Origin of the sequence: Jatrophihabitans sp. (assembly GCF_035474675.1) — a bacterium.
Taxonomy (GTDB): Bacteria; Actinomycetota; Actinomycetes; order Mycobacteriales; family Jatrophihabitantaceae; genus Jatrophihabitans_A.
Window position 1 is genome coordinate 1 of the sequence record NZ_DATINC010000081.1, and the last position, 49,279, is coordinate 49,279.

Here is a 49,279-nt window from a genome sequence, read left to right on the forward strand (position 1 = left end):
CCAGCTCGGCGAAGGCTGCCGGCGCGAGCTCGGCCGCGCCGTGCGGAAGCACGCCCTCGACCGGCGCGCCCCCGTAGCCGGCGAGGTCGACCAGGTTGCACCGCTCGGCCAGCCCCGGCTCGGCCGGCCAGTCCCCCACCACCAGCGCGTCCGGGTCCAGCGACCGGCTGCGCAGCGCCGCCGCGGTGGCCGCCGCGTCGTGCAGCGCGCCCAGCGCCGAACCGGTGACCAGCACCACCCGCACTTGCCTGTTCAGCCGCCGCAGCTCGGTGGCCAGCGTGCAGATGGTCTCGTCCCGGTCGTTGAACCGGACCAGCGCCCCACCGGCGCCCTCGATGAGAACCAGGTCGCGATCGGCCAGGCCGGCGATCCGGTCGGCCAGCTCGGCCAGGTCCGGGCCGGATTCGCCGGCCCGGCGCGCCGCGGTGGCCGGTGCCAGCGGTTCGGAGAACCGGACGTACTCGTGCAGGTCAGCCAGGCCGGTGAGCAGGCCGACCTCGGCCAGATCCCCCGGCTCGCCGGTCCGCACCCCGGTCTGCACCGGCTTTACCACCGCCACCCGCCGGCCGGCGCGCAACCCGCAGGCGGCCAGCGCCGCGGTGGTGACGGTCTTGCCCACCCCGGTGCCGGTTCCGGTGACCACCAGGACGCTCACGGCGCGGTCACCTGCGGCGCGGCGGCGGTCACTGGCGGCGCGGCGGCGGACGCGGTCACCTGCTGCCAGCACGAGCGGAACCGGGCCAGGTCTGCACCGGTGAGGTCGGCCCGGGCGGCCAGCCGCAACCGGGCGGTGCCCGGCGGCACCGACGGCGGGCGGAAGCAGCCCACCGCGATGCCGAGTTCGCGCAGCGCCTGCGCTCGTTCGAGGGCCGGCAGCGGCTCGCCGACGATCACCGACAGCACCGCCGCATCCGGTGCCGGCACCCCGCAGATCGCCGCCAGCTCAGCCGCCCGGCGGCGCACCGAGGCGGCCAGCTCCGGCCCGTCCGCGATGATGCGCACCGCGGCCAGCGCCGCGCCCACCGCCGCCGGGTTCAGCCCGGTGTCGAAGACGAACGACCGGGCCCGGTCGATGAGGTGCTCGATCACCGGCCGCGGGCCGAGCACCGCACCGCCCTGCGCGCCGAGCGCCTTGGACAGCGTGACCGTGCTGACCACGTTCGGCTCGGCGGCAAGGCCCGCCTCGGCCACCGAGCCCCGCCCCGCACCCCGCACGCCCAGGCCGTGCGCGTCGTCGACCAGCAGCAGCGCGCCGTACCGGACGGCCAGCTCCTGCCAGTCGGGCAGCGGCAGCAGGTCGCCGTCGGCCGAGTTCACCGCCTCCAGCAGCACCAGCGCCCGGGGCTCGGGCCGGACGGCCAGCGCCCGGGCGGCGGCCCGCTGGTCGCCGTGCGGCACCACCGCCACCCGGGACCGGCTCAGCCGGCAGGCGTCGATCAGTGAGGCGTGGTTGGCCGCGTCGGAAACGATCAGGCAGTCCGGGCCGGCCAGCGCGGTCACCGCGCCCAGGTTGGCCAGATAGCCCGAGGAGAACACCAGCGCCGCCGGCGCGCCGACCAGGCCGGCCAGCGCCCGCTCGAGCTCGGCGTGCATCTCGGTGGTTCCGGTCACCAGCCGCGAACCGGTGGCACCGGCTCCCCAGCGCTCCAGCGCCGCGGCCGCGCCGGCCAGCACCCGCGGGTCGCGGGCCAGTCCCAGGTAGTCGTTGGACGCCAGATCGAGCCGGCCGCCGGAATCCGGACGGCGCGGCTGCAGGGTCCGGTGCAGCCCGGCCGCCCGGTGTTCGGCGGCGGCATCCGCCAGCCAGGCCAGCGGATCCGGCCAGCCGCCGGCAGCGACGGCGGCAGCAGACATGGCGCCAACCTACGTCAGCCGGCCGGCCGCACCGCCACCGGCTGGTGGCCCTTGCCGGTTGCGCCACACCGCGCCGGCTCAGCCGCGTGCACCACCAGCGGCGGCGCCGGCCAGGGTGGCAGCCCGCAGCCCGGCGCCCAGCACGGCCAGCTCGTCCTCGCTCATCAGGTACGCCGGCATGGTGTAGATCAGGTCCCGGAACGGCCGCAGCCACACTCCCTGTTCGACGGCCGCCTCGGTCGCCGCCGCCACGTCCACCGGACCCGCCAGCTGCACCACCCCGATGGCACCCAGCACCCGCACGTCGGCCACCCCCGGCAGGCCGGCCAGCGGGTCCAGCTCGCGCCGCAGCCCGGCCTCGATCCGGCCCACCGCGGACCGCCAGTCCGAGGCCAGCAGCAGCTCGATCGAGGCCAGCGACACCGCGGCGGCCAGCGGATTGGCCATGAACGTCGGGCCGTGTGCCAGCACCGGGACCGGCCCGCGGGAGATCTGCTCGGCCACCGCGCCGGTGCACAGGGTGGCGGCCATCGACAGGTAGCCGCCGGTCATCGCCTTGCCCAGGCAGCAGATGTCCGGCGCAACGCCGGCCTGGCCAGCATGGTCGGCGGCGAACAGCGCGCCGGTCCGGCCGAAGCCGGTGGCGATCTCGTCGAAGATCAACAGCACCCGGTGCCGGTCGGCCAGCTCCCGCAGCGCCGCCAGGTAGCCGGGGCTGGTGAACCGCATTCCGCCGGCGCCCTGCACCACCGGCTCGACGATGATCGCCGCCAGCGAATCGGCGTGCTCGGCCAGCGCCCGGTCCCACCGTGCGAGGTAGTCCGGGTCGGGCTCGGCGTCGAAGCCGGCCGGCGGGGCGTCGACGAACACCTGGGCCGGCAGCACCGGCTGCCACAGCGCGTGCATGCCGCCCACCGGGTCGCACACGCTCATCGGGTGCAGGGTGTCGCCGTGGTAGCCGCCCCGCCAGGTGATCAACCGGTGCTTGTCCGGCCGGCCGGCCGACACCCAGTACTGCAGCGCCATCTTGGCCGCCACCTCGACCGCCACCGAGCCCGAGTCGGTGAAGAACACGTGCTGCAGCGGCTCGGCGGTGATCCCGACCAGCCGGCGGGCCAGCTCGATGGCCGGCTGGTGGGTCAGGCCGCCGAACATCACGTGGCTCATCGACCCCAGCTGCCGGCGGACGGCCGCGTCCAGCACCGGGTGCCGGTAGCCGTGTATCGCCGCCCACCACGAGGACATGCCGTCGATCAGCTCACGCCCGCCGGCGAGCCTGAGCCGGACACCGGACGCCGATTCGACCAGCAGCGGCGCGGACTCGGCCGGCATCGCCGCGTACGGATGCCAGACGTGCTGCCGGTCGAAGGCGAGAAGCTCGGCCGGCTCAGCCACCTGTGGCGCTGGGAACAGCCGGCTCGCCGGTCGGCAGCGCGTGCTCGGACGATCTCCCGGCCTCGGCATCCGTCGGCTTAGCGTCCGCCGGCTTAGCGTCCTTCGGCTTAGCATCCTTCGGCTCGGCGTCCTTCGGCTTTGCGTCCACGCCGGCTTCCCGGCGCTGCTCCGGGGTGATCGGCGCCGGCGCCTCGGTCAGCGGGTCGTAGCCGCCGCCGGTCTTCGGAAAGGCGATCACGTCGCGGATCGAGTCGGTGCCGGCCAGCAGCGCGCAGATCCGGTCCCAGCCGAACGCGATCCCGCCGTGCGGCGGGGCGCCGTAGGCGAAGGCGTCGAGCAGGAAGCCGAACTTCTCCTGGGCCTGCTGCTCGTCCAGCCCCATCACCGCGAACACCCGCTCCTGGACGTCACGGCGGTGGATACGGATCGAGCCGCCGCCGATCTCGTTGCCGTTGCAGACGATGTCGTAGGCGTAGGCCAGCGCGCTGCCCGGGTCGGTGTCGAAGGTGTCCAGGTACTCCGCCTTGGGGCTGGTGAAGGCATGGTGCACCGCCGTCCAGGCGCCCGAGCCGACCGCGACGTCCCCGGCGGCGGTCGCCTCGTCGGCCGGTTCGAACAGCGGCGCGTCCACCACCCACAGGAACGACCACGCACCGGGGTCGATCAGGCCGTTGCGCCGGCCGATCTCCAGCCGGGCCGCGCCCAGCAGCGACTGGGCGCTCTTGCGGGTGCCGGCCGCGAAGAACACGCAGTCCCCCGGCCGGGCGCCGACGAACTCGGCGAGACCGGCCCGCTCGGGTTCGGACAGGTTCTTGGCCACCGGGCCGGACAGCTCGCCGTCGGCGCCGATGAGCACGTAGGCCAGCCCCCGGGCACCGCGCTGCTTGGCCCACTCCTGCCAGGCGTCGAGCTGGCGGCGCGGCTGGGACGCCCCGCCGGCCATCACCACGGCACCGACGTAGGGGGCCTGGAACACCCGGAACGGCGTGTCGGCGAAGTAGCCGGTGCACTCGGTCAGCTCGAGGTCGAAGCGCAGGTCGGGCTTGTCGCTGCCGTAGCGGTCCATCACCTCGGTGTAGGTGTAGCGCGGGATGCCGGCCGGCACCTGGTAGCCGATCAGCGACCACAGCGCGCCCAGCACCTCCTCGGCCAGCGCCAGCACGTCGTCCTGCTCGACGAAGCTCATCTCGATGTCGAGCTGGGTGAACTCCGGCTGCCGGTCGGCACGGAAGTCCTCGTCGCGGTAGCAGCGCGCGATCTGGAAGTAGCGCTCCATGCCGGCCACCATCAGCAGCTGCTTGAACAGCTGCGGGGACTGCGGCAGCGCGTACCAGGAGCCGGGCTGCAACCGGGCCGGCACCAGGAAGTCGCGGGCGCCCTCCGGGGTGGAACGGGTCAGCGTCGGGGTCTCGATCTCGACGAACTCGTGCCGGTAGAGCACCTCGCGGGCGGCCCGGTTGACCTCGCTGCGCAGCCGGATCGCAGCAGACGGCGCAGGGCGTCTCAAATCCAAATAGCGGTACTTCAGCCGGGCCTCCTCGCCGACCTCGGTGTGCTCGTCGATCTGGAACGGCAGCGGAGCCGCCTCGCTGAGCACCTCCAGCTTGTCGGCGACCACTTCGACCTCGCCGGTGGCGAGGTTGGGGTTGACCCGGCCCTCCAGCCGCTGCCGGACCGTGCCGGTGACCCGGACGCACCACTCGTTGCGCAGGCTGTGCGCGGTCTCGTCGTCGCGCAGCACCACCTGGACGACGCCCGAGGCATCGCGCAGGTCGAGGAAGGCCACCCCGCCGTGGTCGCGGCGGCTGGCCACCCAGCCGGTGAGCGTGACGGTCTCGCCTGCCTGGGCCGCCCTCAGCGTCCCAGCCTGATGCGTGCGCAGCACAACTACTTCCTCTCGATGTGGTCGGTTGCCAGTCTGTCACGGGGGTCCGACGCCGACCGGACGGGCTCAGGCGTCCGGACGGCTCAAGCCCGCGGCTCGGCCTCAGGATCGACGGGCCCGGCCTCAGGCTCGACGGGCTCGGCCTCCGGCTCGACGGGCTCGGCCTCCGGCTCGATGGGCTCGGCGCCGGGCCGGACGACCTGGGGACGCAGGTCCTCGGCCGGCGGCTGCCAGGTCGCCGGATCGGCCTGCTGCTGCTCGCCGGTGCGGATGTCCTTGACCTCGTGCGGATTGTCCTCACCGGCGGGGAACCAGACGAACGGAATGCCGCGCCGCTCGGCGTAGCGGATCTGCTTGCCGTAGCGCTGGGCGGCCGCCGCCACCTCGGTGGCGATGCCGTTGGCCCGCAGCTGGGCGGCGATCGCATCGCAGGTGGCGCGCGACTCCTCGTCCGGCAGCGCCACCAGCACCGCCGAGGGCACCGAGCGGCTCGCGGTCAGCTTCTTGCGGGAGAACAGCGGCAGCAGCATCCGGGTGACGCCGAGGGAGATGCCGACCCCGGGGTAGCTGGTCCGGCCGTCGCTGGCCAGCGAGTCGTACCGGCCGCCGGAGCAGATCGAGCCGAGGCTCTCGAAGCCCGCCATCCGGGTCTCGAACACCGTTCCGGTGTAGTAGTCCAGCCCGCGGGCGATGCTCAGGTCCGCGACGACGGTGAACCGGTCGGAGTTCAGCGACGCGCACCCGTCGACCACGGTCCGGAGCTCGGCCACTCCCTCGCCGAGCAAGTCGTGCCACTTCATCCCGGGTACTAGTTCGGAGATGCCGAAGCCGAGCTGGCCGCCGTCGGAGGTGGTCAGCGACGCGAACCGGATGGCCAGCTCCGCCTGCTCGCCGGAGATCCCGGCCTCGTCGGTGAGCATCGACCGCAGCACGCCGGCAGGCACCTTGTCGATCTTGTCGATGACCCGCATCACGGCGGTGGTGTTGCTGATTCCGATCGTCAGGTAGAAGCCCTCGATCAGCTTGCGGTTGTTCACCTGCAGCTTCAGCGCCGGCACCGGCAGCCGGGCCAGCGCCTCGGCCATCACCCGGGCCACCTCGACGTCGTGGTGGAAGGGCAGCACGTCCCGGGCCACCACGTCGATGTCGGCCTGGGTGAACTCTCGGTAGCGGCCCTCCTGCGGCCGCTCGCCGCGCCACACCTTCTGGATCTGGTAGCGCCGGAACGGGAACTCCAGCTTGCCGGCGTTCTCCAGCACGTAGCGAGCGAACGGCACGGTCAGGTCGAAGTGCAGCCCCAGCGCCGAGCCGTCCTCAGCACCGTCGGCCCCGGCGGACTCGCCCGCCTGCAGCCGGCGCAGCAGGTAGACCTCCTTGTCGATCTCGCCCTTGCGCAGCAGCTGCTCCAGCGGCTCGGCGGCCCGGGTCTCGATCGGTGCGAAGCCGTGCAGCTCGAAGCTGGCCCGCAGGCTGTCGAGCACCCGCAGCTCCACGAACCGCTCGGCGGGCAGCAGCTCGGGAAACCCGCTCAACGGGGTCGGCTTGGCAGCAGTCACGTCAGGTTCCTCAGGAAGGGGTTGGTGAGGCGTTCACGGCCTATGGTGGTCTGCGGCCCGTGCCCGGGACAAACGATTACCTCGTCGGCCATCGGCAGGATGACGGTACGCAGCGAGGTGTTCATCTCGGCCATCGAGCCGCCGGGCAGGTCCACCCGGCCGATGGACCCGGCGAACAGCACGTCGCCGGCGAACAGCACGTCGGGGAGCCGGCCGCCGGTCGGGGCCGCGGCGTCCAGGTCGAAGACCACCGAGCCGCCGGTGTGCCCGGGCGCGTGCCGCACCGCCAGGCTCAGGCCGGCCAGCTCAAGGCGAGCGCCGTCGGCCAGCTCGCGGACGTCGTCCGGCTCGGCGAAGGTCAGCCCGGCGGCCCCGAAGATCGGCTGGCCGGGACGCATCCCCAGCCCGGTCCACGGGTCGGCCAGCTGCGGGCGGTCCCGGGGATGGATGTAGGCCGGCACGTCCCGGGCCTGGCAGACCGGCAGCACCGAGAAGGTGTGGTCGAGGTGGCCGTGGGTGAGCAGCACCGCCACCGGGTGCAGCCGGTGCTCGGCGATGATCTCGTCCAGCTGGCCGGAAACGCCGTAGCCGGGGTCGATGACCACGCACTGCTCCCCCGGTCCGGGCGCGACCACGAAGCAGTTGGTCCCGGCCATCTGGGCGGGAAAGCCCTGGATCAGCACAGCTGGCACTCCGGCAGTGTCGTGGCGGCGACCGCGTCCGGCTGGGCGGTCAGTCGGTCCTCGGGCAGCCGGCCTGGGGTCGGCCGGGGCCCGGTCCCGGCCAGCCTACCCAGCCGGTCCGGCGCCACTGAGCGGGTTCACAGCCTCACCGGAGATGATGTTCTCTACAATTCGCCGGAGTTTGCCGTCGGCAACTCGTCAGCAGATCGGCGCAGAGTGACCTGCGCCGCACCGGGAGGACCGTCCGTGCCCAACAGCAAGCAGCGCCGCGAGCAGGCGCGCCGTCATCTGGAGCGCCAGCTGGTCCGCCGGCAGCAGCGGGACCTGCGCCGCCGCAAGATGAACCTGATCGCCACGGTGGTGGGCGTCCTGGTGCTGTTCGCGGTGGTGGTCGGCACCGTCGTGCTGCTGTCGGACGACAACTCCGACAGCACGGCCAATCCGGCCGCGTCCGACTCGACCAGCGCGTCGCCGACCGCGTCCGGCTCGCCGCTGCCCAGCCGCGCGCCGAGCCCGATCGCGGCGCGGGCGGCCAAGAAGACCTCCGGCCCGTGCGGCTACGCCGAGGACGCCGGCAAGCTGACCGCCGGCAACCTCTTCGACGTGGGGCTGCCGCCGGACCCCAAGCCCACCCCGACCGGCAAGGCGACCGCGGTGTTCACCACCAACCAGGGCACCATCACCGTCACCCTGGAAGGCGCCTCGGCACCGTGCAACGTGCAGAGCATCGAGTACCTGATCTCGAAGAAGTTCTACGACAACACCGCCTGCCCGCGCTCGGTGAACTCCGGCATCTTCGTCGTGCAGTGCGGTGACCCGTCGGCCACCACCTCGGGCGGCCCGACCTACACCACCAAGGACGAGAACCTCACCAAGGCCAGCTACACCGAGGGCACCCTGGCGATGGCCAACTCCGGGCCCAACACCAACGGCAGCCAGTTCTTCTTCATCACCAAGGACTCCAACGGCGCGCTCGGCAAGAACTACACCGTGATCGGGCACGTCACCGGCGGCCTGAACGTGCTGAAGAAGGTCGCCGAGGGCGGCGACGACGGCTCCAACCAGGCCGGTGGCGGCAAGCCCAACATCCCGCTGATCTTCAAGACCGTAACGCTGAAAAGCTGAGCCGGACGTCGGCTCCGGGTGGCTTCGGGCCGGCCGCTAGTTGGCCGCGTGCACCCGGTAGACGTCGTAGACGCCCTCGACGTTCTTCACGGTGCGCAGCAGGTTGGCCAGGTGCTTGGCCTCGGCCAGCTCGAAGGTGAACCGGGACACCGCCACCCGGTCCCGGTTCGTGGTCACCGACGCGGACAGGATGTTGACCCGCTCGTCGGACAGCACCCGGGAGACGTCGGACAGCAACCGGTGCCGGTCCAGCGCCTCGACCTGGATCGAGACCACGAACACCGAGTCCGCCGACGGCGCCCACTCCACGTCCACCAGCCGGTCGGCCTGCTCCAGCAGGGCACCGGCGTTGGTGCAGCTGCGCCGGTGCACCGACACCCCGCCGCCGCGGGTGATGAAGCCGAGGATGTCGTCGCCGGGCACCGGGGTGCAGCAGCGCGCCAGCTTCACCCAGACGTCCGACATCCCGGACACCATCACGCCGGCGTTGCCACCCGAGCGCCGCGGCGTGGTGGTGGTCTTGGTGGTCTGCATCGGGATGGCGGTCTCGGCCAGGTCCTCGGTGGCGCCCTCCACCCCGCCGAGCGAGGCGACCAGCTTCTGCACGATGGACTGCGCCGAGACGTGGTTCTCCCCGATCGCCACGTACAGCGCGGTCACGTCGGTCAGGTGCATGTCGCGGGCGATGGTGACCAGCTGGTCGCCGTTGAGCAGCCGCTGCATCGGCAGCGAGGACTTGCGCATCGCCCGGGTGAGCGCGGTCTTGCCGGCCTCCACCGCGTCCTCGCGGCGTTCCTTGGCAAACCACTGCCGGATCTTGGTCTTGGCCCGCGGTGAGGCGACGAAGGCCAGCCAGTCCCGGGACGGGCCGGCGGTCTCGGACTTGGAGGTGAACACCTCGACGGTGTCGCCGTGGTCGAGCTTGGTCTCCAGCGCCACCAGCTTGCCGTTCACCCGGGCACCGATGCAGCGGTGCCCCACGTCGGTGTGCACCGCGTAGGCGAAGTCGACCGGGGTGGAACCGGCCGGCAGCCCGAAGACGTCGCCCTTGGGCGAGAAGACGTAGACCTGGCCGGTGCCCAGGTCGAAGCGCAGCGTGTCGAGGAACTCGCCGGGCTCCTGGGCCTCGCGCTGCCAGTCCAGCAACTGGCGCAGCCACGTCATCTCGTCGCTCACGGTCGGCACCGAGGTGCCGACCTCCTTGTACTTCCAGTGCGCGGCGATGCCGAACTCGGCGGTGCGGTGCATGCCGTGGGTGCGGATCTGCAGTTCGACCGGCTTGCCGCCGGGACCGATCACGGTGGTGTGCAGCGACTGGTACATGTTGAACTTCGGCATCGCGATGAAGTCCTTGAACCGGCCCGGCACCGGCTGCCAGTTCGCGTGGATCACCCCGAGGGCGGCGTAGCAGTCGCGTTCGGACTCGACCAGCACCCGGATGCCGACCAGGTCGTAGATGTCGGTGAACTCCCGGCCGCGCACGATCATCTTCTGGTAGATCGAGTAGTAGTGCTTGGGACGGCCGTAGACGTGTGCCTTGATGCCGCCGGCCCACAGGTCGTGGTTGACCCGGTCGATCACGTCGTTGAGGTAGACGTCGCGCTGCGGCGCCCGGTCGGCGACCAGCCGGACGATCTCGTCGTAGCGCTTGGGGTAGAGGGTGGCGAAGGCCAGGTCCTCCAGCTCCCACTTGACGGTGTTCATGCCGAGCCGGTGCGCCAGCGGGGCCAGCACCTCCAGCGTCTCGCGGGCCTTGCGCTCCTGCTTGGCCGGCGGCAGGAACCGCAGGGTGCGCATGTTGTGCAACCGGTCGGCGAGCTTGATCACCAACACCCGGGGGTCGCGGGCCATCGCCACGATCATCTTGCGGATCGTCTCGGCCTCGGCGGCCTCGCCGTACTTGACCTTGTCGAGCTTGGTGACCCCCTCGACCAGGTGGGCCACCTCGGTACCGAACGCCGCGGTCAGCGACGGGATGGTCATCCCGGTGTCCTCGACGGTGTCGTGCAGCAGCGCCGCCACCAGGGTGGTGGTGTCCATGCCCAGCTCGGCCAGGATGGTGGCCACCGCCAGCGGGTGGGTGATGTAGGGGTCGCCGGACTTGCGCAGCTGGCCGCGGTGGCATTCCTCGGCGAGGTCGTAGCCGCGCTGCAGCAGCCGGGCGTCCACCTTGGGGTGTGAGGCGCGGTGCACCGCCAGCAGCGGCTCGAGCACCGGCCTGACCACGCTCTGCTTGGGCGGAGCGACCAGCCGGCGGGCGATCCGGTCCCGGACCCGGCGGCGGTGCGCGCCGTTGGCCACCTCGGCGGGGCGGGCGGCGGCCTCGGCGGGGCGGGCGGCCACCGGTTCGGTGCGCACCGGACGGTCGGTCGGGCCGACCGGCTGGCGGGTGGTGGTGTCAGGAGCCGCATGGGTGGGTGCCGCGGTGTTCCGGGCGACGGGGTCGGAAGCCGGGGCGGCGTGCCTGGGCCGGGCCGGGGTGGTCGGTGCTGGGGTGGTCGGTGCCGGCGGTGCGGAGGCGCCGGCGGGCGCCGGCCGGGTGGAGGTCGCGGTTCGGCCGGCTGCCGGCGCCGTGGCCGAGCGGGCGGTGGCCGGTGTCGGGCTGGCTGATGCGGTGCTGCCCGGTGTCGCGGTGGCCGATGCGGCGCCGTCCCGGCCGGTCCGTCCAGGCAGGGAGGCCGGGGCCGGTGTGGCGGTGACCGGCATGGTTGCCGGGGCGGTGGGCCGGGCACCGGGCGGCGGGGCGCTGCGCTGGGTCTGGGCCGGAGCCACGGCGGCGGACGGGCCGGCCGGCACGGTGGCAGAGGCCGCCGGCTCGCCGGGGCCTCGCGGGCCTGTCGCCTCGGTCGTCAGCACAACCTCCATGGCCGTACCGGAATCGTTACCGGCTCCAGTCTATGCCCGTCCGGGCCGGGACGCCGACTCCGGGGCAGGACGCCACCTAGACAGTCCGTCGGGTGCGGCCATGGGACGGGTCACACTCCCCCGGGTCACCCGGGCGAGCAACGCCGACCGCACCGACCGCGCCCTCGGCCGGGTGGAATAGCCAGCGGTCGCCCGAGCGACCGCTGGGTATTCCACACAGCTGGTCATCACACCTGATCCCCGCCCCAGGCCCCCGAGCGAGAAGCTGCCTCAGAGCCGCAGCAGGGTGGTCAGGTCGTGACCCGTCAACCGGGACCGGCCGCCCAGGAACTCCAGCTCGATGAGCACCGCCACGCCGCTGACCGTCGCGCCGGCCGTGGCCAGCAGGTCCAGCGAGGCGGCCAGGGTGCCGCCGGTGGCCAGCACGTCGTCCACCACGAAGACCCGCTTGCCCTCCAGCACCCCGACCGGCACCTCGATCTCGGCGCTGCCGTACTCCAGGTCGTACCGGGCGCTGACCGTCGGCGGCGGCAGCTTGCCGGCCTTGCGGACTGCCACCACGCCGGCGTTCAGGGTTCGGGCCAGTGCGGCGGCCACCATGAAACCGCGGGCCTCGATGCCGGCGATCAGGTCCGCCTCACGCGCCGCGGCCAGCTCGGCGAGGTAGTCGATGCAGGCGCCGAACGCCTGCCCGTCGGCCAACAGCGGCATGATGTCCTTGAACAGGATGCCGGGCTGCGGAAAGTCCGGCACGTCCCGCAGCCGGCTGGCGATGAGCGCTCCGAGCGCCGCTCCGTCCGGTGCGGTCACGGGCGCTTGCGGGCCGGCCGGACGCCGGGCCTGGGTGCCGGCGCCGGGGTGCCGCGCCGGACCGGCGCAGTGGCACCGGCCAGCGCCGCCTCGTCGGCCACCCGGCCGGCCGAGCGCCGGGCCTCGACCCGCCGGGTCAGCGCCCGGTACTGCGGCTCGCGCTCCTTGAGGTCCACCACCACCGGGGCGGCCAGGAACAGCGAGGAGTACGCACCGACCGCCAGGCCCACGAACAGGATCAGCGCCAGGTCCTTGATGGTGCCCACGCCGAGCAGCCCGGCGCCCACGAACAGCAGCCCGGCCACCGGCAGCAGCGAGATCAGCGAGGTGTTGATCGAGCGCATCAGGGTCTGGTTGACCGCCCGGTTCGCGGCCGAGGCGTAGGTCTCGCGGCCGGTGGCCAGCAGGTCCTTGGTGTTCTCGGCGACCTTGTCGAAGACCACCACCGTGTCGTAGAGCGAGAAGCCCAGGATGGTGAGCAGGCCGACGATGGTGGAGGGGGTGAGCTCGAACCCGACGATCGAGTACACCCCGGCCGCGATGATCAGGTCGTGCAGCAGGGCGCCCAGCGCCCCCACCGCCATCTTCCATTCGAAGCGCAGGGTGATGTAGGCGAAGACCACGATCAGGAACACCACCAGGCCCTGGATGGCCTTCCGGGTGATCTCACTGCCCCAGCTGGAGGACACCGAGTCCACCGAGACGCCCTTGTTCGGGTCGACCTTCAGTGCCGCGGCCAGCTTTTTCTGGACGTCGAACTGCTCGTCGAGCTTCAGCTCCCGGGTCTTGATGATGATCTGGCGGGTGGAGCCGGAGCCCACCTCCTGCGCTGCGCTCTCGGCCGAGTGGCCGGCCGCGGTCATCGCCTCCTCGACCTGCTTCGGAGTAAGCGAGGTGCCGGCCGCCTTGATCTGGAACTGGGTGCCGCCCTTGAAGTCGATGCCGACGTTGAAGCCGCGGAAGGAGATGCTCAGGATGCAGAGGACGATCATCACCAGCGAGGCCAGATACCAGCGCTTGCGAGAGCCGATGAAGTCGAACCGGGTCTCGCCCCGGTAGAGCTGGGTGAAGACGCTCATCAGTCGCTGTCCCGTCCGGTCTGGTCGTCGGCTGGTCGGTTCAGGCCGCGGCGGGCCGCCGCCCGTTCAGCCGCGGTAGCGCCGGCCGCGGCGGCGCCGGCGGCCGACTGCCCGGCGCCGGACGGTGCCGGCGGTCGGCTGCGCGCCGGCCGGCCGGAGCTGGCCGGGCGTTCCTTGGCGGGCCGCGCGGGGGCGGTGCGTCCCGACTCGGCATCGCGCCGGGGCGCGTCCTTGGACAGCGTCACGGTGCCGGCGCCCACCCCGGCGGTGGCCAGTTCCGGCTCCGGCAGGGTGCGGGTGGCGATCCCGCCGGCGCGCACGTGGTTGAGGCCGGTGAACCGGGCCGAACCGAACGCCGCGCTGCGGGAGAACAGCGCCACCAACGGGTGGGTGAACAGGAATACCACCACCAGGTCCAGCACGGTGGACAGGCCCAGGGTGAACGCGAAGCCCTTCACGTCACCGGCCGCGAAGTAGTACAGGGTGGCCGCGGCCAGGAACGAGACGGTGTCGGCGGACAGGATGGTGCGCCGGGACCGTTCCCAGGCGCGCGGGATCGCCACCCGCGCGGTGCGGCCCTCGTGCACCTCGTCCTTGATCCGTTCGAAGAACACCACGAAGGAGTCGGCGGTGATGCCGACCGCGACGATGAAACCGGCGATGCCGGCCAGGGTCAGGGTGAAGCCGATCTGCTCGCCCAGGATCACCAGCATCGCGTAGGTCAGCCCGCCGGAGACGACCAGCGAGGCGATGGTGACCAGCCCCAGCGCCCGGTAGTAGACCAGCGAGTACAGCACCACCAGCAGCAGGCCGATGCCGCCGGCGAGCAGGCCGGCCTTGAGCTGGTCGGTGCCCAGGGTCGGCGAGATCGAGGTGGCCGCCTGCTGCACGAAGTTCAGCGGCAGCGCGCCGTACTTCAGCGAGTTGGCCAGGTTGGTGGCCGAGTCCTCGGTGAAGTTGCCGCTGATCTCGGTGGTGCCGCTGATGGTGCTCTGGATGGTGGAGGCGACGATCACCTTGGTGTCGAGGGTGTCGGCGACCTGGTTGCCGATGTCGTTCGGGCTGACGTTGACGTTGTGCTTGGAGGTGTAGTTGGCCCAGGCGGACTGGCCCTTGGGCTTGAAGTCCAGCACCACGGTCCAGCTCAGCTGGCCCTGGACGGACCCGGGCGCCCGGGCCGCGGCGGTCTTGACCTCGGTGCCGGCCACGATCACCGGCCCGAGCAGGTACTTGGTGGTGTTGGCCTGGTCGCAGGTGATGACCGGCTTGGTCGGCACGTCCAGCGGCTTGGTGGTGTTGTTGCAGGGCCAGGCCTGGATGGCGTTGTTGAGCGCGGTCAGCTGAGCGGCCGGCAGCGCGGCCACCGCGGCCGGCGTGGCCGGCGGGGTGAAGCCGAGCGCCTTCCACTGGTCGATCGGTGCGTTCGGGTCGGCGGCCGCGGTGCCACTGGCCGAGGGCCACGGGGTGGCCGAGCTGCCCGGGGTGGCCGAGCCGGACGGAGTAGCCGCTGCCGACGAGGCCGGCGGGGTGGTCGCGGCGGCGTACGGGACCACCCGGCCGCGGGCCGAGGGCGAGCTGGAGGCGGGCTTGGCGGTGGCACTCGGGCTGGCCGACGGCTTGGCGGTGCCGGTGGCCGAGCCACTGGCCGACGGGGAGGCCGAGCCGCTGGCCGACGGCGAGGCCGACGAGGACGGCGGCGCGGTGGCGCCGACCGGCTCCATCAGCAGCGGGCGCAGGTTCAGCAGCGCGGTGCCGCCGACGTCCTTGATGTCATTGGCGCCGGCGCCGGGCACCGACACCACGATCCGGTCGCTGCCCTGGGTGACCACCTCCGCCGAGGACACGCCCAGGCCGTTGACCCGGTTGGTGATGATCTGGCGCGCCTGGTCCATGGACGACTTCGAAGGCGCCTTGCCGCCGTTCGTCTGGGCCTTGAGGATCACCTGGGCGCCGCCCTCGAGATCCAGGCCGAGCTTGGGCGTGCGGGACTGGCCCGGCCAGAAGACGACGCCGTACAGGACGACGAACAAGCCCAGAAGCACTGCGAAGTAGCGCCCGACGCGCAGTGTTCCGGTCGAAGGTGCCACGGAAATTGATCTCCTCGTTCGTAATTCCACAGTCACACGCCCGGACAACCACTCAGGGATTCAGGCGTCTCAGCCGGTCGCCGGCATGCTGCCCGGTTGCGGACTCGGGGAGATAGTATGACCGATCTACTTGTGGATTGCTCACCGCGTCCGGCATACCGCCCTAACCCGGACTGCTGCCGTCCATTCGCGGGGCCTCGCTGCCCGGCTGCTCGCCCCCGGCCAACGGTTGCCGGTACTGCTGGGGCAGCTCGTCGAGCTCGCGCAGCGCGGCCACCGACCAGCGCACCTCCACCCCCGGCGCGATGGACAGCAGCACGGTGCCGTCGGCGTCCACCGAGACCACGGTGCCGTACAGGCCCGAGGTGGTCATCACGTCGGTGCCGGTGGTGATCCGCTCCCGGCGCCGGTTGTCCGCATCGGCCATCCGCTGCTTGTTGCGGCGGGAGATCAGCATCATGCCGACCAGCAGGACGGTGAGCAGGAGCAGCGGGAAGATCTGGGTCACGGCGCGGTCCCAACTAGGTGCAGGCCGGCCGGCGGGCCGGGCCTGGTGCGCCCGGACGGGCCGGGCGGCGGACGGACAGGTCTGCTCGGTCCAACGTCACAGCTCGTCGAAAAGTGTCGGCGAGATGTGCGCGTCCAGACCGGGCGGGGGCTGGATGCCCAGATGCTGCCAGGCGGCCGGGGTGGCGACCCGGCCGCGCGGGGTGCGCGCCAGCAGGCCGGCCCGTACCAGGAACGGCTCGGCGACCTCCTGGACCGTCTCCGCCTCCTCGCCGACCGCGACCGCCAGGGTGCCGACCCCCACCGGGCCGCCGCCGAAGCGGCGCACCAGGGCGTGCAGCACCGCCTTGTCCAGCCGGTCCAGGCCCAGCTCGTCGACGTCGTAGACCGCCAGCGCCGCGTGCGCCACCTCGGCGGTGATCACCCCGTCCGCGCGCACCTCGGCGTAGTCGCGCACCCGGCGCAGCAGCCGGTTGGCGATCCGGGGGGTGCCGCGGGACCGGCCGGCGATCTCGGCGGCGCCCGGCGGGGTGAGCCGGACGTCGAGCAGCTGCGCCGACCGGGTCAGCACCTGCTCGAGCTCGGGCACCTCGTAGAAGTCCATGTGCCCGGTGAAGCCGAACCGATCGCGCAGCGGGCCGGTGAGCAGGCCGGCCCGGGTGGTGGCGCCGACCAGGGTGAACGGCGCCAGCTCCAGCGGGATCGCGGTCGCGCCGGGCCCCTTGCCGACCATCACGTCGACCCGGAAGTCCTCCATCGCCATGTAGAGCAGTTCCTCGGCCGGCCGGGCGATCCGGTGGATCTCGTCGATGAACAGCACCTCGCCCTCGCCCAGGCTGGTCAGCAGCGCGGCCAGGTCGCCGGCCCGCTCGATCGCCGGCCCCGAGGTCAGCCGGAACGGCGCGCCCAGCTCGGCGGCGATGATCATGGCCAGGCTGGTCTTGCCCAGGCCGGGCGGCCCGGACAGCAGCACGTGGTCGGGCGGCCGGTTGCGTCGCAGCGCACCCTCCAGCACCACCTGCAACTGCTCGCGGACCTTCGGCTGGCCCACGAAATCGGCCAGCCGGCGAGGCCGGAGGCTGGCCTCCAGCTCGCTCTCGTCGACGGCCGGGAACGGCGAGACGACGTCGCGGTCCGGCCCGGTCACGGGGCCGGCTCGCTCACGGGCTCACCGCTCCTAGCGCTCGTTCCCGGGTTCGTTCCGCTCATCGGGCCCTGCCGAGCAGCTGGATGGCGCGGCGCAGGATGACCGCCACCTCCGGGTTGTCGGGCGAGTCGGCGGCCACCGTCTCGATCGCCTCGGCGGCCTCCTTGCCGGTGAAGCCGAGGCCGGCCAGGGCATGCAGCACCTGGTCCTTCCAGGGCGCGATCGCGGTGACCCCGGCCAGCTCGCCGGCCGCCGACGACCCGTCGATGGCCCCGATCCGGTCGCGCAGCTCGACCACGATCTTCTCCGCGCCCTTGCGCCCGATGCCGGGAACCTTCACCAGCGCCGCCAGGTCGCTGGTGGCGATGGCCCGGCGCACCTCGCGCGGCGGGTGCACGCCGAGGATCGTCTGGGCGAGCTTGGGCCCCACCCCATTGGCGGTCTGCAGCAGCTCGAACAGGCCGCGCTCGTCGTCGTCGGAGAACCCGTACAGCGTCAGGGAGTCCTCGCGCACCACCAGGCTGGTCGCCAGCCGGGCGGTCTCGCCGACCCGCAACCGGGCCAGGGTGCCCGGCGAGCACGAGACGGCCAGCCCCACCCCGCCGACCTCGACCACCGCACCGTCCGGGCCGAGGGCGGCCACCCGGCCGTGCACGCTGGCGATCATCGGCGTACTCCTATCGCTGTCCGGGTCGCTATGGGAGTGGCACCGGCCGGCCGGGCCGCCCTGCTGCGGGCCAGCGCGGCGTCCAGCCGGGCCTGGGCGGCACCGCGCCAGAGGTGGCAGATCGCCAGCGCCAGCGCGTCGGCCGCGTCGGCCGGCCGCGGCTTGACCTCCAGCCGGAGGATCCGGGTGACCATCGCGGTCACCTGGGCCTTGTCCGCGGTTCCCGAGCCGGTGATCGCGGCCTTGACCTCGGACGGGGTGTGCAGGTGCACCTCGATCCCGTGCCGGGCCGCGGCCACCATCGCCAGCCCCGCGGCCTGGGCCGTGCCGGTGACGGTCCGGACGTTGTGCTGGGCGAACACCCGCTCGACGACCACCACGTCCGGACGGTACTCGCCGATCGCGGCCGACAGCGCGTCGGCGAGCTGGAGCAGCCGGCTGGCCAGCGGGTCCTCGGCCGGCGTCCGGATCACCTCGACGTGCACCAGGGACAGCGCCCGGCCGGTGCTGCCCTGCACCACTCCGATGCCGCACCGGGTCAGGCCGGGATCCACGCCGAGCACCCGCATGAGCGGCCTCACCCCAGTACTGTCTCGTGACCCGTCTTGTGACTGTCTTGTGCCTGTGGCCCAATCGAACGCGCGTTCGACACCTTACCGGCGGAGTCCGACGCGACCGTCCCAAGACACGCGGCGCGGCCGGCCGGGACAGCCGGGCTGCCTAGACTGCCGTCCCATGACCCTGCCGTTCCGCCGTCCCCGCGCCGGGATCCGGCCCAGCCCGGTCTTCCTGGTGGTCGTGGCGCTGACCGTGGCGGGTGGCTACCTGGCCTGGCAGGCCACCGCCGCCACTCGGACGGCCCGGCTGGGCGTCTTCGTCTTCATCGTGGCCGGCTGGGTGGTCACCGTCTGCATCCACGAGTTCGCGCACGCGTTCCTGGCCTGGCGGTTCGGCGACCGCGAGGTCGAGGCCCGTGGCTACCTGACCCTGAACCCCTTGAAATACAGCCATCCGGTGCTGTCGATCCTGCTGCCGGTGCTGTTCATCGCGATCGGCGGCATCGGCCTGCCCGGCGGAGCGGTGTACCTGCATCCGCACCGGTTCCGCAGCAACGCCCAGCGCGCCCTGGTGTCGCTGTCCGGGCCGGCCACCAACATCGTGGTCGCGGTGCTGCTGCTGGTGCTGGTGCGGCGGGTCGGCCTGCACAGCGAGCACGGCGTGTTCTGGTACGGGGTGGCAGGCCTGGCGCTGCTGCAGGTGATGGCCTCGGTGCTGAACCTGCTGCCGGTGCCCGGGCTGGACGGCTACGGCGCGATCGAGCCCTACCTGGACCGGGGCTTCCAGCGCTCGGCTGAGCAGTTCAAGCCCTTCGGCATGCTGGCGCTGTTCGCGCTGCTGCAGATCCGCTCGGTCAACGAGGCGTTCTTCCGGGTGATCTACTGGCTGTTCGAGCTGTCCGGACTGCCCAGCGCGGTCGGCCAGGTCGGCCTGGAACTGCTGCGGTTCTGGGAAAGCACCTGATCCGGCAGGCTTTCCCGGCCCGTCGCGAAGGCCCTTAACACCGATTCCACTAGGGTAGGACCAGCGCTTACCAGGCACCCGGTCACTTCCGTTGTGCAGACCTTGCGGGAGCCGAAACGTTTTGTCATACCCGCCAGGCATGCTGGACGACGTCTGGTCTTGAAGAGCACGGGGGGCAGTAGATGCAGGCACTCGCTCGGTTTGCCGTACGCCGGCGCTGGTTCGTGGTGGCGGGCTGGATCGCGTTCATCGTCGCGCTGCAGGCACTGCTGGGCGGCCTCGGCGGCGCGGACTACCGCGACGACTTCAAGCTGCCGCACACCGAGACCCAGACAGTGGCCCAACTGCTGTCCAGCGCCGGCCTGGACAGCCAGAACGGGGCAACCGGCACCGTAGTGCTGCACGCGCGAACCGGCACCATCGCCGACTACGCCGGGCAGGTGCAGCCGGCGCTGCGCAAGCTCTGCGACGGCGGCTTCGGCCTTGCCACCGCCAACTCCCCGTACGGCCTGGTGACATGTGGCCAGGCCGACGCCGGCAGCGGCGACCCGGCCGCGGCGGCCGCCCAGGTGAGCAAGGACAAGACCATCGCCGTGGTCGACCTGAACTGGGCCGAGCAGCAGCCCACCATCCCCCAGATCACCGACGTCCGCGACGCCCTGGATCCGCTGAACTCGGCGAACCTGCAGGTGGAGTTCACCGGCAACGCCTTCCAGGTGCTGTCCGCCGAGACCCACGGCGTCCCGCCGGAGGTGATCGGGTTCCTGGCCGCCCTGATCATCCTGTTCCTGGTCTTCCGCACCGTCGGCGCCACGGTGCTGCCGCTGGTCAGCGCGATCGCCGCGATGGGCAGCGGGCTGGCCCTGATCGGCCTGCTGTCCCACCTGATGTCGGTGGCCACCTTCGCCAACCAGTTGGCGTTGCTGATGATCCTCGGCGTCGGCGTGGACTACGCGTTGTTCATCGTCACCCGGCACCGCCGCAACCTGATGCGCGGCATGGCCGTCGAGGACTCCATCGTGCTGGCCCTCAACACCTCCGGGCGGGCGGTGCTGTTCGCCGGCATCACTGTCTGCATCGCCCTGATGGGCCTGTGGGCCCTGGGCGTCAGTTTCCTGTACGGGGTGTCGCTGGGCACCGCGATCGGTGTCGGGCTAACCATGCTGGCCTCGCTCACCCTGCTGCCCGCGTTGCTCAGCTTCCTGGGCCTGAAGGTGCTGCCCCGGCGGCGGCGCCGCGAGGTCCGGGCCGGCAACTTCGACCTGAGCGAGCACCGGGACTTCTGGTACCGGTGGTCGCATCTGGTGGAGCGGCGCAAGCTGGCGCTCGGCGCCGTGGCGCTGGCGGTGCTGGCGGTGCTGGCCATTCCGTTCTTCTCGATCCGGCTCGGCTCCTCCGACCAGGGCAACGATCCGCAGAGCACGACCACCCGCAAGGGCTACGACTTGATCGCCCAGGGATTCGGGCCGGGCTACAACTCCGGGCTGCAGCTGGTGATCAGCGGCCCGGGCGCTGCCGACCAGCAGTACCTCGGCCGAGTCAGCCAGCGACTGGCAGGCGTGCCCGACGTGGCGCCGGCCAGCGTGCGGGCGTTCCCGGTCAGCCGCGACGTCGCGCTGGTGACCTTCAAGTCCAGCACCTCACCGCAGGACGCCCGGACCACCGACCTGGTCAAGCGGCTGCGCAACTCGGTACTGCCACCGCTGTACCAGGGCACCGGCAACCACATCTACGTCTACGGCATCACCGCGATCTTCGTCGACTTCGCCAAGGTGCTGTCGGCCAAGATGCCGGTGTTCTTCATCGCGGTGATCGGACTGTCGTTCCTGCTGCTGCTGGTGGCCTTCCGCAGCGTGGTGATACCGGTGACCGCCGCGATCATGAACCTGCTGGCCGCCGCGGCCTCCTTCGGGGTGATCGTGGCGATCTTCCAGTGGGGCTGGCTGTCCGAGGCGCTCGGCATCGGCGGCGGCGGCCCGGTGGAGGCCTTCGTGCCGGTGATGTTCTTCGCGATCCTGTTCGGGCTGTCGATGGACTACCAGGTGTTCCTGGTCAGCCGGATGCACGAGGAGTGGTTGCACACCGGCGACAACCGGCGCTCGATCACGGTAGGCCAGGGCGAGACCGGCGGCATCATCACCGCGGCGGCGCTCATCATGATCGCGGTGTTCGGCGGCTTCATCCTCGGCGACGCACGGGTGATCAAGCTGTTCGGCATCGGGCTGGCCTCGGCGGTGTTCCTGGACGCCTTCGTGGTGCGGACCGTGCTGGTTCCGTCGTTGATGCACCTGCTCGGCAACGCCAACTGGTTCTTCCCCGACTGGCTGGACCGGATCACCCCGCAGGTGTCCATCGAGCCCCCCGAGCCGACCGAGCAGGACCCGGCCGGTCCGGACAATCGGGAGCTGGCCGGCGTCTGACCCGGGGCTCGGTGTCTTGCCGTCCAGGTCCATGAAGGCGTCGATCGGGCGCCCGTCGGGATCCGTCCGACGGCTGGGCAGCCAGGCGGTTGCCGGCTCGCCGGCCGTCTGCAGCCAGGCAATTGCCGGCTGGCCAGCCGGCGAACGGGCAGCCGGCCGGGAAGCCGCCGCTGGTTAGCCGACGGCCGCCATCACGTCGTCGGAAACCTCGAAGTTGGCGTAGACGTTCTGCACGTCGTCGGAGTCCTCGAGCGCGTCGATCAGCTTGAACACCTTGCGCGCGCCCTCCTCGTCGAGGGGCACCTGCACGCTGGGCAGGAACGAGGAGTCGGCCGAGTCGTAGTCGATGCCGGCGTCCTGCAGCGCGGTCCGCACCGCCACTAGGTCGCTCGCCTCGCTGATCACCTCGAACTCCTCGCCCAGATCGTTGACCTCCTCCGCACCGGCCTCCAGCACCGCGGCGAGCACGTCGTCCTCGGTGAGGCCCGCCTTCGGAACGATCACCACGCCCTTGCGGCTGAACAGGTAGGACACCGAACCCGGGTCGGCCATGTTGCCGCCGTTGCGGGTCATTGCGGTGCGCACCTCGCTGGCCGCCCGGTTGCGGTTGTCGGTCAGGCACTCGATCAGCACCGCCACGCCGGACGGCCCGTAGCCCTCATACATGATGGTCTGCCAGTCGGCCCCGCCTGCCTCGGCGCCCGAGCCGCGCTTGACGGCGCGCTCGATGTTGTCCAGCGGCACCGAGGTCTTGCGGGCCTTCTGGATGGCGTCGTACAGCGTCGGGTTGCCGTTCGGGTCACCGCCGCCGGTCCGGGCGGCCACCTCGATGTTCTTGATCAGCTTGGCGAACATCTTGCCGCGCTTGGCGTCCACGACAGCCTTCTTGTGCTTGGTGGTAGCCCACTTGGAATGCCCGCTCATGCCTCACTCACCTTCGCTCGATCGCTCTTCGCGCCAGCGCTCATCGCTACCTTCGCTCCGCTCCGCGCCTGCGATGCTCGCTCACTGGTCACTCACACTCGTCGCGGTCGGCTGCGGTCGCCTCCCGCACCATCTGCAGAAAGTACCCATGCACTCGCGCGTCACCGGTGAGCTCAGGGTGGAAGGACGTGGCCAGCAGGTGCTGCTGGCGGATCCCGACGATCCTACCGGTCGCGGGGCCCGCCTCCACCCGGGCGAGCACCTGGGCGGCCGGACCGACCTCCTCCACCCAGGGCGCCCGGATGAACACCGCGGTCACCGGGCCGCCCGGGATCCCCTCGATCGGCACCGGCTCTTCGAAGGATTCCACCTGCCGGCCGAAGGCGTTGCGCCGGACCGTCATGTCGATGCCGCCGAAGGTCTCCTGGCCGGCGACCCCGTCGAGGATCCGGTCGGCCAGCAGGATCATCCCGGCACACGAGCCGAAGGTCGGCATGCCCGCCGCGATCCGCTTGTGCAGCGGTTCGAACAGCTCGAAGGCCTTGGCCAGCTTGACGATGGTGGTCGACTCACCGCCCGGTATCACCAGGCCGTCCACCGCCTCCAGCTCGGACCGGCGCCGCACCGGCACCGGCTCGGCACCGACCGCCCGGAGCGCCGCCAGGTGCTCGCGGACGTCGCCCTGCAGCGCCAGCACGCCGATCTTCATCAGTGGCTGTGCGCCCGTCCCTCGGCGTGCGCCTGCTCGTGCTCGCGCTCGGCACGGGCCCGGGCGTGCGCCGTGTGGTTGGCGAACTCCTTGCCGTTCTTCGATGTCGACGGCTTCACCACGAGTTGGTCCAGCAGTTGCTGGGTGGCCTCAGTGACCGCCGCGACCGCGGACTCGAAGGCCTCGATGTTCGCCTTGGACGGCGCGCGCATGCCTGAGATCTTGCGGACGTACTGCAGCGCAGCGGCATGCATGTCGTCGGTGGTGACGTGCTCGACGTACGGCGGACGCAGCGTCTGGATGTTGCGGCACATGGTGGTCTCCTAGGGGGTCGACGAGGGTTTCGTATCCGATCCGGACGCCAGGACGTCTCAATCGGATACGAGATCCGGACAACCGGCGGGCTGTGCTGGCTGGGGCGCCGGAGCTACCAGCCGCGCTCGGCGAGTCGGTGCGGCTGCGGGATCTCCTCCACGTTGATGCCCACCATGGCCTCGCCGAGCCCGCGCGAGACCTTGGCAAGCACGTCCGGGTCGTCGTAGAAGGTGGTCGCCTTGACGATCGCCTCGGCCCGCTGGGCCGGGTTGCCGGACTTGAAGATGCCCGAGCCGACGAAGACGCCCTCGGCGCCGAGCTGCATCATCATCGCGGCGTCGGCCGGGGTGGCGATGCCACCGGCGGTGAACAGCACCACCGGCAGCTTGCCGGCCCGGGCCACCTCGGCCACCAGCTCGTACGGCGCCTGCAGCTCCTTGGCCGCCACGAACAGCTCGTCGGCCGACAGCGAGGACAACCGGCGGATCTCGCCGCCGATCTTGCGCATGTGGGTGGTGGCGTTGGAGACGTCACCGGTGCCGGCCTCGCCCTTGGAGCGGATCATCGCCGCCCCCTCGGTGATCCGCCGCAGCGCCTCGCCCAGGTTGGTCGCCCCGCACACGAACGGCACGGTGAACTGCCACTTGTCGATGTGGTTGGCGTAGTCGGCCGGGGTGAGCACCTCGGACTCGTCGATGTAGTCCACGCCGAGCGCCTGCAGGATCTGCGCCTCGACGAAATGGCCGATCCGGGCCTTGGCCATCACCGGGATGGACACCGCGTTGATGATGGAGTCGATCATGTCCGGGTCGCTCATCCGGGACACGCCGCCCTGGGCACGGATGTCGGCCGGCACCCGCTCCAGCGCCATCACCGCGACGGCACCGGCGTCCTCGGCGATCTTGGCCTGCTCGGCGGTCACCACGTCCATGATCACGCCGCCCTTGAGCATCTCGGCCATCCCCCGCTTGACGCGGGCGGTGCCCACGGTGATTCCAGTGGGGACAGCCAGGGACGGGGTGCTGGCGGTGCTGGCGTGCTGAGAGGTCATGGCTGCATTCTACGGCCGGTCGCCGGGTTGCCGAGCACTCCGGCCGGCAACCCGGGCTTGCCGATCGTGCCTACCTCGCCACACCCCGGGGGGCGCCGCCGCACCCCACCCCGGCGACCGCCACACCCCGGGGCGCCGCCCCCTAGACGGGAGCACCCTGGGCGGCCAGCACCACGTAGGCGCCGCCCGGGGCCAGCAGCAGCGGCTTGCCCTTGAGGTCGGTGAAGGTGGTCGGGGCCCCGGACGCCCGCCGCGACCACTTGCCCTCGATCCGGTGGCCGTTGCGGAACAGCACCACCCGGCCGGAGCCGACCGTGTGGGTGTACTGCGACGGGTTGCCCGCCACGTCGATGTCGGCGGTGTTGACCGACACCTTGCACAGCTGCACCAGCACGTTCGGGGTGGCCATCAGCACCCCGTTCACCCCGTGCAGGTGCGCCCCGCCGATCGTCCGGGCGTACTTGCCGATGGTCGGTTCCCAGTCGAAGGTCACCGGGGTGCTGCCCACCACGGTGCGCACCCCGTTCGTCGCCGGGGCGGCCTTGACCCGCGGGTCGGAGGCGGCCCAGCCGAAGCCGACGGAGCGGGAGCCGCCGGTGTGGACCGCGGCCGCCACCCGGCCGAGGTCGGCCTGCAGGTTGTAGGGCGCCGGCCGGTTGGCGTCCCGAGAGAAGCCCGGCGCGCCGCGGTCGTAGATCGCTCCCCTGACCGACGAGTGGTCCAGCACCGCCAGCGAGTCGCCGCCACCACCGGAGGCGACCAGCGAGATCGGGCCGTACTGGGCGAGCAGCTCGGGGTCGCTGGCCCGGACGCTGCGGACCGGCTCGACCACCGGCTTGTGGGTGCCGAACACCGCCACCAGCCGGGTCAGGCCGCCCTCGGCCTGCTCGATGTAGACGATGTCGGCCTGGTCCAGGCCGCGCGACGGGCGGCCGTTAGGGGTGTCGTCGATCTTCACCGCGAGGACCGGGCCGGCCGGCGGCTTGCCGATGCCGGTCAGCGGGTTGACCGGGGGCGGGGGCTTCGGCTTGGCGGTCGGGGTGGGAGTCGGCGTCGGGGTCGGGGTGGCCGAGGCCGAACTGGTGGTCGGCGCCGGGCTGGCGGGGGCCGCGGTGGTGTCCGAGCCGTTGCCGCGCAGGGTCCAGAACGAGACGCCGCCGATCACCACGACCGCGGTCACCCCCCCGGCGATCAGGGCGTGGGCCTTGGACAGTCCGGCGATCATGCGGTGCTCCTTGCGGTTATCTGGCCGGCTGGTCAGCCGGGAACGGACTCACGGGTAAGGAATATCCGGGACGCAGCCCCCGGCTCAGCCCGACGGGCCGGCCTGCCGGTCGGCGGCCGGGCTCTCGGCGAACACGCTGGTGTCGTCGATGTCGAAGAACGCCGGCAGCTCGCGACGCCCGGCAAGATGCAACAACCGGGGCATTCTGCGCGCCCGCAGCGTACGGGTGTCGCGGACGGCATCGTTGAAGAACCGCCGGGCGATCAGCACCCGGGTTGCCGACTCGGCGAGCTCGGTGACCGCGTCGGCGGGCAGCCGCGGGCGGTCGGACTGCAGCCCGGCGATGGCCCGGCCGACCTGGTTCTCCACGGTGCGCCGGTCGGCGTCCTGCCACTGCCGCACCGCCAGCGCGGACCGGGCGGTGTCGATCAGCTCGTGCGCCCGGTCCGGCGGCAGCCGGGAGTCGGGCCGCTCGGCCAGCTGCAGCAGCGCGGCGGCCCGCCGGACCAGCTGGGCGTCCAGCGCCGACTGGGCGGCGTCGACCCGGGCGTGCAGCCGGTCCAGCCGGGTCAGCGTGAGGGTCACCCACAGGGTCAGCACGATCGCGACGAACACCGCCGCGATCAGCCAACCCGCCGACAACACGGCGCCAGGTTACAAAGTCCCGCCAGTCGTCGTCCGGAGGCTCGCTAACAGGCGGTTAACGCGAGAGTGGTAGGGAGGCGGCCACAGCGGCCGGTTGCCGGCTCAGATCCGGACGGTGGCGGCGATCGCGATCTCGTACACCCGCAGGATCTGGGCGGCCACCAGGTTCCAGTCGTAGGGCCGGGCCAGCTCCGCCCCGGCGGCCGACAGCTGCTCGCGCAGCGGCCGGTCGGCCAGCACCCGGTCCAGCGCGCGGGCCAGTCCCGCCGAGTCCCGGTTGCGGAACAGCAGGCCGCCCCGGGTCAGCTGCCAGTAATCACCGGTGGACTGCGCCGCCTCGTTGGCCTGCGCCTCGGTCCGGTCCTCGCTCCTTCGTCGCTGCGATCCTCCCTCGGAAGTGCCCGGGTCCAGCACCGAGCGGAACGCCGGCAGGTCGCTGGCCACGATCGGGGCGCCGGCGGCCAGTGCCTCCAGCAGGATGATGCCGAAGCTCTCGCCCCCGGTGTTCGGGGCGACGTAGACGTCCACGCTGCGCAGCAGCGACGCCTTGTCCGGCTCGCTCACCATCCCCAGCAGGACCACCGACCCCGCCAGCGGCTCCGGCAGCGAGTCCAGGAAGTCCTGCTGCTGGCCGCGGCCGGCCACCAGCAACCGCACCCCGGGGCGGCTGCGGACCAGCTCGGTCATGGCCGCCAGCAGCACCGACATGCCCTTGCGCGGCTCGTCGTAGCGGCCGATGAACCCGATGGTGCCGCCGAGCGCCGGATCGCGCGGATAGCCCGGCAACGGCTCGGCGCCGGCGTACGCGGCCACCGACACCCCGTTCGGGATCACCACCGCATCGCCACCGAGGTGCTCGACGATCATCTTGCGGGCCGACGGGGACACCGCGATCCGCCCGGACAGCCGCTCCAGCACCGCCTGCACCGCGCTGTCGAACATCGCCAGGAACCGCGAGCGGGTGGAGGCGGCGTGGAAGGTGGCCACCAGCGGCACGTCGGCCAGCAGCACGGTCAGCAGCGACAGGCTGGGCGGCGCCGGCTCGTGCACGTGCACCACGTCGAACTCGCCCTGCCGCAGCCAGCGCCGGACCCGGGTGGCCGACACCAGCCCGAACTGCAGCCGGGCCACCGAGCCGTTGTACGGAATGGGCACCGTCCGGCCGGCAGCCACCACGTAGCCGGGCAGGCTGGGCGAGTCCTCGTCCCCCGGCGCCAGCACCGACACCTGGTGGCCGAGGCCGATCAACGTCTCGGCCAGGTCCCGGACGTGTGCCTGGACGCCGCCCGGGACGTCCCACAGGTACGGGCAGACGATGCCGATCCTCATGGCCGGCCCACCGTTGCGGCCGGCTCGTCACCGGCCGACTCGTCACCGGCCGACTCGCCGCCGTTCCGGTCCGAGCCTGCCGGACCCGAGCCGTCCTGGCCCGAGCCGTCCTGGCCCGAGCCGGCCTGGTCGAAGTCGGCCAGCCAGAGCCGTTGCAGCATGTGCCAGTCCTGCGGATAGCGGGCGATGCCGGCTTCGAAGGCGTCGGCCAGCGCCTGGGTGCCCCGCCGCACCCGGTCGCGCAGCGGCCCGTCGCCCAGCTCGATCGGCGGCCCGATCCACTGCCCCCAGCCGTCCCCGTCGAAGTACAGGTGCACCGGCATCAGCGCCGCGCCGGTGGTCGCGGCCAGCAGAGCGGGCCCGGCCGGCATCCGGGTCCGCTCGCCGAAGAACTCGACGTCCACCCCGTTGCGGGACAGGTCCCGGTCGGCCACCAGGCACACCGCCTCACCGGCCCGCAACCGCTCCGCCAGCACGGTGGTGGGCGGCTGCGGGCCGCCGGTCAGCGGCAGCACCCGCATGCCCAGGCTCTCCCGGTAGGCCACGAACCGGTCGAACAGCGACTCCGGCTTCAACCGCTCGGCGACGGTGCTGAACGGGTAGCCGCGCCGCACCAGCCACAGCCCGGCGATGTCCCAGTTGCCGCTGTGCGGCAGCGCGAAGACGGCGCCCCGACCGGCGGCCATGGCCTGGTCGACATGCTCCGCCCCGTCGGTGCGCACGGCGGCCAGCACCTGCCCGACGTCCATGCTGGGCAGCCGGAAGGTCTCCAGCCAGTACCGGGCGTAGGAGCGCATGCCGGCCCGCACCAGCCGGTCCAGCTCAGCCGCCCCGGCCGCCGCGCCGGCCACCCGCTGCAGGTTGCGCCGCAGCTGCCGCACCGACCGGCCGTCCCGGCGCACCGCGAGGTCGGCGGCGGCGGCGAACAGCCGGCCGGCCACCGGGGCCGGCAGCGCCCGGATCAGCCGCCAGCCGGTGACGTAGCCGGCGGTGCTCAGCCACCCCGCGGCCGGCTTCACGCCGGCTGCGCCCGGGACTGCTGCCAGACGGTGGCCAGCCGCTGGACCACGGTGACCGCCGAGGCCGCCACCAGCAGCCAGAGCGCCCCCGCCTGGACGTAGGGCACCCCGAACGGCCAGCCGGTCAGGCCGGTGCCGACCAGCACGATGATCAGCCGTTCGGTGCGCTCGGCGATGCCCACATTGCAGGTGAAGCCGGCGCCCTCGGCGCGTGCCTTGATGTAGGAGGTCAGCGACCCGAGCACCAGGCACAGCAGCGCCGCCGCCAGCAGTGACGGCTGGTCGTGCCGGGCGAACCACCAGGCCAGCGTGCCGAACACCGCGGCGTCGGCGATCCGGTCGCAGCTGGAGTCCAGCACGGCACCGAACCGGCTGCCCCGGCCGCCCGCCCGGGCCACCGCGCCGTCGACCATGTCGAACATCACGAAGGCCCAGATGAGCAGCGTGCCGGCGAAGAAGTACCCCCGCGGGTAGCAGACCAGCGCCGACACGGTGGCGCCGACGGTGCCGGCCACCGTGATCATGTCGGGACTGACGCCGGCTTGCGCCAGCGACCGGCCCAGTGGCGCGATGGCCTTGCCGATCGGGGCGCGCAGCAGGTTCAGCACCGCTCAACTCTATCGGGCGACCTGTCGCCGGCGGCTCCGGCGAGGGCCGGGCGGTTCGCCCGGTCACCGTCCGGCCGAAAGTGGATCAAGGCCGGGATGGGCCGTTCGGGGCCTTGCCCGTCCTGCCCGATCTGGTGTCAAATGCAGCAGGGCCGCGCTTCGGACGCACTCCAGCGAGCCCCGCCGGAGTCGGGAGCAGCCCCCGGAACGAGTGAGGGCTGCGGCGATGACGACGAAGACGGCGGCACGTACCCAGAGCCGGTTGCCGGCAGTGGCGGCCAGCGACCCGGACCACATCCGCAACGTGGCGCTGGTCGGGCACGGCGGGGTCGGCAAGACCACGCTGACCGAGCACCTGCTGGCGGCGGCCGGCGCGATCACCCGGGCCGGCACCATCGCCGACGGCAACACCGTCTCCGACGCCGACCCGGTCGAGATCAGCCAGCAACGCTCGGCGTTCCTGTCGGTCTGCCCGGTGCGCTACCGCGACATGGTGGTCAACCTGCTCGACACCCCCGGCTCGCCGGACTTCGTCGGTGAGCTGCGCGCCGGCCTGCGGGCCGCCGACGCCGCGCTGTTCGTGGTCTCGGCCGCCGACGAGCTCGACGATGCCACTCTGGCGCTGTGGGAGGAGTGCGCCGCCCTGGGCACCCCCCGGGCGGTGGTGATCAACCGGCTGGACGCACCGCGCGCCGACCTGGCCCGCACCCTGGCCGCCTGCCGGCAGGCCTTCGGCGGGGTGGACGGCAACGCGGTGCTGCCGCTGTACCTGCCCGAGGATCCCGCCCGGCCGACGGCCGGCACCCTGGTCGAGCTGCTCACCGCCACCGACCCGGCGCACGCCGAGGACCGGGCGGCCCTGCTCGAGGCGATCATCGCCGAGAGCGAGGACGAGACGCTGCTGGAGCGCTACCTGTCCGGCGACGACCTGGACCCGGCGGTGCTGGCCGCCGACCTGCACACCGCGGTGGGCCGCGGGCACTTCCACCCGGTGGTGCCGATCTCGGGCGGCGACGAGGCCAATTTCGGGCTGCGCGAGCTGCTGGACCTGATCGTGCGCGGCTTTCCCAGCCCGTGCGAGCGCCCGCTGCCGGACTGCTACACCCCGATCGGCGGGGACGGGCCGGAGCTGGCCTGCGACCCGGCCGGGCCGCTGGCCGCCGAGGTGATCCGTACCTGGGTCGACCCCTACATGGGCCGGGTGTCGCTGGCCCGGGTGTTCTCGGGCACCATCACCACCGACACCCCGCTGCACGTATCCGGCCACGGCGGCGCCGACCGCGGCCATCCCGACCACGACGCCGACGAGAAGACCGCCACCCTGCTCGGCCCGACGCTGGCCCCGATCACCTCGGCGTTCGCCGGCGACTTCTGCGTGGTGGCCCGGCTGGCCAGCGCCGAGACTGGCGACACGCTGTCCGAGCAGCGCCAGCCGCTGGTGATCCTGCCCTGGCAGCTGCCCGAGCCGCTGCTGCCGATCGCGGTCCGGGGCGCGACCCGCAACGACGAGGACGCCCTGGCCAAGGCCCTGACCAGGCTGTCGGCCGCCGACCCGGCCGTCCGGATCGAGCGCAACGCCCACACCGGGCAGCTGGTGCTGTGGTGCCTGGGCGAGGCGCACGCCGAGGTGGTGCTGGCCAGGCTGCGGGCCGGTGGCACCACCCTGGAGACCGAGCCGGTCCGGGTGCCGTTGCTGGCCACCTTCACCGGTCAAGCCCGCGGGCACGGCCGGCAGGTCAAGCAGTCCGGCGGGCATGGCCAGTACGCCGTCTGCGACCTGCTGATCGAACCGCTGCCGCGCGGCTCGGGGGTGCAGTTCCTGGACCGGGTGGTCGGCGGGGCGGTGCCCAGCCAGTTCATCGGCTCGGTGGAGAAGGGCGCCCGGACCCAGCTGGCCAAGGGCGTGCAGGGCTCGGTGCCGGTGGTCGACGTGCAGGTGACCCTGCTGGACGGCAAGGCGCACAGCGTGGACTCCTCCGACGCCGCCTTCCAGACCGCGGCGGCGCTGGCCGTCAAGGAGGCCGCCGCGTCCGGCGGCATCCAGGTGCTGGAGCCGGTGGACGCGGTGCAGATCACCGTCGCCGAGCACCACATCGGGGCGGTGATGTCGGACCTGTCCGGACGCCGGGCCCGGGTGACCGGCACCGAGCCGCTGGTCTCGGACCGGCCCGGCAACCGCAGCGTGGTGCACGCCGAGGTACCCGCGGTGGAGCTGCTGCGCTACCCGGCGGTGCTGCGCTCGCTCACCGGCGGCGCGGGCAGCTTCAGCCGCAGCTACCTGCGGCACGACCCGGCGCCGGCCGCGGTCGCCACCGCCCTGCTGGGGTAGCTCCGACCCTGCCGGGCCGCGGGCCGCCTCGCGATGTCGGTGGGCGGGGCCAGGAGCGCGTTGGTCGCGATCTGTCATGAGGATCGATCGTCTGGACGGTCGATCCTCATGACAGAGCCGAGCGCGTCCGGCGAGCCTGGTCCTCCGGCCGCCTCGTAACCACCCGCCGCCGACTCTCGTTGGACGCAGTGACCTGCCGTCCGCGAGAGAGCGAGCCATGACCGACCCCGAGCATGCCGAACCGCCCAGCACCGGACGCCCGGCCTCCCCGGGCCGGCACCGGGCATCCCGCGAGGACGCCGCCGCAACGGCCGGTCCACACCGGCTGCCGCGGGCCGCGCTGGCCGGCCTGGGCGTCGTCGCGCTGGCGGTCGGCGTGCTGGCCGCCACCAGCGCCGCGGGCACCCCGACCCGGCCGGTTTCGCCCCAGCCGGGCAGCACCGGCTCGGCGCTGACCGGCGCGGCCCGGCTCTCGCTCGGGGCGCCGCCGGGAGCCAAGGTGCTGACGGCCACCCCGGTGCACGTGGCCCGGCCGGCGGCAGCCACCCCGGCCGCGGTGCACGTCATGGCGGTCGGCGGAATCCCGGCCGTGGCGCTCGACGCCTACCGGCTGGCGGCCGCCCGGATGGGCTCGGCCCAGCCGGACTGCGGGCTGCCCTGGCAGCTGCTGGCCGGGATCGGCCGGATCGAGTCCAACCACGGCCGGTACGGCGGCGCGTCCCTCACCGCCACCGGCGAGTCCCGGCCGCACATCATCGGGCCGGCGTTGGACGGCACCCGCTACGACTACATCGCCGACACCGACGGCGGCCGGCTGGACGGCGACCCCCGGGTCGACCACGCCGTCGGGCCGATGCAGTTCATTCCGGCCACCTGGGCGATGTACGGCATCGACGGCAACGGCGACCGGGTCGCCAGCCCGTTCAACATCGCCGACGCGGCGCTGGCGGCGGCCCGCTACCTGTGCGCGGCGGGCGGGGACCTGCGCACCGCCGCCGGGCAGCGCCGGGCGGTGCTGGCCTACAACCACTCCGACGAGTACCTGGCGCTGGTGCTGGCGACCGCGCAGGCCTACGCCACCGGCACTCCGCCGGCCGGGCCGGTCCAGGGCGTGGCCACCGGCCCGCTGCCCCCGGTGGACACCAGCTGGCTGCCGCCGGTGAACCCGGGCCGGCCGGCCGGAGCACCCGCTGCCTCCTCCGGCGCTGCACCGTCGGGTTCCCGCCCGGCGGGGTCGGACGGTTCGGCGGGCACCGGGTCGTCCGGCGGCGGTGCGGCGGGCAGCAGCTCGTCCGGCGGCGGTCCGGCCGGTACCGGCTCGCCGTCCGGCAGCGACCCGGCGGGCGGTGGTTCGGCCGGCGGTTCTACCGGCAGCAGCTCCTCCAGCCGCCCGGCACCGACCAGCTCTCCCCCGGCCCCGCCGGAGCCGAGCCAGTCGCCGAGCCAGCCGGCGCCGGTACTGCCGTTGCCCAGCATCAGCCTGCCGGCGATCCTGCCCTCGCCCACCGGCAGCACCGGCTGCACCCAGGTCGTGCTGGGCATCGTGGTGCCGGTGCCGTGCGGCTCGTCCTGACCGCGCCGCCGGACTAGCCGACGAAGCGCAGGATCAGCCGGTCGTCGAGCGGCCGGAACCCGATCCGCTGGTAGATCCCGTTCGAGGTGGGGTTGGCCTGGTCGGTGAACAACACCACCTGGCGCGCCCCGCCGTCCAGCGCGTCGCAGGTGCAGGCCGCGGTGACCGCCGCTCCGTAGCCGTGCCGCCGGGAGGCCGGCGGGGTGTAGACCGGCCCGATCCGGCTGACGCCGGCCACCGTGACGTTGCGGGCAGCCATCGACACCGGGCTGCCTTGCTCGTCCTGCCACAGCCAGATCAGCCCGAGCTCCACCCGCCGCCGGTAGATCTCGCGCTGCGGGCTGGCCTCGGATGCCTCCGACTCGCGGTGGAAGGCCACCAGCCAGTCCATCAGCACGTCCAGGTCCGCCTCGACGGCCGGCCGGGCCTTGCCGGGTGGTGCCGGGTCGGGCGGGCGCAGGCCGTCCAGGGTGTAGAGCCGCTGGCACATCGCCAGTTCGGTGCGCAGGCCGGTGGCGGCGGTCCAGCTGCCGGCGAACCGGCGGGCGGCGTCGGCGGTGCCCATCGTGTCCGGAACGGTGGCTGCCCGGGCCCGCAGCCCGGCGACCAGCTCGTCCTCGCTGCCGGCCGGCAGCTCGGCGATCAGCACGCCGTACGGCGGCGTCATCGACACCGCGCCGGTCACCGCGCCGCCGGCCTCGTACCACCCGAACAGCGGCGGGATGTCGGAGAACCGCTGGCCGGCCCGCAGCGTCTCCAGCACCGTGAGCGGCACGGTGTTGGTGTCCGGGCGGGCGGTGAGCAGGTCCAGGACCTGCTCGGCATAGCGTTCGGGGTCGTCGCTGAAGTACCAGGGCATGCCGTTACCGTGCCATCGACGCAGGTGTCCGGTCGAGTCAATTCCGTCAGCACGCCGGGGCCGGTATCCGCTGTCAGCGGCCTTGGGTAGGTTGACCGCACGCGGTCGCTGAGCTCCTCTACCCGAACGGAGATACCCGTGAGCAGACGTCAATCCCGGTCAGAGGTCGCCGGTGCCCTGTCCGCGCTGGCCGAGCCTGCCCGGACGGCTGGTGCCAGCGTGGCCGAGCACGCCAAGGCCGCCGGTGCCAGCGTGGCCGAACAGGCCCGGACGGCCGGTGCCGGTGTCGCCGAGCACGCCAAAGCCGCCGGTACTAGCGTGGCCGAACAGGCCCGGACGGCCGGTGCCAGCGTCGCCGAGCGCTCCAGGTCGGCCGGCAGCAGCGCGGCCGAGCTCTCCAGGTCGGCCAGTGCCAGCGTCGCCGAGCGCTCCAGATCCGCCGGCAGCAACGTGGCCGACAGCGGCAAGGTCGCGGCCGGCAGCGCCGGGCACGCGATCAGCGGGGCGGTCGGCGCAGCCACCGGCGCGGTGAGCGAGGCGGTCGGCGCAGCCACCGGCGTAGTGAGCGAGGCAGTGGAGACCGCTGCCGGCGCTGCCGAGGCACTGGCGGCGCGCGGCCGGCGGGCGCGCAAGGCCGCCCAGGCGCAGGCCAAAGCCCGGCGCAAGCAGGCCGCCAAGCAGGCCCGGTCCGCCGGCAAGCTCACTCGCAAGCAGGCCAAGTGGGCCCGCAAGCAGGCCAAGTGGGCTCGCAAGCGGGGCGGTCGGGTATTGGCCGACGCCACCCAGCAAGCCAAGGTGCAAGCAGCCCACGCCAAGGCACAGGCGCGGCTCCAGGCGGCCGCCGCGAAGATCCAGGCCGCCGAGCAGGCCCATGCCGCGGCGGCGAAGATCACCCGGCAACCCCGCCGGACCAAGCCGTCCGGTCGCCCGAAGCGCCGGTTGGGACGGCTGGTGCTGATCGGTGGGGCGGTGGCCGGGGTGGCCTACCTGATCCGCAGCCGGTTCGCGCCGGTCACTCCGCCGACCGTCCAGCCCTGGACGCAGGCCCCGCAACCGCCATCCCAGCCGGCCCAGGCACCATCCCAGCCGGCCCAGGCACCATCCCAGTCGGCCCAGCCGCCATCGCAGCCGGCCCAGGCGCCATCGCAGCCGGCTCAGGCGCCATCGCAGCCGGCCCAGCCGTCATCCCAGCCGGCTCCGACGCAGCCGGACAGCACCGGCTGAGGAGGGCGGTCAGGGCAGCGGCCAGTGCGCAGCCAGCAGATCGCGGCTTTCGGACAGCAACTGCGGAAGCACCCGGGTCTGGCCGATCACCGGCATGAAGTTCATGTCCCCGCCCCAGCGCGGCACGACGTGCTGGTGCAGGTGCGCGGCGATCCCGGCGCCGCCGACCGCGCCCTGGTTCATGCCGATGTTGAAACCCTGCGGGCGGGCGGCGGACCGTAACGCCGCCATCGCCCGCTGGGTGAACAGCGCGACCTCGGCGACCTCGGCGGCGGTCAGGTCGGTGTAGTCGGCGACGTGCCGGTACGGCACCACCATCAGGTGGCCGGGGTTGTACGGGTACAGGTTGAGCACCGCGAAGGCCAGTTCGCCGCGACTGACGATCAGCGCGTCGGCATCAGAGCGGGACGGCAGCTCGCAGAACGGGCAGTGGTGCGCCGAGTCGGACGCGGGCTTGCCCTCGCCGCCGATGTAGACCATCCGGTGCGGGGTCCACAGCCGCTGGAAGGCATCCGGCGCACCGGCGTAGTCCCGGCCGTCGACCAGTTCCGGACCGGGCCCGTCCGGATCAGCTCCGTCCAGATCAGCGCCGACCGGACCGGTTACTTCCGGATCGATCACGGCTGCTCGGGGACGGTGAAGTCGGCCACCGACGGGGAGTGGTTGGCCCGGCTGGCCACGAACGCCGCGATCTGGTCGGCCGCCAGCGCCACCGGCACGCCGTTGAGCTGCTCGCCGTCGCGGAACCGGAAGGACACCGCACCGTCCTCGGCGTCCTTGCCGCCGGCGATCAGCATGAACGGCACCTTGGCCTGCTGCGCGGTCCGGATCTTCTTCTGCATCCGGTCGTCGCCGGCATCCACCTCCATCCGGATGCCGCGCGCCCGCAACTGCCGTGCGACGTCGGCCAGGTAGGGCACCTGGTCCTCGGTGACCGGGATGCCGACCGCCTGCACCGGCGCCAGCCAGGCCGGGAAGGCACCTGCGTAGTGCTCGATCAGCACGCCGATGAACCGCTCGATCGAGCCGAACTTCGCCGAGTGGATCATCACCGGCTGGTGCCGCTCGCCGTCGGCGCCGGCGTACTCCAGCCCGAACCGGGCCGGCTGGTTGAAGTCGTACTGGATGGTCGACATCTGCCAGGTGCGGCCGATCGCGTCGCGCGCCTGCACCGAGATCTTCGGGCCGTAGTACGCCGCGCCGCCCGGGTCGGGAACCAGCTCGAGCCCGGACTCCGTCGCGACCGCGCTCAGGATGGCGGTCGCCGCCTCCCACTGCGAGTCGGTGCCGATGAACTTGTCCGGCTTGGAGTCGTCGCGGGTGGACAGCTCCAGGTAGAAGTCGGACAGCCCGAAGTCCCGGAACAGCCCGAGGCAGAACTCCAGCAGGTGCTTGATCTCGTCCGGCGCCTGCTCGGGGGTGCAGTAGCTGTGCGAGTCGTCCATGGTCAGCCCGCGCACCCGGGTCAGCCCGTGCACCACCCCGGACCGCTCGTTGCGGTAGACGTTGCCCAGCTCGAACAGCCGCAGCGGCAGCTCCCGGTAGGACCGCCCGCGTGAGCGGTAGATCAGGTTGTGCATCGGGCAGTTCATCGCCTTGAGCCGGTACTCGGCGTTGTCCAGCTCCATCGGCGGGAACATGCCGTCGGCGTAGTACGGCAGGTGGCCGGAGGTGTGGAACAGGCCGTCCTTGCTGATGTGCGGGGTGCTGACGAACTCGAACCCCTCCTCGGCGTGCCGCTGCCGGACGTAGTCCTCCATCACCCGGCGCAGGATGCCGCCCTTGGGGTGGAACACCGCCAGCCCCGAGCCGATCTCGTCCGGGAAGCTGAACAGGTCCAGCTCGGCGCCGAGCTTGCGGTGGTCGCGCTTGGCGGCCTCCTCCAGCTGCACCAGGTAGGCCTTCAGGTCGTCCCTGCTGGGCCAGGCGGTGCCGTAGATGCGTTGCAGCTGCTCGTTGTCCTGGTTGCCCCGCCAGTACGCCGCCGCGGTCCGCATCAGCTTGAACGCCGGGATCCGCCGGGTGGTGGGCAGGTGCGGGCCGCGGCACAGGTCGGTCCAGGCGAGGTTGCCGTCCCGGTCGAGGTTGTCGTACATGGTCAGCGCGCCGCCGCCGACCTGGGACATCTCCTCGACGTCCAGTTCGGTCGGGGTGTTGTTGGCGCCGGAATCAGCGGCACCGCCCTTGAGCCCGATCAGCTCCAGCTTGAACTTCTCCCCCGCCAGCTCCTGGCGGGCCGCGGCGTCGCTGATCTCGCGGCGGGAGAAGCGCTGGGCCGCCTTGATGATGTCGGCCATCTTCTTCTCGATCGCCCCGAGGTCCTCGGGGGTGAACGGCCGGCTGGGCAGGAAGTCGTAGTAGAAGCCGTTCTCCACCGGCGGCCCGATGCCCAGCAGGGTGCCGGGGAACAGCTCCTGCACCGCCTGGGCCATCACGTGCGCGGTGGAGTGCCGCAGCACCGCCAGCCCGTCGGGCGAGTCCATCGGGACCGGCTCGACCTCGTCGGCAGCTTCGAAGGGCACGTCGAGGTCGCGCAGCTCGCCGCGCGAGTCACGCACCACCACCACGCCGGACGGTCCGGTGAGGTCGACGCCGGCCGCTTCCAGGGCGGCCCGCGGAGTCGTTCCGGCGGCAACCGCAACCGACGGCCTGGCGGCCTGGACGGTGGACTGCGATGCGGCGCTGGACAACGGACTCTCCTTCGCGAGGCTTCTTCAGCTGATGCGTCCGTCGACTACGGACGTAGAGTGCATGCTAGTGCGGTGCCCAGGAAGCCCCGAGTCGATATCGCCCTGGTGACTGTCGGGGCGGTCGGGCTGCTGCTGGCCGGGTGCACCCCAGCATCCGTTCCGCCGGCTCCGTCCGGTTCCCGGGTCTCCTCGTCCGTCCCGGCCGCCTCGTCGGCTGGAGGCCGGCCGAGCGGATCGGTTCCGGCCTCCAGCCGACCGGCCACCCCGGGCACCGTCCGGCTCGGCTTCGCCGGCGACGTGCACTTTGCCGAGCGGACCGCGGCCCTGCTGGCCGACCCGGCCACCGCGTTCGGGCCGGCCGCGGCGGTGCTGTCCGCGCCCGACCTGACCATGGTCAACCTGGAGACGGCGATCGCGGTGGGCGGCCGTCCGGAGGCCAAGTCCTTCACGTTCCAAGCACCGCCGTCGGCGTTCGCGGCGCTGCGGGCGGCCGGCGTGGACGTGGTCACGATGGCCAACAACCACGCCGCCGACTACGGCTCGGCGGGGCTCGCCCAGACCCTGGCGGCGATCCGCGACACCGGCTTTCCGGTGGTCGGCATCGGTTCTGATGCCAAAGCGGCCTATGCGCCGTACTACACGCAGGTCAACGGCGTGCGGCTGGCGATCGTCGCGGCCAGCCAGGTGCGGGAGGAGACGCTGGCGCACTTCACGGCGACGGACTCCGCGCCGGGGATCGCCAACGCCTACTCCGACCGGCTGACCGCTGCGGTGTGGGCCGCCCGGACACGGGCCGATGTGGTGGTGGTCTACCTGCACTGGGGCACCGAGTACCAGAGCTGCCCCAACTCTGACCAGCGCGCGCTGGCCGACCGGCTGGTGGCCGCCGGTGCCACTGCAGTGGTCGGCTCGCACGCGCACGTGCTGCAGGGCGCCGGCTGGCGGCCGGACGGCAGCTACGTCGCCTACGGCCTGGGCAACTACCTGTGGTGGCGCTCGTTCGGCAACACCCAGGACGACAACGGGGTGCTGACCCTGACCTTCACCCGCGGGCGGGTGGTGAGCGCGGCGTTCGCTCCGGCCCGGCTGGACGAGCGCGGCATCGCGGTACCGGTTACTGGGGCGGTCGCCCAGCGGATCCTGGGCCAGTGGGACCAGGCGCGCCAGTGCGCCGGCCTGCTGGCCACCCCGCCGGGCTAGTCAGGACATGCTCTCGCTGCGTTAGTCGGGAAGCCACGCCTGGCTGCGGGCATCCCATCGACCGGTGGGAACGGTTTCCTGTAGCACCGGGTCGAGGAAGGCCCGGACCAGCGCGACCGCCTGCTCGTACGTCCGGTGCCCGGAACATTCGGCGACCTGCCGAGCCAGCCGGGCATACGTGGTTCGCCAGCCTGCCGGCGTCGCGTAGGCCTGGATCGGCGGCAGCCCTCGATTCAGGCGCTCCGCCTCGATGGCGGTGCGTAGCTCGGCTGCCAGCACCGACTGCGTCCGCGCGATGACGACGAGATCCACCAGATCCCGAACCCTGGAGGACGGCTTACCACCTAGATGCGGTTCGAAGGTCGCGCATACTTTGTCGGCGACGTGGTCCGCGATCGGGTACAGCAGGTAGGCCGGACTTGTCAGGCCGCCGACCTCGACCACCGGAACTGGGACTACACGTTGAGCAGCACTCGTGACGATGCTGCCGACGACGACGTCGACGGTGAACTGGGCAACCTCTTTCACTCCGACGAAAGCAGTAACGTGCAGGAGCGCCAATGACGTCCCGGGTTGACCGGGCCGCTCAGATCGCAACTCCGTCAGGCGAACCTCGAACCGGAAGTGATCGGCAAGGTCCACCGCAGCGGCTTCCATCAGTTCGACTGCAGCCGATTCGACCGGACCGGATCGTCGGAAGAGATCGAGATCCTGACTGTGCCTCGCTGAACGCAACCGAACAAGCAGGGCGTTACCACCCTTGAGAACCCAACGCTCACCACTGACTGAAAAGACTCGCGCCAGGAAGCGGTCGTAAACGAATTGCCGTTGCAGGTTCGCGGTCGAGAGCTGCGGATCAGCCCGCACCAGCTTCCTGATGCGCTGACCGACGGCGTCCCATAGCGCCTCACCGGTTCGATAACCGGTGATCTCGAAGGCAGCTTCAGTCACTGCCGCCCTCGAGCGCCTTCAGGGCACGTCGACTTGCAGGCCCACGGATACCCGTCTCCGGTGCACCCCAAGCCGCCCGTGCCATCGCCTCCATCACCGCAGGATCGACACGTACCCCCTGAGCCGCCCGTGCCATCGCCTCCACCACGGTCAGATTTTGAGCCCGGGCGATATTGACGAGGTTGTCAGCTACCACTTGGTCCAAGGCTCCACCCACTTCAAGCAGGTGATCAAGCACCCTTTCTCCTTCGCCCGCTGCGAAATCAAACCGGGCTGCAAAGCGAGCTAAACGGGGAGCTAGTCGATCGAGATCGATTGATCGTGATCGCACCGCCGAGGCAAGCACCCGCGCGATGTGCTCGCCGTCGTGACGGTCATCGAGCAGGTCGACGACGATTCGTTCAGGCGTGGTCGTGGGAAGTCCAGCGACGGTGACAACCTCGGCTGGGGTCAGGACGCCACGATGCAGCCGCACGTCTGTGCGACGGGTCTGCTTGCGCGTTGGAAAGGTGAACTCGTGCCGGTCGGCTTCCAGATCACCGAGTTGGTGGAGCCGTGCTGCCGACGCATGTGAGACCACGGCTCCCTGATGGCGGCGGATCAGGCGGTCCGCGGCCATCTGTTCGGGCTCCAGGCCGAGCCATGCCGCGCGGAGTTCCAGATGCTCCACGCCCGCCGCGCCGCGCAGCACGTAGACACCATGGGCTAGCCGGGTCAGCATTCCATCCTGGACAAGCCGGGTTAGTTGGACTCGGGATACACCCGCTCCGCGAGCTTGGGCAGCTGTGAACAGGCCCCACTGGCCCTCAGCCAGCGAGGCGACCACTCGTTCAAGCTCTCCTCGGCTCATACTGCAATAGTATCACCTAGCTGCAACTATTGCAGCTCGTACGAAGCTAGCCAAAGATTTAGCTCCTTCGATAGTTGCATCCGACTGTAACTATCGCAGCACATATCCTGGCAACGGGGAAGACTAGCGCTGCGGCTTTGGTTGCTCTAGAGTAACCGTTGCTCATGAGTAACCAATCAGCGGCTGAGTCCGCCTTCGATGCGCTCGGCGACCCGATGCGGCGCCGGCTGCTGGAGCTGTTGCACACCGGCCCGCGACCGGTCGGCGAGCTGGCCGCCCAGCTGCCGATCGGCCGTCCGGCGGTCAGCAAGCACCTGCGGGTGCTGGAGGGCGCCGGGCTGGTCGAGCACCGCAGCCAGGGCACCCGCAACCTCTACGCCCTGGCCCCGGACGGCCTGGCGGACGTCCAGCAGTGGCTGGTCGGGCTGTGGGACACCGCGCTGGCCGCCTTCGCCGGCTACATCGAGGACTACGCCCGCACCGAACACGACCAGCACGACCAACCCCCGCAGTCCAGGGAGGAAAGGCCATGACCGAGCCGGCACCCGTCCGCCGAGAGGTGGTGGTCGACGCACCGCCGGCCACCGCGTACGCGCTGTTCACCGCACATGTCGGGTCGTGGTGGCCGCTGGCCGACCACAGCGTCTTCGGCTCCGGCGGCACCGTCGCGTTCGAGGGCGACGAGCTGGTGGAACGATCCGGCGTCCGGCGCTCGGTGTGGGCCGAGGTGGTCCGCGCCGACCCGCCGAACAGCATCGAGCTGAGCTGGCATCCCGGCCAGGACGCCAGCCGGGCCACCGAGCTGACCGTGCGGTTCGTCGAGCTGGACGGCTCCACCGCGGTCCGGCTGGAGCACCGCGGCTGGCACCGGCTCGCCGACCCGGACGGCGCGCGCACCGAGTACGACCAGGGCTGGCCGGTGGTGCTCGCCAGGTTCGGCCGGTGGTACGAGCGGGCGCCGGGCGACTCGGCGCCGGACCCCGACTGGTACGCCCTGCTGCACCAGCCCGGCCCGGCGGTGGCCGACGGCGGGTCGGTGTACGAGCACCCCGACTTCGGCGAGCACGTGGCGTTCCTGCGCCGGCTGGCCGGCGCCGGCATGCTGGTGGCGGCCGGACCCCTCCCCGGCCAGCCGGGCTCCGGCATGACCGTGCTGCGGGCCTCGGGAGACCTCGACGTCCAGCGGCTGGCCACCGAGGACGACCTGAGCGTGGCGCGCGGCCTGCTGAGCGTGCAGGTGGTGCCGTGGACGGTGCAGTACAGCGGGAGCTAGCCCGTCCGCGCCATCCCCTCACCGGCAACTCGCCGGTCGCCGGCCAGCGCTAGCCTGGGCGTGAGCGGCGGGTCGGCAACCCGGCCCCGCCACCGATCTCGATGCAGGGAGTGCGCAGATGGCCATCGCGACCACCAACCCCGCCACCGGCGAGGTGCTGACCACCTTCGAACCGTTGACCGACGCCGAGATCGACACCCGGCTGGAAGCGGCCGCCCAGGGCTTCAAGACGCTGCGCCGCACCAGCTTCGCCGACCGGGCCGGCTGGATGCGCGCCGCCGCCGACATCCTGGACGCCGAGCAGGACCAGGTCGCGACCCTGATGACCACCGAGATGGGCAAGACGCTGGCATCGGCCAAGGCCGAGGTGGCCAAGTGTGCCAAGGCCTGCCGGTTCTACGCCGAGCACGCCGAGGCCTTCCTCGCCGACGCGCCGGCCGAGGCGGGCAAGGTGAACGCCACCCAGGCCTACGTCCGCTACCAGCCGCTCGGCCCGGTGCTGGCGATCATGCCGTGGAACTTCCCGCTGTGGCAGGCGATGCGCTTCGCCGCCCCGGCGCTGATGGCCGGCAACGTCGGGCTGCTCAAGCACGCCTCCAACGTCCCGCAGACCGCGCTGTTCATGCAGGACCTGTTCAGCCGAGCCGGCTTCCCGGACGGCTCCTTCCAGACCCTGCTGATCGGGTCGAGCCAGGTCGAGGCGATCCTGGCCGACGACCGGGTGGCCGCGGCCACCCTGACCGGCAGCGAGGGAGCGGGCCGGTCGGTGGCCGAGGCCGCCGGGCGGAACCTGAAGAAGACCGTGCTGGAGCTCGGCGGCAGCGACCCGTTCGTGGTGATGCCCTCGGCCGACATCGCCAAGGCGGCCAAGGTGGCCACCACCGCCCGCTGCCAGAACAACGGGCAGTCCTGCATCGCGGCCAAGCGCTTCATCGTGCACGCCGACGTCTACGACGCCTTCGCCGCCGCCTTCGTGGAGAACATGACCGCCCTGGTGGTCGGCGACCCGATGGAGGAGAACACCGACATCGGCCCGCTGGCCACCGAGCAGGGCCGCGACGACGTCGCCGAGCAGGTGCGCGACGCCGTGGACAAGGGCGCCAAGGTGCTCTGCGGCGGCGAGCGGATCGACCAGGCCGGCTGGTGGTACCCGCCGACCGTGGTCGCCGAGCTGACCACCGACATGCAGATGTATGCCGAGGAGGTCTTCGGGCCGGTGGCGGGGCTCTACCGGGTGCAGTCCTACGACGAGGCGATCGAGCTGGCCAACAGCACCAAGTTCGGACTGGGCTCCAACGCCTGGACCACCGACCCGCACGAGCAGCAGGCCTTCTCCCGCGACCTGGAGGCCGGCGCGGTGTTCATCAACGGCATGACCACCTCCTACCCGGAACTGCCGTTCGGCGGCATCAAGGCCTCCGGCTACGGCCGGGAACTGTCGGCCGAGGGCATCCGGGAGTTCTGCAACGTCAAGTCGGTCTGGATCGGCGACACCGAGCCCACCCGGGCCGGCGCGCACGCCGAGTAGCTCCGGACGGGAGTCGGCCCAGCGGGTGGCGCACGGCCGAGTGGCTGGCCCGGACGAGTCAGCCCAGCGGGGTGGCGCTCCAGCCCCGGTAGGCCGCCACCTCGATCCGCAACACCGGTCCGGCCGGCCGGTCGGCCCGGTACTGCGGGTACTTCGCGGCCAGCGCGTCCAGGGCCTCGGCCACCTCGGCAGCGTCATCAGTGTCGTCCAGCGGCCCGCCGGTACCGTCCAGGCGGACCCACCACAGCCGCGACCAGTCCTCGTCGTAGCAGTCGACGAGCAGGCAGGCCCGGCCGGTGGCGCGCAGGTTGGCGGTACGGCGCAGCTCGGTGCCGCGCTTGGGCTTGGAGTCGACCGCGATGTGCACCCGGTCGGCAGCACCCGTCTCCAGGACGAAGCAGACCGGCACCAGGTGCGGCCGGCCGGCGGCGTCCACGGTGGCCAGCCGGGCCACCCGGGCCTCGACCACCAGCCGGCGCATCGCCTCCAGACTCAGGCTCGGCATCGCAGGCTCCCCCCATACGCGCTCACCGCGGGTCGGGATAGCACTCGATCTCGGTGGCCTTGGCGCTCAGCCACACCGCGGACCCCGCGGCCAGGTCCAGCTCGGCCACCGCGTCCGGCGTGACGTCGACGAGGGCCGGCGGGCTGCCGGCGACCTGGACCCGGACCCGGTCGGTGAGCAGCTCGACGCCGGTGACGGTACCCGGCCAGACGTTGCGCGGGCTGGCCGCGCGGGGCCGTTCGGTGTGCAGCGCGATCGCGCTCGGCCGCAACGCCAGCAGCACCCGGCCGGCCGCTCCCCCGGCACCGGCCGCTCCCCCGGCCTCGGCCGCTCCCCCGGCACCCGCAGCTCCGCCGGCCGCGTGCAGCACTCCACCGCCGGCTGCCTGGTCCAGCGCCACCGCCCCGTCCGGGCCGAGCGTGCCGGGATAGAGGTTCAGCCCCACCAGCCGGGCGACGTACTGGCTGGCCGGCCGGCGGGCCACCTCCGCCGGGGCGCCCTGCTGCACCACCCGGCCGTCCTCGATCACCAGCAGCCGGTCGGTGAGCACCATCGCCTCCAGCGGGTCGTGGGTGACCACCAGGCTCGGGCCGCCGAACGCGCCCAGGTGCCGGCGCAGCTCGGCGCGAACCTCGAGCCGGGTACGGGCGTCCAGGGCGGCCAGCGGCTCGTCGAGCAGCAGCAGCCCGGGCTCGGCGGCCAGCGTCCGGGCCAGTGCCACCCGCTGGGCCTGCCCGCCGGACAGCTGGGCGGGCTTGCGGCCGGCCAGCTCCGCCAGCCCCAGCCGGTCCAGCCAGATGTCGGCGTGCCGGCGGGCGCCGTGCCGGCCGGCCCCTCGCGCCCGGGCGGAGAACGCCACGTTGTCGCGCACCGACAGATGTGGGAACAGCCGGTAGTTCTGGAACACCAGCCCGACTGGCCGGTGCTCGGCCGGCACGAACAGCTGCCGGCCGGGGTCGTCCAGCACCGCGCCGGCAAGGGAGATCCGGCCGCGCCGCAGCGCGTTCAAGCCGGCCAGGGTGCGCAGCAGGGTGGTCTTGCCGGCCCCGTTCGGCCCCAGCACGCCGAGCACCTCGCCGGGCGCCACCGCGAACTCCAGCGCCAGCCGGAAGCCGCCCCGCTCGACCTCGCCGGCCACCGACAGGCCCGCCGGGTCGGTCATGTCACCCCGCCGGGACGCAGCCAGCGGTCGCGCAACAGCCCCAGCACCGCAGCGGCGGCCAGCAGCAGCACCAGGCTCAGCGCGATGGCCGGCTCCGGATCGGTCTGCAGCTGGTCGTAGATGGTCAGCGGCATGGTCTGGGTGGTGCCCGGGTTGTTGCCGGCGAAGGTGATGGTGGCGCCGAACTCCCCCAGCGCCCGGGCCCAGCACAGCACCGCCCCGGCCAGCACCGACGGCGCCACCAGCGGCAGCGTGACCCGGACGAACACGGCCAGCCGGCGGGCACCCAGGGTCGCAGCCGCCTCCTCCAGATCCCGGTCGGCCGAGCGCAGCGCGCCCTCGACGGCCACCACCAGGAACGGCATCGCCACGAAGGTCTCGGCCACCACCACGCCGGCCGTACTGAACGGCAGGGTGACGCCGAACCAGGCGTCGAGGTAGCGGCCGAGGATGCCGTTGCGTCCGAAGGCCAGCAGCAGCGCCAGGCCGCCCACCACCGGCGGCAGCACCAGCGGCACGGTGACCAGCGCCCGCAGCACCGCCAGCCCCGGGAATCGGGCCCGGGCCAGCACCCAGGCCAGCGGCACGCCCAACACCAGCGAGACGGCGGTGGCGGCGGTGGCGCACACCAGCGACAGCCGCAACGCGGTCAACGCCACCGGGTCGGTCAGCAGGCCGGGCAGCCCGTGCCACGGCGCGCGGACCAGCAACGCCAGCAGCGGAACGAGCAGGAAGCAGAATCCGAGGGCGGCGGGCACCGCCAGTGCCGGCGGGACGCCGCGGCCGGCCGGCGCGTCCCGGCGCCCGGCCGAGTCTCGCTGCTCGGTTCCAGCCCGGCCGGGAGGACCCGCGTCCGGTCTCACGGGGCGGCGAAGCCCGCAGCCGCCAGCACGTCCCGGCCGGCGGCCGACAGCACGTAGTCGACGAACGCGTACGCACCGTCGGGGTTGCCGGCCTCGGCCAGCCTCGCGATCGGGTAGTCCGTCGAGGCGTTCTGCGCGTCCGGGATGGGAATGCCCTTGACCTTGGCCCCGGCAGCCCGGACGTCGGTTACGTACACCACGGCGGCGTCCACCTCGTTCGTCTCGACCTTGGTCAGCGCCGCCTTGACGTCCGGTTCCAGGGTGACCGGCTTGACGGTGAGCCCGGCCTTGGCGAACACCTGCTGGGCGGTCGCGCCGCACGGCACCTGGCTCTGGCACAGCGCCACCTTCACCCCGGACCTGGCCAGGTCCGCCACCCCGGTCACGCCGGCCGGGTTGGCCGGCGGCACCGCGATCTCCAGGATGTTGCGGGCGAAGGTCTGCGAGCCCGACGCCGCCTTGGCGTCGATCACCTGGGTCATGTTCTTGGCCGAGGCTGAGGCGAACACGTCGGCCGGCGCGCCCTGGGTGATCTGCAGCGCGAGGGCGGAGCTGGCGCCGAAGTTGAGCTTGACGCGAATGCCCGGATGGACGGCCTCGAACTTCGCGGCCAGGGTGGTGAACGACTCGGTCAGCGAGGCCGCGGCGAACACCGTCACGGGGCCGGCGATGTAGTCGGTCCACCCTCCCTCGACGGGTGCGGCGGAGTCGGACGTGGCGTCCGAGCCGCAGCCCGCGGCGGTCAGCGCCAGCACGGTCAGCACGGTCAGGGTCCTGCGGTGCATGCCCTGCTCCCTCAGCTCTCGGCGGGGACTTCGACGACGACGTTGGTGGCCTTCACCGAGGCGACCGCCAGGGTGCCGGGCTCCAGGCCCAGCTCGTCGGCGGCCTCGCGGCTCATCAACGACACGATCCGGAACGGACCGGCCTGCAGCTCGACCTGGGCCATCACGGTGTCGCGCACCACCCGGGTGACCAGGCCGACGAGCCGGTTACGCGCGGACTCGCTGGCCATCGGCCGGATCGCCGACCGTTCGGCGGTCGCGGCCAGTTCGGTGGCGAACGCGGCCAGCGCGGCGCCGTCGATCGCCAGCCGGCCGCCCTCGGTGACGGTCGGCAACCGGCCGGCCTCCGCCCAGCGGCGGACGGTGTCGTCGCTGACGCCGAGCAGCGCGGCGGCTTCCCGTACCCGGAACGTGGCCATGGCAGCACTCTAACCGCAACTGCGGTGGTTTCTGGAGTCAACCACCGCAGATGCTGCCAAATAAATTGCCAAGGGGAGCGTTGCGGCGGCAGCACAACCGAAAAGTGTTGCTGTTCAGCTGAGCAGCAGCACCGGGACCTCGTCCCCTGCCGCTACCTGCCGGCCGTCCGCCACCTCGGCCAGGCCGCCGGCGGACGCCGAGGCGGACAGCTGGTGCGAGTCCTGGCCGGCCACCGGACGGACGTGCAACCGCCCGTCCGGGCCGAATCCGCAGCCGACCCGCAGGTAGGCGGTGCGCCCGTCGCCGTGCGGACGCGACAGCGGGGCGTCGGCGATGGCCAGCACCGTGGCCGGGTACGGGTCGGGATGGCCCATCCGGTGCCGCAGCGCCGGCCGGGCCAGCAGTTCGAAGCTGACCAGGGCCGACACCGGGTTGCCGGGCAGTCCCAGTATCGGCACCGGACCGGCCGGCCCGGGCAGCGTCCCGAACGCGAACGGCTTGGCCGGCCGGATCGCCACCTGCAGCCAGGTCAGGCCGCCGAACTCCTCCAACGCGGCCCGGACCGGGTCGGAATCACCCATCGACACGCCGCCGCAGGTCAGCACGGCATCGCAGTCCCGCACGGCCGAGCTGAGCCGCTGCCGCAGGGCGGCCACGTCGTCGCCGGCCACCCCGAGGTCCACCGGACGGCAGTTGGCCCGGGCCAGCAGGGCCAGCAGCATCGCCCGGTTGGACTCGTAGATCTGGCCCGGACGCAGTTCGCCATCGGTCACCAGCTCGTCGCCGGTGACCAGGACGCCCACCCGCAACCGCCGGTAGCCGGTGACTCTTCGGGCGCCGACGCTGGCCAGCACACCGAGGTGCGCCGGACGCAGCACCGTACCGGCGGGCAGCACCAGCTCACCGGCCCGCACGTCGCTGCCGGTCCGCCGGATGCCCGCGCCCACCGCGACCTCGGCACGCACCTCGACCCGGTCGCCGGCCGCGCCGAGTTGTTCGGTGCGGGTGGCCGAGGTCCGCTCCACCATCACCACCGCATCAGTGCCCTCGGGCACCGGTGCGCCGGTCATCACCTTCCAGGCCTGCCCCGGGCGCACCGGACGGTCGGCCACCGAACCGGCCAGCACCGAACCGAGCACGTCCAGCTGCACCGGAGCGTCCTCGGTGGCGCCGGCCAGGTCGGTGGCGCGCACCGCGTAGCCGTCCACGCTGCTGTTGTCGAAAGGCGGCACGTTGCCCGGCGCGACCACGTCGGCGGCCAGCACACAGCCGTCGGCCTCGGCCGAGTCGAGCTGCACCGGCTCCAAGGGCGGGCAGGCGGCCAGCAGCAACCGGCGAGCCCCGGCCAAGTCGATCACCGGCTCACCCTACGACCTCGAGTGCTGGCTGCCGCCGGGCACAGGTCAGCACCCGACAGTGCGCGTCACCGGACCGTCCACCGCTCGTTGAACACGATGAGTAACCATTGCCTATGCCGGTTGGAGCGTCATGGCAGCCGCGGTCGAGCAGCTTCCGGTGTCCCTGACACCGGGCTGCGCCGTGGGCTCCGGCGGAGCGCGAGTGCCTCGAACGGCACTCTGGCTGCACCGCGGGCTGGCGATCGGCACGCTGGCCGCCGGGCTCTGGCTGGTCGGCTCGCTC

General features: G+C 72.4%; 45 protein-coding genes and 1 pseudogene. 11 read left to right on the forward strand and 35 right to left on the reverse strand.

Going from position 1 to position 49,279, the window contains the following annotated elements; all coding sequences use genetic code 11:
• The 6 genes from bioD to VLJ82_RS09950 form a co-directional block, all read right to left on the reverse strand.
• On the reverse strand, window positions 1–655 hold a 655-nt coding region (gene bioD, locus VLJ82_RS09925; RefSeq protein WP_408663182.1), incomplete at its 3' end, for a dethiobiotin synthase.
• Window positions 652–1,854 (reverse strand): 8-amino-7-oxononanoate synthase, encoded by a 1,203-nt coding sequence (locus VLJ82_RS09930; RefSeq protein ID WP_408663183.1) that lies wholly within the window; start codon window positions 1,852–1,854, stop codon window positions 652–654. The genes bioD and VLJ82_RS09930, both read right to left, overlap by 4 nt.
• Before the next feature lie 78 nt (window positions 1,855–1,932).
• Window positions 1,933–3,249, reverse strand: a complete 1,317-nt coding sequence (locus VLJ82_RS09935; RefSeq protein WP_408663184.1) for an adenosylmethionine--8-amino-7-oxononanoate transaminase — start codon at window positions 3,247–3,249, stop codon at window positions 1,933–1,935.
• Window positions 3,242–5,134, reverse strand: coding sequence for an aspartate--tRNA ligase (gene aspS, locus VLJ82_RS09940; protein WP_408663185.1), 1,893 nt, complete (start codon window positions 5,132–5,134; stop codon window positions 3,242–3,244). Before aspS ends, VLJ82_RS09935 begins: the two co-directional genes overlap by 8 nt.
• An 83-nt stretch (window positions 5,135–5,217) precedes the next feature.
• Window positions 5,218–6,690 (reverse strand): histidine--tRNA ligase, encoded by a 1,473-nt coding sequence (gene hisS, locus VLJ82_RS09945; protein WP_408663186.1) that lies wholly within the window; start codon window positions 6,688–6,690, stop codon window positions 5,218–5,220.
• Entirely contained in the window at window positions 6,687–7,373 is a 687-nt protein-coding gene (locus tag VLJ82_RS09950; protein ID WP_408663223.1) for an MBL fold metallo-hydrolase, read from the reverse strand. Before VLJ82_RS09950 ends, hisS begins: the two co-directional genes overlap by 4 nt.
• Before the next feature lie 246 nt (window positions 7,374–7,619).
• On the opposite strand from VLJ82_RS09950, the gene VLJ82_RS09955 reads away from it, so the two are divergent.
• Window positions 7,620–8,498 carry a peptidylprolyl isomerase gene (locus VLJ82_RS09955; protein ID WP_408663187.1) on the forward strand — a complete coding sequence of 293 codons (879 nt, stop codon included), beginning with the start codon at window positions 7,620–7,622 and terminating at the stop codon, window positions 8,496–8,498.
• 36 nt (window positions 8,499–8,534) lie between these two features.
• Here the strand turns inward: VLJ82_RS09955 and VLJ82_RS09960 are convergent, their stop codons facing one another.
• Window positions 8,535–10,856, reverse strand: coding sequence for a RelA/SpoT family protein (locus VLJ82_RS09960; RefSeq protein WP_408663188.1), 2,322 nt, complete (start codon window positions 10,854–10,856; stop codon window positions 8,535–8,537).
• Between VLJ82_RS09960 and VLJ82_RS09965 the strand changes: the two genes are divergently transcribed.
• Entirely contained in the window at window positions 10,849–11,544 is a 696-nt protein-coding gene (locus VLJ82_RS09965) for a hypothetical protein (protein ID WP_408663189.1), read from the forward strand. The two genes, VLJ82_RS09960 and VLJ82_RS09965, sit on opposite strands and share 8 nt — an antisense overlap.
• Window positions 11,545–11,633: 89 nt before the next feature.
• Here the strand turns inward: VLJ82_RS09965 and VLJ82_RS09970 are convergent, their stop codons facing one another.
• From VLJ82_RS09970 to ruvC, 7 genes are all read right to left on the reverse strand, one after another.
• On the reverse strand, window positions 11,634–12,173 hold the full coding sequence (locus VLJ82_RS09970; protein WP_408663190.1) for an adenine phosphoribosyltransferase: 540 nt from the start codon (window positions 12,171–12,173) through the stop codon (window positions 11,634–11,636).
• The gene (gene secF / locus VLJ82_RS09975) at window positions 12,170–13,252 is read right to left on the reverse strand and encodes a protein translocase subunit SecF (protein WP_408663191.1); all 1,083 of its coding nucleotides are present in this window, start codon (window positions 13,250–13,252) and stop codon (window positions 12,170–12,172) included. The genes VLJ82_RS09970 and secF overlap by 4 nt, the downstream gene beginning before the upstream one ends.
• Entirely contained in the window at window positions 13,252–15,339 is a 2,088-nt protein-coding gene (secD, locus tag VLJ82_RS09980; RefSeq protein ID WP_408663192.1) for a protein translocase subunit SecD, read from the reverse strand. The genes secF and secD overlap by 1 nt, the downstream gene beginning before the upstream one ends.
• Before the next feature lie 163 nt (window positions 15,340–15,502).
• Window positions 15,503–15,847 carry a preprotein translocase subunit YajC gene (locus tag VLJ82_RS09985; RefSeq protein ID WP_408663193.1) on the reverse strand — a complete coding sequence of 115 codons (345 nt, stop codon included), beginning with the start codon at window positions 15,845–15,847 and terminating at the stop codon, window positions 15,503–15,505.
• Between the two features lie 96 nt (window positions 15,848–15,943).
• Window positions 15,944–16,993 carry a Holliday junction branch migration DNA helicase RuvB gene (ruvB, locus tag VLJ82_RS09990; protein WP_408663194.1) on the reverse strand — a complete coding sequence of 350 codons (1,050 nt, stop codon included), beginning with the start codon at window positions 16,991–16,993 and terminating at the stop codon, window positions 15,944–15,946.
• A 58-nt stretch (window positions 16,994–17,051) separates the two neighbouring features.
• Complete coding sequence (gene ruvA / locus VLJ82_RS09995; RefSeq protein WP_408663195.1) at window positions 17,052–17,660, reverse strand: Holliday junction branch migration protein RuvA; 609 nt, start codon at window positions 17,658–17,660, stop codon at window positions 17,052–17,054.
• Window positions 17,657–18,229, reverse strand: a complete 573-nt coding sequence (gene ruvC, locus VLJ82_RS10000) for a crossover junction endodeoxyribonuclease RuvC (RefSeq protein ID WP_408663224.1) — start codon at window positions 18,227–18,229, stop codon at window positions 17,657–17,659. Before ruvC ends, ruvA begins: the two co-directional genes overlap by 4 nt.
• Before the next feature lie 166 nt (window positions 18,230–18,395).
• On the opposite strand from ruvC, the gene VLJ82_RS10005 reads away from it, so the two are divergent.
• Both VLJ82_RS10005 and VLJ82_RS10010 read left to right on the forward strand, forming a co-directional pair.
• A complete protein-coding gene (locus VLJ82_RS10005; RefSeq protein ID WP_408663196.1) occupies window positions 18,396–19,181 on the forward strand; it encodes a site-2 protease family protein in 786 nt (261 codons plus the stop codon).
• A 182-nt stretch (window positions 19,182–19,363) separates the two neighbouring features.
• A complete protein-coding gene (locus VLJ82_RS10010; protein WP_408663197.1) occupies window positions 19,364–21,601 on the forward strand; it encodes an MMPL family transporter in 2,238 nt (745 codons plus the stop codon).
• A gap of 174 nt (window positions 21,602–21,775) precedes the next feature.
• Here the strand turns inward: VLJ82_RS10010 and VLJ82_RS10015 are convergent, their stop codons facing one another.
• From VLJ82_RS10015 to pgsA, 9 genes are all read right to left on the reverse strand, one after another.
• Window positions 21,776–22,525 carry a YebC/PmpR family DNA-binding transcriptional regulator gene (locus tag VLJ82_RS10015; protein ID WP_408663198.1) on the reverse strand — a complete coding sequence of 250 codons (750 nt, stop codon included), beginning with the start codon at window positions 22,523–22,525 and terminating at the stop codon, window positions 21,776–21,778.
• A gap of 88 nt (window positions 22,526–22,613) precedes the next feature.
• Window positions 22,614–23,234: a pyridoxal 5'-phosphate synthase glutaminase subunit PdxT gene (gene pdxT, locus VLJ82_RS10020; RefSeq protein WP_408663199.1), complete on the reverse strand. Its 621-nt coding sequence runs from the start codon at window positions 23,232–23,234 to the stop codon at window positions 22,614–22,616.
• Window positions 23,234–23,548, reverse strand: a complete 315-nt coding sequence (locus VLJ82_RS10025) for a DUF2277 domain-containing protein (RefSeq protein ID WP_408663200.1) — start codon at window positions 23,546–23,548, stop codon at window positions 23,234–23,236. Before VLJ82_RS10025 ends, pdxT begins: the two co-directional genes overlap by 1 nt.
• A 113-nt stretch (window positions 23,549–23,661) precedes the next feature.
• On the reverse strand, window positions 23,662–24,600 hold the full coding sequence (pdxS, locus tag VLJ82_RS10030) for a pyridoxal 5'-phosphate synthase lyase subunit PdxS (RefSeq protein ID WP_408663201.1): 939 nt from the start codon (window positions 24,598–24,600) through the stop codon (window positions 23,662–23,664).
• 142 nt (window positions 24,601–24,742) lie between these two features.
• Window positions 24,743–25,825: a DUF3048 domain-containing protein gene (locus VLJ82_RS10035; RefSeq protein ID WP_408663202.1), complete on the reverse strand. Its 1,083-nt coding sequence runs from the start codon at window positions 25,823–25,825 to the stop codon at window positions 24,743–24,745.
• 84 nt (window positions 25,826–25,909) lie between these two features.
• A complete protein-coding gene (locus VLJ82_RS10040; RefSeq protein ID WP_408663203.1) occupies window positions 25,910–26,470 on the reverse strand; it encodes a hypothetical protein in 561 nt (186 codons plus the stop codon).
• Between the two features lie 102 nt (window positions 26,471–26,572).
• The gene (locus VLJ82_RS10045) at window positions 26,573–27,799 is read right to left on the reverse strand and encodes a glycosyltransferase family 4 protein (RefSeq protein ID WP_408663204.1); all 1,227 of its coding nucleotides are present in this window, start codon (window positions 27,797–27,799) and stop codon (window positions 26,573–26,575) included.
• The gene (locus VLJ82_RS10050; RefSeq protein ID WP_408663205.1) at window positions 27,796–28,818 is read right to left on the reverse strand and encodes a phosphatidylinositol mannoside acyltransferase; all 1,023 of its coding nucleotides are present in this window, start codon (window positions 28,816–28,818) and stop codon (window positions 27,796–27,798) included. Before VLJ82_RS10050 ends, VLJ82_RS10045 begins: the two co-directional genes overlap by 4 nt.
• On the reverse strand, window positions 28,815–29,426 hold the full coding sequence (pgsA, locus tag VLJ82_RS10055; RefSeq protein WP_408663206.1) for a phosphatidylinositol phosphate synthase: 612 nt from the start codon (window positions 29,424–29,426) through the stop codon (window positions 28,815–28,817). The genes VLJ82_RS10050 and pgsA overlap by 4 nt, the downstream gene beginning before the upstream one ends.
• 226 nt (window positions 29,427–29,652) lie before the next feature.
• On the opposite strand from pgsA, the gene VLJ82_RS10060 reads away from it, so the two are divergent.
• Both VLJ82_RS10060 and VLJ82_RS10065 read left to right on the forward strand, forming a co-directional pair.
• Window positions 29,653–31,755 (forward strand): elongation factor G-like protein EF-G2, encoded by a 2,103-nt coding sequence (locus VLJ82_RS10060; RefSeq protein ID WP_408663207.1) that lies wholly within the window; start codon window positions 29,653–29,655, stop codon window positions 31,753–31,755.
• Window positions 31,756–31,972: 217 nt separating this feature from the next.
• A complete protein-coding gene (locus tag VLJ82_RS10065) occupies window positions 31,973–33,328 on the forward strand; it encodes a lytic transglycosylase domain-containing protein (RefSeq protein ID WP_408663208.1) in 1,356 nt (451 codons plus the stop codon).
• Between the two features lie 13 nt (window positions 33,329–33,341).
• On the opposite strand, the gene VLJ82_RS10070 is transcribed toward VLJ82_RS10065, so the two are convergent.
• Window positions 33,342–34,187, reverse strand: coding sequence for a GNAT family N-acetyltransferase (locus VLJ82_RS10070; protein ID WP_408663209.1), 846 nt, complete (start codon window positions 34,185–34,187; stop codon window positions 33,342–33,344).
• 138 nt (window positions 34,188–34,325) lie between these two features.
• Here VLJ82_RS10070 and VLJ82_RS10075 point away from each other — a divergent pair, with 138 nt between their 5' ends.
• Window positions 34,326–35,411 (forward strand): hypothetical protein, encoded by a 1,086-nt coding sequence (locus tag VLJ82_RS10075; RefSeq protein WP_408663210.1) that lies wholly within the window; start codon window positions 34,326–34,328, stop codon window positions 35,409–35,411.
• 9 nt (window positions 35,412–35,420) lie between these two features.
• On the opposite strand, the gene VLJ82_RS10080 is transcribed toward VLJ82_RS10075, so the two are convergent.
• Window positions 35,421–35,993, reverse strand: a complete 573-nt coding sequence (locus VLJ82_RS10080; RefSeq protein ID WP_408663225.1) for an HIT family protein — start codon at window positions 35,991–35,993, stop codon at window positions 35,421–35,423.
• A gap of 35 nt (window positions 35,994–36,028) precedes the next feature.
• The gene (gene thrS, locus VLJ82_RS10085; RefSeq protein ID WP_408663211.1) at window positions 36,029–38,101 is read right to left on the reverse strand and encodes a threonine--tRNA ligase; all 2,073 of its coding nucleotides are present in this window, start codon (window positions 38,099–38,101) and stop codon (window positions 36,029–36,031) included.
• A 72-nt stretch (window positions 38,102–38,173) separates the two neighbouring features.
• On the opposite strand from thrS, the gene VLJ82_RS10090 reads away from it, so the two are divergent.
• Window positions 38,174–39,301 (forward strand): CapA family protein, encoded by a 1,128-nt coding sequence (locus VLJ82_RS10090; RefSeq protein WP_408663212.1) that lies wholly within the window; start codon window positions 38,174–38,176, stop codon window positions 39,299–39,301.
• Window positions 39,302–39,322: 21 nt separating this feature from the next.
• Here the strand turns inward: VLJ82_RS10090 and VLJ82_RS10095 are convergent, their stop codons facing one another.
• From VLJ82_RS10095 to VLJ82_RS10105, 3 genes and pseudogenes are all read right to left on the reverse strand, one after another.
• Complete coding sequence (locus VLJ82_RS10095) at window positions 39,323–40,252, reverse strand: nucleotidyl transferase AbiEii/AbiGii toxin family protein (RefSeq protein ID WP_408663213.1); 930 nt, start codon at window positions 40,250–40,252, stop codon at window positions 39,323–39,325.
• The gene (locus VLJ82_RS10100; protein ID WP_408663226.1) at window positions 40,245–40,943 is read right to left on the reverse strand and encodes a type IV toxin-antitoxin system AbiEi family antitoxin domain-containing protein; all 699 of its coding nucleotides are present in this window, start codon (window positions 40,941–40,943) and stop codon (window positions 40,245–40,247) included. The genes VLJ82_RS10095 and VLJ82_RS10100 overlap by 8 nt, the downstream gene beginning before the upstream one ends.
• Window positions 40,944–40,949: 6 nt before the next feature.
• Window positions 40,950–41,102 (reverse strand): annotated as a pseudogene (locus VLJ82_RS10105) (type IV toxin-antitoxin system AbiEi family antitoxin domain-containing protein); the annotation flags it as partial.
• 164 nt (window positions 41,103–41,266) lie between these two features.
• On the opposite strand from VLJ82_RS10105, the gene VLJ82_RS10110 reads away from it, so the two are divergent.
• The 3 genes from VLJ82_RS10110 (at window position 41,267) to VLJ82_RS10120 (ending at window position 43,903) form a co-directional block, all read left to right on the forward strand.
• Window positions 41,267–41,635, forward strand: coding sequence for an ArsR/SmtB family transcription factor (locus tag VLJ82_RS10110; protein WP_408663214.1), 369 nt, complete (start codon window positions 41,267–41,269; stop codon window positions 41,633–41,635).
• Window positions 41,632–42,375 (forward strand): SRPBCC domain-containing protein, encoded by a 744-nt coding sequence (locus tag VLJ82_RS10115; protein WP_408663215.1) that lies wholly within the window; start codon window positions 41,632–41,634, stop codon window positions 42,373–42,375. The genes VLJ82_RS10110 and VLJ82_RS10115 overlap by 4 nt, the downstream gene beginning before the upstream one ends.
• A 118-nt stretch (window positions 42,376–42,493) precedes the next feature.
• The gene (locus VLJ82_RS10120) at window positions 42,494–43,903 is read left to right on the forward strand and encodes an NADP-dependent succinic semialdehyde dehydrogenase (RefSeq protein WP_408663216.1); all 1,410 of its coding nucleotides are present in this window, start codon (window positions 42,494–42,496) and stop codon (window positions 43,901–43,903) included.
• A 58-nt stretch (window positions 43,904–43,961) separates the two neighbouring features.
• On the opposite strand, the gene VLJ82_RS10125 is transcribed toward VLJ82_RS10120, so the two are convergent.
• The 6 genes from VLJ82_RS10125 to glp all read right to left on the reverse strand — a co-directional run bounded on the left by VLJ82_RS10125 (window position 43,962) and on the right by glp (window position 48,996).
• On the reverse strand, window positions 43,962–44,408 hold the full coding sequence (locus tag VLJ82_RS10125) for a TIGR03668 family PPOX class F420-dependent oxidoreductase (RefSeq protein ID WP_408663217.1): 447 nt from the start codon (window positions 44,406–44,408) through the stop codon (window positions 43,962–43,964).
• Window positions 44,409–44,430: 22 nt separating this feature from the next.
• Window positions 44,431–45,570 carry an ABC transporter ATP-binding protein gene (locus VLJ82_RS10130; protein ID WP_408663218.1) on the reverse strand — a complete coding sequence of 380 codons (1,140 nt, stop codon included), beginning with the start codon at window positions 45,568–45,570 and terminating at the stop codon, window positions 44,431–44,433.
• Window positions 45,567–46,433, reverse strand: coding sequence for an ABC transporter permease (locus tag VLJ82_RS10135; RefSeq protein ID WP_408663219.1), 867 nt, complete (start codon window positions 46,431–46,433; stop codon window positions 45,567–45,569). The genes VLJ82_RS10130 and VLJ82_RS10135 overlap by 4 nt, the downstream gene beginning before the upstream one ends.
• Window positions 46,430–47,218, reverse strand: coding sequence for a molybdate ABC transporter substrate-binding protein (gene modA / locus VLJ82_RS10140; protein WP_408663220.1), 789 nt, complete (start codon window positions 47,216–47,218; stop codon window positions 46,430–46,432). The genes VLJ82_RS10135 and modA overlap by 4 nt, the downstream gene beginning before the upstream one ends.
• A gap of 11 nt (window positions 47,219–47,229) precedes the next feature.
• Window positions 47,230–47,637, reverse strand: a complete 408-nt coding sequence (locus VLJ82_RS10145; RefSeq protein WP_408663221.1) for a TOBE domain-containing protein — start codon at window positions 47,635–47,637, stop codon at window positions 47,230–47,232.
• Between the two features lie 114 nt (window positions 47,638–47,751).
• Window positions 47,752–48,996 carry a gephyrin-like molybdotransferase Glp gene (gene glp, locus VLJ82_RS10150; protein ID WP_408663222.1) on the reverse strand — a complete coding sequence of 415 codons (1,245 nt, stop codon included), beginning with the start codon at window positions 48,994–48,996 and terminating at the stop codon, window positions 47,752–47,754.
• Window positions 48,997–49,279 lie beyond the last annotated feature (283 nt).

What these genes read in the sequence shown, in the direction of transcription:
- VLJ82_RS09930 (WP_408663183.1), bottom strand. Translation starts at nt 1,854, where the DNA reads ATGTCTGCTGCCGCCGTCGCTGCCGGCGGCTGGCCGGATCCGCTGGCC.
- secF (WP_408663191.1), bottom strand. Translation starts at nt 13,252, where the DNA reads ATGAGCGTCTTCACCCAGCTCTACCGGGGCGAGACCCGGTTCGACTTC.
- ruvA (WP_408663195.1), bottom strand. Translation starts at nt 17,660, where the DNA reads ATGATCGCCAGCGTGCACGGCCGGGTGGCCGCCCTCGGCCCGGACGGT.
- ruvC (WP_408663224.1), bottom strand. Translation starts at nt 18,229, where the DNA reads ATGCGGGTGCTCGGCGTGGATCCCGGCCTGACCCGGTGCGGCATCGGA.
- VLJ82_RS10005 (WP_408663196.1), top strand. Translation starts at nt 18,396, where the DNA reads ATGACCCTGCCGTTCCGCCGTCCCCGCGCCGGGATCCGGCCCAGCCCG.
- VLJ82_RS10010 (WP_408663197.1), top strand. Translation starts at nt 19,364, where the DNA reads ATGCAGGCACTCGCTCGGTTTGCCGTACGCCGGCGCTGGTTCGTGGTG.
- VLJ82_RS10015 (WP_408663198.1), bottom strand. Translation starts at nt 22,525, where the DNA reads ATGAGCGGGCATTCCAAGTGGGCTACCACCAAGCACAAGAAGGCTGTC.
- pdxT (WP_408663199.1), bottom strand. Translation starts at nt 23,234, where the DNA reads ATGAAGATCGGCGTGCTGGCGCTGCAGGGCGACGTCCGCGAGCACCTG.
- VLJ82_RS10025 (WP_408663200.1), bottom strand. Translation starts at nt 23,548, where the DNA reads ATGTGCCGCAACATCCAGACGCTGCGTCCGCCGTACGTCGAGCACGTC.
- pdxS (WP_408663201.1), bottom strand. Translation starts at nt 24,600, where the DNA reads ATGACCTCTCAGCACGCCAGCACCGCCAGCACCCCGTCCCTGGCTGTC.
- VLJ82_RS10035 (WP_408663202.1), bottom strand. Translation starts at nt 25,825, where the DNA reads ATGATCGCCGGACTGTCCAAGGCCCACGCCCTGATCGCCGGGGGGGTG.
- VLJ82_RS10045 (WP_408663204.1), bottom strand. Translation starts at nt 27,799, where the DNA reads ATGAGGATCGGCATCGTCTGCCCGTACCTGTGGGACGTCCCGGGCGGC.
- VLJ82_RS10060 (WP_408663207.1), top strand. Translation starts at nt 29,653, where the DNA reads ATGACGACGAAGACGGCGGCACGTACCCAGAGCCGGTTGCCGGCAGTG.
- VLJ82_RS10065 (WP_408663208.1), top strand. Translation starts at nt 31,973, where the DNA reads ATGACCGACCCCGAGCATGCCGAACCGCCCAGCACCGGACGCCCGGCC.
- VLJ82_RS10070 (WP_408663209.1), bottom strand. Translation starts at nt 34,187, where the DNA reads ATGCCCTGGTACTTCAGCGACGACCCCGAACGCTATGCCGAGCAGGTC.
- VLJ82_RS10110 (WP_408663214.1), top strand. Translation starts at nt 41,267, where the DNA reads ATGAGTAACCAATCAGCGGCTGAGTCCGCCTTCGATGCGCTCGGCGAC.
- VLJ82_RS10115 (WP_408663215.1), top strand. Translation starts at nt 41,632, where the DNA reads ATGACCGAGCCGGCACCCGTCCGCCGAGAGGTGGTGGTCGACGCACCG.
- VLJ82_RS10120 (WP_408663216.1), top strand. Translation starts at nt 42,494, where the DNA reads ATGGCCATCGCGACCACCAACCCCGCCACCGGCGAGGTGCTGACCACC.
- VLJ82_RS10125 (WP_408663217.1), bottom strand. Translation starts at nt 44,408, where the DNA reads ATGCCGAGCCTGAGTCTGGAGGCGATGCGCCGGCTGGTGGTCGAGGCC.
- VLJ82_RS10130 (WP_408663218.1), bottom strand. Translation starts at nt 45,570, where the DNA reads ATGACCGACCCGGCGGGCCTGTCGGTGGCCGGCGAGGTCGAGCGGGGC.
- modA (WP_408663220.1), bottom strand. Translation starts at nt 47,218, where the DNA reads ATGCACCGCAGGACCCTGACCGTGCTGACCGTGCTGGCGCTGACCGCC.
- VLJ82_RS10145 (WP_408663221.1), bottom strand. Translation starts at nt 47,637, where the DNA reads ATGGCCACGTTCCGGGTACGGGAAGCCGCCGCGCTGCTCGGCGTCAGC.